Below are 45176 nucleotides of genomic sequence, written 5' to 3'. Positions count from 1 at the left end.
CAGCGCCAGGCCGCGACCGCGCCGGGCCGGCGGCAGATCGCGGCGGCGCCGACCAGCACGACGCGGTCGGGCCGCGGCACGTCGGGCTGCTGGAAGCGCTGCACCACATGCATCGGGCCCCAGGTCATGTTCTCGACCTGCACGCCCGGCAGCCGGGCGCGCAGCCCGGCCATCAGCGCGGGCCCCAGCGGGAAGGATCGCGGCAGGGTCGAGAAGCCGACGATCCCAATCAGCGTCCCGCCGGTCCAGGGAGTCTCGACCTCCGTCTCAATCAATGCCGCAGGCACAGGTGGTCACCTCGCGCGTCACGACGCGGTCGGAGCCCTCGACCATCACGTGCGTGGTGCAGGGCATGCAGGGATCGAAGCTGCGCAGGGCACGGAGGATGTCGATGCCCTGGAAGTCGTCGGCGGATGTGAACCGCGTCTCGATGATCGGCGTGTTCATCACGGCCTGCTCATAGGGTCCGGGATCGCCCCAGGGCGTGCGCGGGCAGGCATTCACCGTGGACGGCGTGACGATCTGGTAGTTCGCGAGGAGCCCGTCCTTGATCTCGCAATGGTGCGAGAGGAAGCCGCGGCCCGCCCCCCAGAAGCCGACGCCGATGGCGTGGCCGCTGGTCGGGATCTCGAACGGCGTGGCCACCTTCGTCTCACCGCGCTTCTGCAGGTCGAGCGCGCGGACGAAGTTCTCCATCGTGACCATGAGGTTGAAGGCCACGGCGTAGGCGCGCGCGCGGTTGCGCTCGAAGGCGTTCCAGACGGAGGGCACCTTCCACTCCGCGACGCCGGCGGGCAGCGCCGCGCCCTTCGCCAGGTTGAGCCGCAGGCTGTTGCCGGTGGAGGCTACGTATTCGCTGGCGGGCAGCTTCTGCGCCACCGCGCTGAGATAGACGCGCGCATAGGCGCCGGCCTCGAACACCTTGCGGTCCCAGGTCGGCGTGGTGGACCAGGAATAGCGTTCCTTCCAGTTCTGCGCGCCCGGGCGGGGGATCGTCGTCTTGTTCCAGGGATGGTTGGGGCTGAGCGGATTGCCCAACGGGTCGGTCTTGAACGGATAGTCCTGCCAGGTCTCGTAGTAGGAATGCTCGACGAATTCCTCAAGCCCGACATTGATGTCGGTGAGCCGGGTGGTCACCAGCTTGCCGTCCACCAGCACTCCCGGTGTGGACCAGCGCTTCTCGCCCCAGGCGTTGCAGTTGGCGTAGGTCGCGTCGTAGTGGTCCTCGTGGTCCCACTGGCCGAGGTCGATCATCGTCGCCGGCAGCTTCCCGCAGTCGGCATACTTCGGATCGCATTCCAGGAAGAAGTCGAACACGTCGTCCCAGATCGCGATGCACTTCTTCGCGTAGTCGAAGAACTGCGAGATCTTGAGGTAGAACTCGTTGAAGGTGGTCGTCGTGATGGTCGTCGTCACGCCGCCGGGGATGATCGTCTCGGGGTGGGGGTATTTCCCACCGAGCAGCACATAGGCCTCGCGCGCCACGCGGGTCATCTGCAGCGCCTCGAGGTAGAGCTTCCCGGTCAGCGGATTGAGGTCGGTCATGAGCGCGCCCATGGTCGCATAGCCATGGATCGCGCGGCCGCGCGCCGGCGCCGTCTCCGCCTTCGCCCAGATCTCCGGGTTGGTCTGCTTCACCAGCGTCTCGGAATAGTCGGGGCCGGAGAGTACGAAAAGATGCAGTGGGTTGTCGTAGAGGTATTCGCAGGACAGCAGCAGGTTGCGCACCACGATGCCCATCGGCGGCGGCTTGATGCCGAGCGCCATCTCGATCGACAGCGCCGAGGCCGTGGAGTGCACGCCGCCGCAGACGCCGCAGGCGCGCGACGAGATGAAGGCGGCGTCGCGGGGATCGCGGCCGCGCAGGATCACCTCGTAGCCGCGGAACAGCGTCGCCATGGAGTTGGTGTCGACGATGCGGCGGTTCGGTAGGTCCACGGTGGAATGGAAGGCCAGCGCGCCGGCGACGCGTGTCACCGGGTCGTAGTCGATGTCCACCAACTGTCCGTTGCGCGCGGCGATGGCCTTCAGCACCTCCTGCCGCTGCTCGGGCGTGCGCACCTGGTATTCATAGGGGTTGCGCACGCCGGGCTTGAGCCGGGCGATGCCGTTGGCATCGAACTCGATAGGCAGGTTCTCGAAGCACATGGGCTGTCTCTCAGCCGCGCTTCAGCGCGGCGGCAATGGTGCCGAGGCTTGTCGCCGTACCGCCGAGCGGCGGCAGCAGCGCGGCAAGTCCCGCATTGATGGCGTCTATCCTGCCGTTGAGCGGCACGGAGTGGTCGCGGATCGCCGTCAGCCCGCCGGCCAGCGCCTCCAGGTGGTCGCCGGCGCGCTTCAGCGCGCCGTAGATGCCGATCAGGTGGTAAGCAACGACGGCGACGATCACGAGCGCCAGGACCAGGGACACCACGGTAAGAAAGGTGATCATGCCGCCGCCCCCTTCGTGACGAAGGCCTCGGCCGCTGCCGCGGTCGTGGCGATGTCCTGCGCAACGGGCGCCATCGCGGCGGCGGTCGCCAGCGTCGTGTCGAGAGCCGGGATGGCCGCGGTGTTCCCAGCGATGCCCTTTCCGGCCTCCAGCATGTCGGCCATGTAGCGCTCGATGTTCTGCGCCGCCGTCAGCGCGCGCTTCAGCAGCGAGAGCGCGAGCGGCACGATGACGACGGCGACGACAACCAGCGTCACGGCCCAGATGGTGAGCGCCAGACCGCTCATGCCGCGCCTCCCTTCGTCAGCCCCTGCACGACGCGGCCGAGGGCGTCGCGCACTTCTGTCAGCCCCGCCGCGGTGCCGGCGAGCGCGACATTGATCGCGGGCGCCGTGCGCGGCAGGTGCGAGGTCTCCCGCTCGATTGCGCGCAGGCCGAGGCGCAGCTTGGCAAGGTAGCTGTCGCCCTTGCCGCCGATCGCCTCGAGCAGCGCGACGATGCGGACCAGCCCCCAGGCAACGGTGCCGAGGAAGGCGAGCGCCGCGAGACAGCTCAGCAGCGTCAGCAGCGTGGTCATCGCGGCGCTCCGTTCACATGCGCGTCGAGCGCCTTCACATGGCCCAGGATGCGGCCGGCGCGGCCGGCGATGCGCTCCGTCGCCTCCTGCGTGCGGTGCAGGTTGGCGAGGTGGATGGTGTTGTTCGCCACGCGCTGGCCGTGCGCCCAGATCTCGGCGCAGCCGGCCTCGATCGCCTCCGCGGTGCGGATGACCTGCAGCAGCAGGAAGGCGACGACGCCGGTCACCACCAGCGCAAGGACGATGGCGAGGAACCACATCACGCGGCCTCCTTCCCTGCAGCGCCGGTCAGCGCCGCGGCGACCTCGCCGGCGTTGCGGTCGATCGCCTGGGCGCCCTCCAGGATCTGGCCGGCGACCTGGTTGGTCTGGGTCAGCGCCCAGATGCTGCGGGTGTTGGCGTCGATCTCACCGACCAGCCCGACGGCGGCGCCGGCCAGCTTCTGGATGCGGCGCGCCTGCATCAGGATGCCGATGAGCAGCGCGGCGACCACCGCCACCACGAGGCCCGCTACGACGAAGCCAAGGGTCCACCACATGGCCGCCTCCTATTCCGCCGCCTGGCGCGTCGGCCGGTTGCGCAGATAGGCGCTGGCCGAGGCCTGCAACTCCTTCTGCCGCGCCGAGCCTGGCTCGAAGCGCGTGCCCTGCGCCTTGAGCTTGTCGTAGAAATAGCTGACCGCGCGCTCAAGCGGCCGAGCCTCTCCGCGCACCTTGGCCCAGCCACTCGGCACCGCGCCCTTCTCCTTCCAGCGCGACGTCATGTTGCGGCTGTGGTTGGTGAAGTCGCGGAGATAGGACATGAAGGTGCCGGTCGTGCGGCTGACGGTGGACGACAGCAGCGCGCCTGGCGGGCGCTTGTAGAAGGGCGCGAAGGCGTCGGGGAAACCGGGCATGGTGCAGCCGATGCAGATGCCGCCCGTGTTCATGCAGCCGCCATTGTGGCCAAGCGCGCCGCGGCTGACCATGTTGCACTGGACCACGGGGCCCCAGCAGCCGAGTTCCACCAGGCATTCCTGGTCGCCGTATTCCTCGGCGAACTTGCCTTCCTCGTAGTTGCCGGCGCGCACGCAGCCGCGGTGGACGGTATTCTTGAACATCCAGGCGGGACGGCCGAGCTCGTCGAATTCCGGCAGCGGGCCGACGCCAGCGAGGAACATCAGGATGGATGCGATGGTCTCGGTGATGTTGTCGCCGACCGGTGCGCAGCCCGGGATGTTGATCGGCGGCAGGCCGAGCTGGCTGAGGTAGTCCTTGCCCAGGTAGTCCATCACCGACATCGCGCCGGTGAGGTTCCCCGCCGCGGCGGGGATGCCGCCCCAGGTCGCGCAGGTGCCGACCGCGATGACGGCCGCAGCGCCCGGCGCGAGGTCGCGCAGCCAATGGGCGGTCGGGATGGGCTGGTGCGTCTTCTCGTCCATGCCCATCGCGGACCAGTAGCCGCCGAAATCGCCGGCGATGCTCTCGTCGGCGACCGAGCCCTCCTGCAGCACCACATAGGGCGCGCCGAGCTTGCCGGCCTTGGCCAGGTGGTGCGCCTTCATGAACTCCTTGCCGGCGGTGACCGACAGCACGGGATGGTGCAGCACGATCTTCGGCAGGCCCGGGATGGTCCCGGTCATCAGCTGCTCGACCGTCGGGTTCTGCGCGCCGGTCGCGGCGATGGAGCAGCCGTCGCAGCTCATCCCCGCCAGCCAGAAGGCGTGCACCTCGGTGATCGGACCTGCGTCGAGCGTGAAGCGCGGCAGGTAGCGCGCCGCCGGGGGACCATTGCCGTCCGCCATCTCGTCCTCAACCGCCGGGAACCGCCCGGTTCGCGCGGATGCTGCGCTTTGCCCCTAGGGCAACGTCAAGGACTTCCTCGCTGGCCCCCGCCGAGGAAGGCATCGCAGACCACGGCGGCGCTCGCCGCTGGCGGGGCGTCGAACACCGCCATCAGCCGCGCCTCCAACTCGTCCCGCCGTCCCTGCAGCACGGCGATCTGCAGCGCCGTCTCCTGGATCTTCTGGTCGAGCTCGGAGGCGAGGCGCGCGCGCATGCCCGGCCCGTCCGCCACGGCCAGCAGCGCGCGCACCGCCGGCAGCGGGAAGCCGAGCGCGCGCAGCTTCACCGCGAGCCGCACGCGCTGCGCCGCATCCAGCGGGTAGCGCCTGTAGCCGTTGTCGCCACGTTCGGCCGCCGGCAGCACGCCGAGCTTCTCGTAGTGGCGCAGCGTCTTCGGCGTGACGCCGAGCGAGGCCGCCAGCTCTCCCACCAGCAGCCCGCGGCGGGGCTCAGGCCCGCGCGGCTGCGCCATCGCCGGAGCCCGGCACGGCAGGGGGCACGGCGAGCGCCGCGATCCTGTCGGCGATGTCACGGATGGCGCGAATGCCGACCGACGTCGGCGCGTGGTCGTAGGGTGATTTCCCCTGCTGCTCGGCCTTCGCGAAATCCTCGTCCCAGGGCACCTCGCCGATCACCTCGAGGTCGTGCTTGGCGCAGAAATCGGCGATCGCGGCCCGGTCCTCCTCGCCGCGCGCCTTGTTGGAAACGACCTTCACGAAGGGGATGTTCAGCTCGCGCGCCAGCTCGCAGGTGCGCAGCGCGGCCTCGAGCGAGCGGTAATAGGGCTCCGCCACGACCAGCATCATGTCCACATTGCGCGCCGTGCCGCGCTTCAGGTGCTCGAGCCCGGCCTCCATGTCGGTGATGGTGTGCTCGCCGATATCGGTCAGCTCCGCGATCAGCCCGCGCACGGCGCGGTGGGAGGAGCACATGCAGCCGGTGCCGGCGGTGCCATGCGCCGGCTTGCCCATGACGATCAGGTCGATGCCATCATTCGCGCGGACGGCGAACTTCTCCATCAGCGCGTCGTTGCTCATCGTCGGCTCGAGCTTCGAATTGCCGGCCTCGTCCTTCACCAGGGTCATGATGCTGGGCGGGATGTAGGTGATGCGGTCGGCGGCATCTGGCGTCATGCCGAGCGTCAGCGCCAGGTTGGGGTTGGGGTCCCCGTCGATGGCGACGATCCGCTGTCCGCGCTCGGCGAAGATGCGGGCCAGCGTTCCGGCCAGTGTGGTCTTGCCGCTACCGCCCTTGCCCACCGTCGCGATCTTCATCGTCCTGGCCTCCCCGCATCGCCTTGACTTTGGCCGCATCGGGCCGGCCAGATCAAGCCGCATGGAGAAGCTACCGCTCGTCCTGCTCACCGGCTTCCTCGGCGCCGGCAAGACCACCTGCCTCAACGCCGCCCTAGCGGCGCGCGACGCTACGGGCGTCGTCGTGCTGGTGAACGAGTTCGGCGCGGTGGACGTGGACGGGATGCTGCTGCCCGCCGCCAACCGCGCCGGCGCGCTGGTCGAGCTGACCAATGGCTGCATCTGCTGCACCATCCAGGGCGACCTGCTCGCCGCGCTGGAGGCGCTGCTGCGCTTCCGCGCGGAGGCGCCGGGGCGCGCCCGCCTTGCCGTGCTGGAGACGACGGGCCTCGCCGATCCGGGCGCGATCCTTGCCACGTTAGCCCGCGCGGCCTCGCTGCGCGGTGGGGTCGCCGTGGCGCGAGTTGTGACGGTCTGCGACGCGCCGGGGCTGGCCGATCAGCGGGCGCGCTTTCCCGTCGCCGAACGGCAGATCGGCGCGGCGGATGCAATCCTGCTCACCAGGACGGAGACGATGCCGGCCGCGGCGCTTGCCGCGCTGCGCGATGAACTCGCCGGCGCCAACCCGCTCGCCGAGATCCGAGCGGTGTCGCCGGAGTCGCTCGATCCTCGCCTGCTGCTCGGCCCCTGGCCGGCGGCCTCGGCGCATCGGCCACCCGCGCCATCCCCGGCCTTCGCCGCCGCGCGCGTGCCGGCGCCGCGCCGCGCCGAGCCGGTGGCGGAGTCCTTCGTCGTCCGCCCTGCGGCGCCGCTCGACGCAGACAGGCTGCGGGATGCGCTATCCTTCCTCGCGCTGCGCCATGCCGAACGGCTGCTGCGCTGCAAGGGCGTGATCCGCATCGCTGGTGAGCCGCATCCCGTGCTGCTTCAGGGCATGCGCGACGTCATGCGCACCAGCCGCGCACCGGACGGCGCCGCACTGGCCGAGGGCGATTGCGGCGCACTCGTCTTCATCGGCCTCGGCCTGCCCGAGGCGGCGATCCGCGCCGACCTCGCGCGCTGCGAGGCGCCCGGCTGAGAGCCCGGAGGCTAGGCCCCGACCGGCAGGACGGTGACGGTGACCGACATAGGCGCCGGATCCTCCTCGCCCTCCATGGCCACGAGCTCATGGTCGCCCGGCGCCTGCGGCGCTGGAATAGCGATCTCGAAATTGCCTTGCGCGTCGATCGTCACCGTTGCCGCGACGCTGCGCGCGGACGCCCAGACCAAGGTGACGGGCCGCTCGCCGCCCTCGAAGCCGTAGCCATAGCCGCGGATCAGCACCATTTGGCCGGGCTTCGCCGGCTCCACATGGCTGAGTTGGCCGCAGGCCGAGGCGGCACCGGCGGTCCCGGTCAGCGCCAAGCCGACGGCGAGGGCGAGCATCCTGGAGGCCATGGTCGTCGTTCCTCTCGGGTTCACGGGGCGAAGGCGGGATCGCGGAAGGTGCCTTCCAGCACGTATTGCATGTCGCGGAAGCGGCCCTCGTTGCCGGCCTCGCAGCCGCGCGGGTCGAAGCACATGAAGTAGCCACGGATCGTGCCGCTGCCTGTGAGCTGCGCGTAGCGGCCGGAACCGCCGGTGATGCGGAAGGTGCCGCTGAAGATCGTCTCCTCCGCGGTCCGCCGGTCCGCGGTGGCGGCGAAGGCGATGTCGATGCGGTCGCGCTCGGCGTCCGGCCTGCCGTCGGTGGTCGGGCCGGGGCGCAGCTGGCAGACGGTCAGCGCGATGGTGCCGCGCATGGCGCCCCGCTCTACGGTGAAGGCGAAGGGGTGCGAACGCGTGGAGGCCGGCGAGCGGCTGCCCGGGATCAGCCCGTTATAGGTCGGCAGGTTGGTGCCGATGTTGTTCATCGGCGCGTTGCCGGAGCAGGGGATGGCCCGGTAGGTGAAGCTGCCGTCGGAGCGCCCGTCCCAGGGCAGCACCTCGGCATTGGCGGGCCAGTTGTGGGTGTGGACCATCGCGGCCAGGCCGAAGCTGCCCTCGGCGCCGCTCGCGCGGGCTGGTCCGGACGGGGCCGCAAGGGCGGCGAGGGCTGCCAGGCACAGGGCGCGAAAGACGATCCGCAAGGTCCCACTCCGGGTTGCGGGCGCCACCCTGCCCCAGCCATCGGGGCGGAGGCAATGCCCAAGGCGGCTCGCGGTCAGCCTTCGCGCGCCGCGGCATCGCCAGCCAGCGCCACCAGCACGGTGGTCAGGCAGATCGCCGCGACCGGGAAGGCCCACATCCACCACGCGTCGTCGAGGAAGGGATAGCCCGCGGCGATCAGCCGGCCCCAGCTGGTCCGCTCCGGATCGCCGAGACCGACGAAGGCGAGCGTCGCCTCGGCCAGGATGGCGCCGCCGAAGATCACCCCTGCCGCCGGCGCGACCACCGCGCCCAGTTGCGGTAGCAGGTGCCGCCGCGCCAGCCGCCACGGCCCGCAGCCCAGCGCCAGGGCGGCGCGGAAGAAGGGCAAGCGGCGCAGCGTCAGCGTCTCGGCCCGTACCAGCCGCGCGATCACCGTCCAACGCGTCAGCCCGAGCACCAGTGCGACCAGCAGTGCCGAGCCGCCGAAGAAGGCCGCGACGAGCACGGCGAGCAGCAGCGTGGGCAGGCTGGCCACCACATCCGTCGCCCGCATCAGCGCCTCGTCGAGCGCGACCGGGCCAAGGCCGGCGGCGACGCCAACCAGGATGCCGAGTCCGGAGGCGAGCGCGAGGGCCACCAGCCCTACCAGCAGAGAGGTCCGCGCGCCCTGCGCCACCGCCATCAGCATGTCGCGGCCGAGGTCGTCGGTGCCGAAGGGATGCGCCGCGCCCGGCGGCAGGAAGGGGCGCGTCATCGGCAGCGCCTGGATGCCGCCCGCCGGCGCCAGGGCCAGCAGCAGGACCAGCAGGAGCACGAGCCCGAGCAGGCAGGCGGGCGCCGCGCGGCTCACGACGCCTCCCGCTGGCGCGGGTCGAGCCAGAGCTGCAGCAGGTCCACCGCAAGGTTCGCCAGCACGATCGCCAGCGCGGCGACCAGCACCACGCCGATCACGGTGGGCTGGTCGCGCGCGATCGCCGCCGTCACGGCCAGCCGGCCGAGCCCCGGCAAGGCGAAGGCCGTCTCCACCACCAGCGCGCCGCCGACCAGCGCGCCGACGCGGCTGCCGAACAGCGCCAGCAGCGGCAGCAGCGCATTGGGCAGGGCGTGGCGCAGGCGCACGGTCGCCTCGCCGGCGCCGCGCGCCCGCGCGGTGGTGACGTAGAGCCGGCCGAGTTCCTCGCGCAGCCGGGCGCGCGTCAGCAGCGCGACGAAGCCGAACTGGCCGAGCCCGAGGGCCGCAATCGGCAGGGCGAGGTGGCGCGCCCGGTCGGCCAGCAGCCCCGCCAGCCCCTCGGGCGGGGCGCGCGGATTCTCGAGCCCCTGGATCGGCAGGAGGCCAAGCCCGACGGCGAAGACCAGCACGAGAAGCTGCGCGACGAGATAGACGGGCAGCGCCTGGACCAGGGCGAAGGTGGCGACTGCGGCCCGCCCGCCTTTCCGCGCCGCCGTGGCAGCGCCGAGCAGCAGCCCGAGCAGCATGGCAAGCAGCGCGGCCGACAGCGTGAGCACCAGCGTCACGCCGAGCCGGTCGCCGATCAGAGCCGTGACCGGCGCCTGCGCGCGGAAGGAGAAGCCGAGGTCGCCGCGGGCCAGACGCAGAAGCCATTCGACGTAGATGACGGCGAGCGGCCGGTCGGTGCCCTGGATGCGCGCGATTTCCTCGACCAGGCCGGGCGCGCCGAAATCGCCGCCGAGCGCCACGGCCGGGCTGCCGGGCGCGAGATGCGCCAGGACGAAGGCGATGGTGGCGGCGACCAGCAGCGTCGGGACCGCCAGCAGCAGGCGGCGGATCAGCAGGCGCCGCATCGCGCGCCGGTCAGCGCAGCCGCTGCGCGCCCTCGGCGAAGCTCCCGCTCCAGGGCGCGAAGCCCCGGAAGGCGTCGCGCCAGGCGGTGGTGAGGTTCGCCTCGACCAGCCACCAATAGGGCAGCTCGGCGGCCAGGATGCGCTGCGCCGCGCGGTAGTGCTCGCCGCGCACCGCCTCGTCCATCGTCGCGCCGGCGGCGGCGAAATGCCGGTCCACCTCGGCATTGCGGAAGGCCGCAGCGTTGGAGAAGGGCACGCTACCGATATTCGTGCTGTCGTACATCCGCCGCACGCCGATCGCAGGGTCGAGGCCGTTGCAGTAGGAGACGAGCGTGGTGTCGAAGTAGCGCCGCGCGAAGACCGCCTCGCCGAGCCCGGCGGCGTCCACGAAGCGCGCGCGCAGCCCGATGCCGACCTGCGCAAGTTGCTGGCGCATCAGCTCAGCATAGCGGGTGAAGGTGGCATAGAGGAACATGTCGATCGAGAAGCGCTCGCCATTCGCGCCGCGCGGGTGCCCCGCCTCGTCCAGAAGGCGGTTGGCCAGCGCCGGGTCGATGGGATGCGCGGCGAGCGCGCCAGGCAGGTGCGCCCAGGGGATGCCGCTCGAGATCGGCGCCTCCGCCACCCGGCCGCGGCCGAACAGGATGAGGTCGAGCATCTGGTTGCGGTCCATTGCGGCGGCGATGGCGCGGCGCACGCGCAGATCGGCCAGGGTGGGCCGTTCCAGGTTGAACGCCAGCGTCATGATGCAGTTCGACCCGCCGGCTCCGCCGCGCGTGTCCACCAGCGTAATCCCGCGGTTCTGCAGACGGCGCACGTCGGAGGCGGCGACTCGCACCAGGTAGTCCACCTCGCCGGCGAGCAGCGCCTGGATCTGCGTGTTGGCGTCCGGGATGACGCGGAACACAAGCCGGTCGAGATGCGGCAGGCCGGCCTTGAAATACGCCGGGTTGCGGACGAGCACGACGCTGTCGTCCTGGCGGTAGCTCTCGAAGCGGAAGGGGCCGGAGCCGACGGGGCGGAGGTTCGCCGGATGCTGGTTGGCGTCGCCCTCGGCATAGACGTGGCGCGGCAGGATCGGCGCCTCCAGCACGTCGAGTTGGCGGAGCAGCGGCGCATGCGGGCGGCGCAGGCGGAAGACGACGGTGCGCGCTTCCGGCGCGTCGATGCTCTCGACCGCCGGCGCCAGGCCCGCGCGGGTGCGCGCATGGAAGCGGAACAACAGGTTCTCGAAGGTGAACTTCACATCCTCGGCCGTTACCGGCTGGCCGTCATGCCAGCGCGCATCGGGCACGAGGGTGAAGGTCACCCGAAGGCCGTCGGGCGCGATGGTCCAGGACTGCGCGAGATCGGGCCTGGGCGTGCCCGTCTCGTCGAGGCTGATGAGGCCGTTGAAGATGGAGCCGGCGATCTGCTGGACCGGCGCGCTGGTGGTGATGGCGGGGTTGAGATGCCCAGGGTCCGAGGGCACGGCGACCACCGCGGTGCCTCCGCGGAGCTGGGCGCTCGCGAAGGGCGCGGACAGAACGAGGACGAGCATTGCCACGACGAGTCGGACAGGGGACACCCTCGCCTCCCAGGATGGATTGCGACTACGATGACGGAGGCACCGCCTTGCTGTCCACAGTCGCCGTGGCGTCGGTACGGGCGATCAGTTGGACGCGTTTGCCCAGGCCGCCCGTCGAACGCGCGAGACGTGCCTCGAGGTCACGCAGTCGGGTCCCGCCTCGCATACGACAGCATCTGGAGTTGCCCCGCTTCCGTAACCGGGTGAACTCCAACTGCAGGGAACGAAATTCTCTGAGCGTAGCCCTGGCGGAGGGAGTGCGCCCGGACTCGGCCGTCCGGTGACCTGTAGTCTTGGAGAGCGGCAGCTCATAACGAAGGGCAAAGCGCCGCTGACCAGGCGCTGCGTCCGTCGGCGGCGTAAAAACCGTGTAGATGCGGCCTACTGGATGCGAACTGTCGCGGCAGCGCCGGCGTCCAGAGTCGCGTCAGGCGCAATTGCCCCGTGGTTCACGAGCATGTACGCAATGATCGCCCACTTCTGCTCGTCGGTAAGGCGCGTCGGGTCGTCGAAGGGCATCATCATCTGGTTGTACTCGAAAAGCCCGAGTGCATTGTTGAACTTCGCGATCTGCGTCCGCTCCCCCCAGATCGGCGTCTGGAAGCCGGCACCGCGCCGGCCGTCATCACCGTGGCAAGCGGCGCAGTTCTCAGCATAGAGGCGCTGCCCTTCTGCCACCTGGGGCGACAGGGCCGGCTGACCGGTTGCGGCTGACGCGGCAAGGGCGAGCACGGCCAGCGCCGGCATCGCCAGGATCATGACACGCATGTCTTCGGTTCTGCTTCTCGTGACGGTGACGGCGATGGCGCCGGGGGCGAGATCGCGAGGCGCCGCCCCCGGCTCCTTCTTCAGGCGACCTCAACCCGGAACTTCGGAATTGCCCAGTTCGCCATGCCGAGCGTGTTCAGCGGCACGCTTTCGGGCTGCGCCGTGCCTGCATTGTCGGTCGTGCGCGTCTCGATGACGTGCTGGCCCGCCGTTGCATCCCATGGCAGCGAGAAGCGCACCCAGGTATACTTGCCGAGGTTGGGCTGGCGGATCTCGGCACGCTGCCAGCTGCCGCCGTCGATCCGCACCTCCACTTGGCGCACGCCGTGCTGCGGCGCCCAGGCATAGCCGGTCAGCTCCTGCCGCCCGGCCACGAGCCGGGGCACCTGGCCGCGCTGCAGCGGGTAGTTGGCCGGCACGGAGGGCGACTTCTCCAGCACGAGCGGGACGGTGATGAAGGATTTCGGCGGCATCCAGGTGACCATCGGGCCCTGAATGTCGTCCGGCCCGACGCCGATGAACTCGTCCTCGGTCGCGCTGAACTCGGGGCGCTGATAGGTGGGCCCGATGAACACTTCCCCACGCGTGTTGAGGCGGCACCAGACGCGCTTGTCGGTGACGCGGATCTCGGTCAGCCACTTGATCGAGGCAGTGCCGCCCCAGCCGGGCACGACCATGCGCACCGGTGCGCCATGGTCGGGGATCAGCGGGTTGCCGTTCATCGCGAAGCACACGCCCATGTCGTGCTGCATCGCGGCGACGTCGCTGTAGGGCATTGGGCGCCCCATGTCGTTGCCGTCCACACCCGACCAGAACAGCACCGTGCGCGCGCCCGGCTTGATGCCGACGCGGGCGAAGATCTCGCTCATCGGCACGTATTGCCATTCCGCCTGGCCGACCGCGCCGAGCACCCAGTTGCCGCCTGCGACCTGCTGGCCAGTCAGCCCGTCCTGCTCCCAGAACAGCGTGCGGCCGTTGCCATGGCATTCCATGGTCGCGATGATGGTGCGGCTGCGCATGCCGAGCAGATCATTGTAGGTCAGCTCGACCGGCCGCTCGACCGAGGCGCCGTGGATGCGGAGCTTCCAGTTCTCGCGCGCGAGCACAGGACGGGTCTCGACGGTCGGCGTCGGGTAGTGGTTGCGGACGTAGAACTCCTCGACCGGGGTCATGAAGGTCTTGAAGTTCCAGTAGTTGCCCGACCGGACCGTGGCGCCGATGTTCAGCACGCGGCTGTCGTCCTTGACGATTGCGCGGCGCGCCGGCGCGGCGGCGGGTGCGGCAGGCGCCGTCTGGGCCGAGGCCGGCTTCGCCCCGGGGATGGTCATGGCGGCTGCGCCGAAGGCGGCGGCCGAGACGAACAGGGACCGGCGCTGCGTATTGGTGCCATGGCGCAGCACCTCGGTTGCGAGCGCATCGGCTTGCGCGCGCTCCCTGATTTCGCGCTTGCTGTCGGACATGCCTCGTTCCTCCCTCTCGCGGCCGGCCATCGGCTTCGCTGGAGGGCGCAAGGCAACGCCCGTGCCACGCTGCACCGGCAAGTGCGGCATCCCAGGACGTTGATTTCGCTCGCCGGAGGCGCGGGGTGAGTCCGGCTTTCTGGACTCGGCCTTCGCTGTGGTCCGAACCGCCGGACCGGCTCAGCCGCCCTCGCCGCGTAGGCCAAGCCGGCGCAGCTTCTCGAACAGGGTCGAGCGCGAGACCTGCAGCCACTCCGCCGCCCGTGTCACGTCGCCGCTGGTCGCGGCCAGCGCCGCCGCGATGGCGCGCCGCTCCGCCGCGTCGCGCGCATCGGCCAGGGTTGGCACCGGCGCGTCGGCCCGGCCCGGAGAGGCCCGCTCGGGAAACAGGTCGGCGGCCGTGACCAGCTCCCCCTCCGCGAGGGCGGCCGCGCGCTCGACGCGGTTGCGCAGCTCGCGGACATTGCCCGGGAAGTCGTGCGCCATCAGCGCGTCCTCCGCGAGCGTCGTGAAGCCGCGGAGCGGCCGCGCAAAGCCGTCCGCGAACTCGCCGAGGAAGCGGCGCGCCAGCGGCATCACATCCTCGCGCCGCTCGCGCAGCGCCGGCAGCGCGACGCGGATCACGGCGAGGCGGAAGAACAGATCCTCGCGGAAGCGTCCCTCGGCGACGCGCGCATCGAGGTCGGCATTGGTAGCGGCGACGACCCGCGCGCGGAAGGGCAGGTCGCGTTCGCCGCCCAGCCGACGGAAAACCCGCTCCTGCAGCAGCCGCAGCAGCTTTGCCTGAAGCGGCGCCGGGAGCTCCGCCACCTCGTCCAGGAACAGCGTGCCGCTGCCGGCCTGCTCCGCCAGGCCCTCGTGCCGCGCGGCGGCGCCAGTGAAGGCGCCGCGCTCATGACCGAAGATCTGGCTCTCCAGCAGCTCGGCCGGCAGCGCTGCGCAGTTCGTGGCGACGAAGGGCAGCCGCGCGCGAGGGCCCTCCCCATGCAGCAGCCGCGCCGCGACCTCCTTGCCGGACCCGCTCGGCCCGGTGAGCAGCACAGTGCTGTCGATCGGCGCCACGCGGCGCAGCACGCGCTCCACCGCAAGGATCGCGGGTGCCTCGCCGAGCAAAGATCCGTCGCTCCGCTGCCAGCGGGACGCGAGCAGGGCCTCCAGCCGGCGCAGCAGCGCCTCGATGTCGAAGGGCTTGGTCATGTAGTCGGCCGCCCCGGCCTGCATCAGCCGGACGGCCTGCGCGATGTCGCCATGGCCGGTCACGAACAGGACCGGTGCCTGGCCGCAAGGCAGCGCGAGCGCGCGGTGCACCTCCTCGCCGCTCATGTCGGGCAGGCGGATGTCGCAGATCACCGCGTCTGGCGCCACGCGCGACAGCGCGCGCACTGCTTCGCCGCCGGTGCGAAACCAGCTCGTGCGATATCCCTCCACCGCCAGCCAATCGGCGACCGACTGGCCCATGACGGGGTCGTCCTCGATCAGCGCCACATGCGGCGCCGGGTCAGGCTGCGGCAGGGAGGTTCGCGCTACGCTCGGCATCGGGGATCCGGATGGTGACATGGGAGCCGGGCGGACCGGCAAGGTGCACGCTTGCGTCGAGCTCCCGCACCAGGCGCGCGACGGTCCAGAGGCCAAGGCCGCCGGCCTGCGGCACCTGCTCTTCGCGCCCGTCGAGCAGCAGCCTGCGCGCGTGGCCCGGCAGGCCGGGCCCCTCGTCGGCGACCACAAGAGTCAGCGTGCCGGCCGCGACGCCGGCGCGCACCGTCACGCGGCCGCCCGGCGGCGAGGCGGCGCAGGCGTTGAGCAGCAGGTTCAGCGCGATCTGCCGCACCGCCTGGGCCGGGGCAGGAAAGCTGCCCTCGATCCCCTGCTGCCAGTCGAGGACCAGTTCGCGGCGCCGCGCCTCGCTCTCGATCAGCAGGCGGAGGTCGTCGATGTCGGCTGCCGAGACCGGCCGCGCATCCGACTCGCCGCGCCACAGGATGAGGGAGGCACGAACGATGTTGTGGATGCCTGTAAGCCCGCGTTCGAGCAGAGACGCCGCGCGCTGCCGCCGTTCCGGATCGTCGCCGTGGCGCTGGATCATGCGCACCGCGTTGAAAAGGCCGCCGAGCGGGTTGTTGACCTCATGCGCCATCGCCGAGGCGTAGCGGCCGACCAGCGCGCGCCGTTCCTCCTCGGCAAGCCGGGTCAGCAGCGCCTCGCGCTCGGCGATCGCTGCGGCGGCGGCGTTGTAGCGCCGGAAGGCGCGGCCGGCCTCGGTATCGGCAGCCGGCAGCTCGGCCTCGGGGATCGGGTCCAGCCTGCCTTCGGCGGCGCGGCCGAGACGCTCCGACAGCCGCAGCACCGGGCGCAGCATGCGGCGCACCAGCAGCCAGCCGAGGATCGCGAAGAGCACCGTGAGCGCCGCGTTCACGCCGACCAGCGCGAGCAGCGTGGCCCGCCGCTCGGTCGCGAGCGCGGTCACGTCCACCTCCGCGGCGATCCGCCCGACCGGCATGCCACCCTCGCTGACGGCGCGGTGGATCCAGGCCGTGGCGGCACCGGGCGCGAGGTGGAGCGGCGCCGGGCCCGCCTCGCTGGGCGCCGCCGCGCCGAGCGGATGGCGGACCGGATCGGAGGCGGCCAGCACCGTGCCGTCCGGCAGCACGACGAGCACACGCAGCGCACCGACGCCGCGATAGCGCGCGCGAGAGCGGTCGAGCGCGTCGAACGCCTCCCACGGGTCGCGGCGGATCATCGCGGGCAGCAGCGCCGTGGATAGCCCGTCGAGATAGGCGCCGCTGAGTTCCTCGAAATGCGTGGCCTGCGTTGCCTCGAGCCGGACCAGGACGAGCTTCGAGATGGCGCCGGCTATACCGATCATCAGCAGCGTGATCAGCAGCGGCACACGCAGCGCCAGCGGCCAGCGACGCGGTGCCAGCGCGCGCATCACCCCGCCGCCCGCGCGCGCCGGCTGAGCGCGGCGATGCCGTCGAAAAGGCCAGGCGATCCGGTCACGAATCCGTCGAGCCTGAGCGTCGCCAGGATGTCGCGCCCGTCGGCCGTCTCCGGCATGGTGAGCAGCGCGTCGCGAATGGCGCGCGCCAAGCCTGGATCGGACTGGCGGGAGGTCGCGAAGGGCGGGAACCCCATCGGGGCGGAGGCCTGCACGACGCGCGTGGCGCCCACCAGCGCCGGCTCCAGGTCGGCCATGACGTCCCAGACATAGCCGTCCACCGAACCCGACTGGGCGAGCCCGGCGGCGACCGCGCGGATCACGTTGCGATGGCCATAGGTGAAGAAGCTACGCGTGAAGAAGGCGCCCGGCGCCGTGCCGAGCTCGGCCAGCATCGCGCTGGTCACCAGAAAGCCCGAATTGCTGTCCGGGTCCGAGAAGGCGTGGAGGTCGCCGCGCAACTCCGCCAGCGTGGCGGCGCCGCGGTCCTGCCGCGCGATGAGGTAGGCGCGGTAGAGCGGCTCGCCGCGATAGAGCGGCACGGCCAGGATCTCGAGCGCATCGCGGTGCTGGACGAAGGGATAGCCGCAGATCCAGGCGGCATCGAGCTGCCCTGCGACCAGCAGGGAGGTGACCTCGCGGTAGGTCCGGCGCTTGACGACCTGCACCGGCCTGCCGAGGCGGGCCGAAATGTGCCCCTCAATCTGACGCACCAGGACGATGTCGGAATCGAGGAAGACCGGCGTCAGGCCCAGCGTGACGCTGCGCGCCGCCAGCGCCTGTGGAGCGGCGAGCGCCACCGGGGCGGCCAGCAGGGTGCGGCGACACAGGCGGCGTCGTGCCGGCAGCGCGGTGCGGCGCATCGTCTCCGTCTACCTCCCCACCCGTGTTGCCCAGGGGCTGAGGCAGCTTCGCTGCATCCTGGCTTGTGCGTCAATTCGAAGCCGGCGTGGGCGGTCCTTCGCGCCGGGATGGCCCCCCCTGCCTATCGCCGCTGGGCGTCCACCTTCCGCTCGGGCAGCAGCAGCGCCAGCGCCCAGCACGCCGCGAGCATGACGGCCGAGCCGAGCAGGCAGGCGGCGAGACCGCCCAGGCCGTAGAGCAGGCCCGAGGCCAGAATCCCGCCGAACCGCCCCGCGGCATTGGCGGCGTAGTAGAAGCCAACATCCTCCGCTGCCTTCTCCGACCCCGCATAGGCGAGGATCAGGTAAGAGTGCACCGAAGAGTTGACCGCGAACAGGAAGCCGAACAGCGCGAGCCCCGCGACGACAAGCAGGTCCGGCCGCGCCACCTCGGCCATCAGGGCGGCGGCGAGAAGGGCCGGGATCAGGGCCAGCAGGAGCGACCACCGACGCGCCGCCGGCACCTCGGCCGAGAGCCCGTCCGCGCTGCGTCGGACAAGCGACGGCGCGGCTGCCTGCACGATGCCGTAGCCGATGGTCCAGAGCGCGAGGAACCCGCCGACCATGGTGAAGGTCCAGCCCGAGGCGTAGAGGAAGACCGGCAGGCCGACGACGAACCAGACATCGCGTGCGCCAAACAGGAACACCCGCGCAGCGGCCAGCAGGTTGACGCCGCGGTTCTTCGCGAACAGCTCCCTGGCCGAGCTGGAGGCCTTCGCCTTTCCCATCAGGGGTGGCAGGGAGAGCAGCACTCCGGCCAGGATCAGGGCCAGCGCCGCCGCCATCGCGAACAGCGCGCCGCGGAAGCCCAGCACCTCCAGCAGCAGCCCGCCGAGGAAGAAGCCGACACCCTTCATCGCATTCTTGCTGCCGGTGAAGAAGGCGACCCACCGGAACAGCCGTCCCGAGGCCTCGCCGGCGGTGAGCTTGATCGCGCTCTTGCTCGCCGTCTTGGTCAGGTCCTTGGCCACGCCGCAGACGCCCTGCGCGGCGATGACCCAGGCGACGCTAAGCGCCACCACCCAGTCCGGCGACACTGCCGAGAGCATCAGGAAGCCCGCGATCTGCGTCGCGAGCCCCACGGCCAGCATGCGCGCGATGCCGAAGCGCGTTGCGAGCCAGCCGCCGATCAGGTTCGCGCCGATCCCCGCCGCCTCGTACAGCAGGAACAGGAACGCGAGCGTGAAAGGACTGTAGCCGAGCCGGAAGAAATGCAGCAGCACCAGCATCCGCAGCGCGCCGTCGGTCAGCGTGAAGCCCCAATAGGCGAGCGTCACGATGACGTAGTTGCGCGTGCCCGCCGCGCTGCCGACCGCCAGGCTCACAGGCCGACGCGCTCCATGTGGCAGGCGAGATCGACCATGCGGCAGGCATAACCCATCTCGTTGTCGTACCAGGCATAGACCTTCAGCAGCGTGCCAGCGGTGACCATGGTGCTCGGCCCGTCCACGATGGAGCTGCGGGTGTCGCGGGCGTAGTCGGCCGAGACCAGCGGTCGTGCCTCGTAGCCGAGGATGCCGGCGAGCGGCCCGGCGGCGGCGGCGGCGAACAGCGCGTTGACCTCCTCCGCACTGGTCTCGCGTGCCATCTCGAAGACGCAGTCCGTCAGGGAAGCGTTCAGCACCGGCGCGCGCACCGCATGGCCGTTGAGCTTCCCCTTCAGCTCCGGATAGATCAGCGCGATGGCCGTCGCGCTGCCGGTGGTGGTCGGCTGGAGCGAGAGCAGGGCGGAGCGCGCGCGGCGCAGATCCTTGTGCGGCGCGTCCACCACGACGTTGGTGTTGGTGGGGTCGTGGATGGTGGTGATCTGCCCGTGGCGGATGCCGATCGCCTCGTGCACCACCTTCACCACCGGGGCGAGGCAGTTGGTGGTGCAGGACGCGGCAGTGACGATCGGGTGGCGCGCGGGGTCATAGAAGCCGTCGTTCACGCCCACGACCACGTTCAGCACGCCGTCGAACTTCACCGGGGCGGCGACGATGACGCGCTTCGCGCCGCGGTCGAGATGGCCTTGCAGCGTCTCGGGCGAGAGGAACTTGCCGGTGCATTCCAGCACCACCTCCACGCCAAGGTCACCCCAGGGGATGTCCCCCGGCCTTGTATGCTCGGAGAAGGTCAGGTGGCGGTCGCCGATGCGGATGGTGTCCTTCCCCTCCGCCGCGATCGGGCTGCGCCAGCGGCCCTGCACGCTGTCGAACTCCAGCAGATGCGCGGTGGCCAAGGCGCCGCCCTTGACCTCGTTCAGATGAACGACATCCAGCCGGTTGCCACGCCGCGGGTCGTCCTCGGGCCGTTCGGCCGCGCCGAGGGCGGCGCGCAGCGCGAGCCGGCCGATGCGACCCATGCCGTTGATGCCGACCCTCATGCCCGGGCCCCCGCGGCCAGCGGCTGCGCCAGTTCGTCCAGACGCGCCTTGAGCGCCATGCGGTCCAGGGCGCCGAACGGCAGGCTGGTGAAGATGCCGAGCCGGCGATGCAGCGCGGCGTAGAGCTCGTTCAGCAGTGTCGCGCGCTCAGTGGCGGTGCCGGCGAACTTCGCCGGGTCGGGCAGCGGCCAGGCCGCGGTGACATGGGTGCCCTCGAAATCCGGGCAGGCCTGGAGGTTCAGGGTGTCACAGAGGGCAATGACGAAATCCATCCGCGGCGCATCGGGGCCGGTGAATTCGTCCCAGGACTTCGAGCGCAACCCGGACACATCGTGGCCAAGGCTCTTCAACTGGGCGAGCACCTCCGGCAGCGGACCGGTCTGCAGGGGATCGGATCCGGCGGAGAAGGCGCGGAAGCGGCCGGCCGCCATGCCGCTCAGGATCGCCTCGGCCATGATCGATCGAGCCGAGTTGCGGGTGCAGAGGAAGAGGACATTGAAGGTCGCCGGCTTCATCCGGGCGGTCTCCCTGGAGGTCTCGAAGAGGCGGTGCAGGTCGCCGCAGCGCGCCGGATCGCCGTCGCAGCAGGCATCGGCGAGGAACGTCAGCAGGGCGCGCAGGCAATTGACCTGCGCGGCGTAGATCAGGCTGCGCCCTTGCCGGGTCGCTGCGATCAGCCCGGCCTGGTCCAGTGCGCGGAGGTGGAAGGACAGCGTCGAGGGCGGCACGCCGAGCCGCGCGGCGATGTCACCCGCGGCGAGCCCGCTCGGCCCGGCAGTGAGCAGGACACGCAGCAGGTCGAGGCGCGTCTCCTGGCCCAGGGCGGCAAACGCGAAGGCAGCCGTCGAAGATTTCATAATTCAATGATAATCGAATTATAAAATCAGGCCAGTGAAGCTTCGATGACAGGCCCGCTCGGCCTAGCGCGCCTCCGCGGCCGGCAGTCCGAACCATCGCTCCCCGAGCCGCAGCGCCACGCCCACCAGCAGGATCAGCACCGGAACCTCGACCAGCGGCCCGATCACCGTCGCGAAGGCCACTGGCGAGGCGAGGCCGAAGGCGGCGATGGCCACAGCAATCGCGAGCTCGAAGTTGTTCGACGCGGCGGTGAAGGCGATCGCCGTCGTGCGCGGATAATCCGCCTCGATCAGCCTGCCCATCGAGAAGCTGACCAGGAACATGACCACGAAGTAGATCGCGAGCGGCACCGCGATGCGCAGGGCATCGAGCGGCAGCCGCAGCACCTCGCCGCCCTTCAGCGCGAACATCGCCACGATGGTGAACAGCAGCGCCGCCAGCGTCACTGGCGCGATGCGCGCCAGGAAGCGCTGGCGGTACCAGCCCTCCCCGCGCCGCGCGATCATGACGCGCCGCGTCAGGAAGCCCGCCGCGAAGGGCACGCCGAGATACAGCAGCACCGCGCCCGCGATGGTGGCGAAGGACACGTCCACCACCCGGCCTTCGAGCCCGACCAGCGGCGGCAGCACCGCCAGGAAGAACCAGGCGTAGACGCCGAAGAACAGCAGCTGGAACACGCTGTTGAAGGCGACGAGCCCCGCCACGTACTGGTTGTCGCCGCGCGCCAGCTGGTTCCAGATGATCACCATGGCGATGCAGCGCGCCAGCCCGATCAGGATCAGGCCGGTCATGTATTCCGGCCGGTCGGAGAGGAAGAGCACGGCCAGCGCGAACATCAGCACGGGCCCGATCACCCAGTTCTGCACCAGGGAGAGCAGCAGGACCCGCCGGTCGGCGAAGACCTCGGGCAGCGCCTCGTAGCGGACGCGCGCGAGCGGCGGATACATCATCAGGATCAGCCCGACGGCGATCACGATGTTGGTACCGCCCACCGAGGCGCTGTCGAGCGCGGCCGGCAGCCCCGGCACGAAGGCGCCGAGCGCCACCCCCAACGCCATGGCCGCGAAGATCCAGAGCGTCAGCCAGCGATCGAGGAAGGACAGGCGCCGCGGCGCGGCCTCCGTCACCGCGCTCATGCTGCGCAGCCTGGCTGGCAGGACGATGCGGGCATGAGGGCGTCGAGCAGCGCCGCGCAGCGCTCCGGCTGCCCCCCGCAGCATTCCTGCACCAGGAAGGCGACGAGGCCGCGCACAGTCTCAAGGTCCACCGTGTAGATGACCTGCCGGCTCTCCCGCCGGGACCGCGCCAGTCCGGCCCGCGACAGGATCGCCAAGTGCGTCGACATGGTGTTGTGCGGCGTGCCGAGGCGGCGGGCTACCTCGCCGGCCGGAAGCCCATCGGGGCCGACGTTGAGCAACAGGCGGAAGGCCTGGAGCCGGGTGTCCTGTGCCAAGGCCCCGAAGGCATCGATGAGGTATCGCGCGTCCATATATCCAGATTGCCCGACATATTGAAATGTGACAACGTCAGCAGACGCGGACTTGACGCGTCGCAAGGCGCATTGGGTCCCGCGGCCGCAGTTTTCGTGCAGCCGCAATGCGGTGGCAGATAGGAGAATCCCCATGGCTGACCGCGACATCGTCATCTGCGCCCCGGTGCGGACCGCAATCGGCACCTTCGCCGGCACACTGAAGGACACGCCGTCGACTGAGCTTGGAGCGGTCGCCATACGTGCCGCGATGGAGCGCGCGGGGCTCGATCCGGCTAGGGTGGATGGCGTGGTGATGGGCAACGTCATCCAGGCCGGCAACAAGATGAACCCAGCGCGCCAGGCGGCGATCGGCGCTGGAATCCCGGTCTCGGCGCCGGCTCTCACGGTGAACCGCGTCTGCGGCTCGGGCGCCCAGGCGATCGCCTCTGCTGCACAGGAGATCCGCCTCGGCGAGGCCGAGGTGATGATCGCCGGCGGCATGGAGAACATGGACCGGGCGCCCTACCTGCTGCCAAACGGCCGCTGGGGCATGCGCATGGGCGACGGCCAGATCATCGACAGCATGCTGTACGATGGCCTGAACGACGCCTTCTCCAGCCAGCATTCGGGCTGGCACACCGAGGACCTGGTGACGAAGTGCCAGGTCTCGCGCGAGGAGCAGGACGCCTGGGCCCTGCGGTCGCAAACGAACTTCTCGGCCGCGCAGGCGGCGGGATTGTTCGCCGCCGAGATCGCGCCGGTCGAGGTCAAGGGCCGCAAGGGGCCTGTCGCCTTCGCGAAGGATGAGCACAACCGCCCCGACACCACCGCCGAGACGCTGGCGAAGCTGCGCCCGGCCTTCCGAAAGGACGGCACGATCACGGCGGGTAATGCACCCGGCCTGAACACCGGCGCCGCAGCCATGGTGGTGGCCGAGCGCGGCGCCGCCGAGCGGCTCGGCCTGAAGCCGGTGGCGCGTCTCGTCTCCGCCGGCGTCGGCGCGGTCGAACCGGGCATGTTCGGCCTTGGCCCCGTGCCGGCCGTGCAGCGCGCCCTGGCGCGCGCAGGCTGGAGCGCCGCCGACATCGAGCGCGCCGAGATCAACGAGGCGTTCGCCGCCATTGCCATCGCGGTGATGCGCGAGACCGGCCTCAAGGAGGACGCCGTGAACCCCGAGGGCGGCGCCATCGCGCACGGCCACCCGATCGGCGCGAGCGGCGCGGTGCTCACCACCCGGCTGCTGCACGGGATGGCGCGTGCGGGCCAGAGGCGCGGGCTCGTCACCCTCTGCATCGGCGGCGGTCAGGGCATCGCCCTTTGCCTCGAAAGGCTCTGATCGGCGGGAGACCGACGCATGACGACCGACTTCAAGGACCGGGCGGAGACGGTGGCGCAGGGTGCTGCGCTGATCGCGCGCGCTGCCCCTGAGGTGATGAAGAGCTTCGGCGCGCTGGGAGCGGCGGCGACCGCTGCCGGCGCGCTCGATACCAAGACGAAAGAGCTCATGGCGCTCGCCATCGGCATCGCGACGCATTGCGACGGCTGCGTCGCCTACCACACCCGCGCCGCGCTCAAGCACGGCGCGACCCGGAAGGAGGTCGCGGAGACGGTCGCCGTTGCGCTCTACATGGGCGGCGGCCCGGCGGCGGTGTATGGCGCAGACGCGCTGCGCGCCTACGACCAGATGGCGGGCGCCGCCGGTGGCTGACCTGCCGTCCTTCCTCGCCGCACCGCCGCGCTGCCTGTTCTTCACCGGCAAGGGCGGGGTGGGAAAGACCTCGATCGCCTGCGCCTCCGCGATCGCACTGGCCGAGGCCGGCAAGCGCATCCTGCTGATCAGCACCGACCCTGCGTCCAACCTCGATGAGATGCTGGGCGTTGCGCTGTCCGACGCCCCTCGGCCGGTGACCGGTGTCGCCGGGCTCGAGGCGATGAACATCGACCCCGAGGCCGCGGCCGAGGCCTATCGCGCCCGCGTACTGGCCCAGATGGAGAGCGCGACCGAGACCGAGCGCGCAACCGTGCGCGAACAGCTCTCCGGTGCCTGTACCACCGAAGTCGCAGCCTTCGACGAATTTGCCGCCCTGCTCGCCGGCGGCGTGCCCGGCTTCGACCACGTCCTGTTCGACACGGCGCCGACCGGGCACACGCTGCGGCTCCTGAGCCTGCCGGCCGCCTGGACGGGCTTCCTTGAGGCGAATGAGGCCGGTGCCTCCTGCCTTGGCCCGCATTCGGGGCTCAAGACGCAGGAGCAGCGTTTCCGCGCGGCGATGGAGGCGCTCGGGGATGCCGGGACGACCGTGATCGTCCTCGTGACCCGGCCGGACCGCGCCGCGCTTGCCGAAGCGGCGAGGAGCGCGGGCGAGCTCGGAGCACTCGGCCTCGCCAACCAGACGCTCGTGGTCAACGGAGTCTTTCGCGCCAGCCAGGCGGACGACCCGGTGGCGCAGACGATCGAGCGGACCGGACAGGCGGCGCTCGCGGACATGCCCGAGGCGCTGCGCAGACTGCCGCGGGACGACGTGCCGCTGCGCGGTTTCGACATGGTCGGCCTACCGGCCCTGCGGGCACTGCTGCGGCCGGAAGCGGAGCCGGCTGGCCTCGCGACACCGCTTGGCGGGGTTGCGACGCCACGCGTGCCCGGCCTGGATGCCCTGGTGGATGGCCTCGCCGCGCGCGGGCATGGCCTCGTGATGGTCATGGGCAAGGGCGGCGTCGGCAAGACGACGATCGCCGCGGCGGTGGCCGTCGGCCTGGTGGCCCGCGGCCATGCGGTGCACCTCAGCACGACCGATCCGGCAGCGCATCTCGCGATGACGCTGGGCGGCGAGATGCCGGGCCTGCGCGTCGACCGCATCGACCCGAAGATCGAGACCGACCGCTACGTCGCGAAGACCATGGAGACCCGCGGCCGGAACCTGGACGAGGCCGGGCGCGCGCTGCTGCGGGAGGACCTGCGCTCCCCCTGCACTGAGGAAGTTGCGGTTTTCCATGCCTTCTCGCGCATCGTCGCCGAGGCGCGCAGCAGCTTCGTGGTGCTGGATACGGCGCCGACCGGCCACACAGTGCTGCTGATGGATGCGACCGGCGCCTATCATCGCCAGTTGACGCGCAACCTCGAGCCGGCGACTGGTGCAGGACGCATCGTCACACCGCTCATGCGGCTGCAGGACCCGGAACACACGCAGGTCCTGCTCGTCACTCTTGCCGAGACGACGCCTGTCTCGGAAGCGGCGGCGCTGCAGGAGGACCTGCGGCGCGCGCGCATCGAGCCCTATGCCTGGGTGGTCAATCGCGCGCTCTCCGGCAGCGGCGCGTCGTATCCGCTGCTTCGCCTGCGGATGGCAGGCGAGCGAGCCCAGGTCCAGCGGATCGAGAGCGGCCTCGCGCAGCGGCTGTTCCTGTTGCCCTGGCAGGCCGAGGCACCGGTCGGTCTGGCCGCTCTCCAGCGCCTCGTGGCGTAGGGGTTTCGGCTTGGCTGCTGCTGGCGGCATGACGAATGCCGCCGAATGGAAGGGTGAGGATCGCCATGGCTCCACTTCCTATCGTCTGGCAAAGGCTGGTGACGGAGGGTGCGACCTGCCCACGCTGCGACGGCACGCAGGGCCAGCTCCTGCGCGCTGTTGCGACGCTGCGCAGCGCGCTTGGCCCGCTCGGCATCGAGCCGGTGCTGACTGTCAAGGAACTTGACGAGACGACCTTCCGTGCAGCGCCAGGCGAGTCCAACCGGATCTGGATCGGCGGCAAGTCCTTGGAGGAATGGCTCGGCGCGCAGAGCGGGAGCAGTCAGTGCTGCTCCGTCTGCGGCGATGCCGAGTGCCGGACAACGGAACTCGGGGGCACGGTCTATGAGGAGGTGCCCGAGCGTCTGATCGTCCAGGCGGGGCTGATGGCGGCATCGCGGATGGTCGGCGATGCGAGGCCGGCGAGCAGTTGCTGTCAGGCGGGCGATTGCTGCGCGGGGTGACGGGCGCCTCCGGTCCGCCGGATGGGGAGGCTAGCGTGGTTGCATGCGCCAGGTCGGCCCGGACAGGAAGGGCGCGACGGGCTCTTGCAGCATCTACCGTATCGCCGATGCCGGCTGACCGGCAGGGCAGGGGTGTCCCACGCCACGCGGTCGGGCTCTACCGGGTCTCGACCGCGGAACAGGGGCAGAGCGGGCTCAGGATGGAGGCGCAGGGCGCCTCCGTCCAGGCCTTCGTCGCCAGCCACGGCTGGCTTCTGGTCGCCGAGTATTCCGACGTCGCCTCCGGCAAGGACGATCGCCGGCTACGCGGAGCTGGCGCGCGTGCTCACCGCCCTCGGCGTGCCCACGCCGCGCGGCGGTGCGGACTGGACGCACACGACGGTGGCGCGGGTGCTGCGCGGCACCGGCTAGCCGCCTGCGCCGTTGACCACCCGGGCGACCATCCCCAGCCTGTCCCAGCAACCGGATCATGCTCGTGACAACCCGCTACGGCCTGGAGATCCGCGCTGCCGCACCGATCGACGCTCCTGGGCTTTTGGAGCTGTTCGCTGCTGTGGGGCTCGCTGCCGAGGCACGCGACCTGGCCGAGCGGCTGGTGGCGATACGGGATGCGCCAGGGACCGCGTTGATCGCAACGCAGTGGGGGCCGCCGAGCGGTCTTGTGGTCCTGCACTGGTACCCCACGCTCGACGATGCCCGTCCGACCGCTCAGATCACGACACTCCTGGTCGCCATCGAGGACAGGCGCAGAGGCATCGGCAGGCTGCTGCTCAAGGCCGCCGCCCAGGCGGCACGGACGGCAGGGTGCGGCAAGCTGGAACTGACGACCGGCCTGGATGAGGCATCCCTGCACGCGTTCTGTCGGGCGACGGGCTTTGCCGAAGCCGGACCGCGGTTCGTCCGCTCTCTGCGCAAGGGGGCGTAGCATCCCACTCGGACGCCGGCGGCATGGCCGGGCTGCTACGCCTGGCTGATGGTCGCCGGGTAGACCAGCCGGCCGACGAACGGTGCTTCGCCGCAATCGCGGCACCACAGTTCGCGCCGCAGCCCGAGGAGGTGAAGCCGCGCGTCGCGTCCGACCAGGGCCGCGAGGTGGTCGCGGGTAAAGGTGCGCACGCGGCAGGCGCAGGGCAGCTGCACCGCGTCGTCATCGGCGAGGTCGCTGACCGTGAAGGTGAGCGCCGGATCCACCTGCGCGCCTCTGCGGCTAGGGACCCGGAGGTGAGCTTCGCGAAACGCGCCGGCGCATCACGACGAAGCCGCGCATCGTAAGCTGCTGCACCTGCTGGTCGGCTGCCAGCCGGGCCGCATACTCGTGACCGGTCCGGCGTGCCTTGCCGGTCCGGTCGAAGCGCATGGCGTAGGCGAGGGTGTCGGCCACCTCCTGCGGTGCGGCGGGATGCAGCCACTGGCCTTCAAACTCCACCGGCTCCGGCGCCGGCTGGAAAGCACCGAGCGCCTGGAGGAGTTCTGCGACAGCGGCATCGACGGTGCTGGCAGGCAGGGCGGGCTGCAGGCCACGTCCGAGGCAGCGCGCCTCGGCGGCGGCTTCGGCGATGGCAGCGGACCGAGTGGCAATGGCGGTGACGAGGACCTCCCGCATGCGGCGGAGGACCTCCGGGTCGATCGGGCCGGGCGCAGTCATAGGACGATGATGTTCTATTTTTGTTCGAACGCCAAGTCTCGTCCTGCACCGGCCATGCTCGGCGCGTCATGCGGGCCGATGCCGTCGGCCAACACAGTTGCAGGCGCGTTGCAACTGCCGGCGCGACATGACCGTTCTCCCCGACAGCACTGGACCTCTGGAGGAGCCATGCCTGCAGGCAATCTGCTGTATTGGGCCGTCGTCGCCCTGGTCATCGCTCTCGTCGCAGCCGCGCTCGGCTTTGGCGGCATTGCCGGGACCGCATCAGGTATCGCGCAGATCCTGTTCTGGGTGTTCCTGGTGGTCTTCGTCGTGGTGCTCGTGATGAACTTCTTCGGGAGACGCGGGCCGACGGCCTGACGCACCGCAATCGGCACCGACCTGTTCACCACCGAGCAACAGTCGTTGCTCGGTGGTGAACAGATGCGATGCGGTGTGGCTAGGGGCCGGTCTCGTCGTGGGCGCGGCCGGCGATGCGCGCGAGTTCGTCGTCGCTGAGGTGATTGACCCGCTCTACGCCGCTGACGCCTCCCACACGACCGCAGGAGGCCCGTCCTCTCTCGGCCCGACCGAGACGCCATGCCTCTCGCGCCAGCCCGCCCGCGCCTTCATCCCGAAGATCGCCGCCGCGACGTTATTGCCCTCGGTCGCCATCCGGAACAGCGACTGCGCGACCTTCGTCGTCACCTCGATCGAGCCGCGGTCCAGCTCCGCCCGGAAGTGCTTGCGCAGCGTCTTGGCATCGATGTCGAGGAATGTCGCGATCTGTTCCTGCGGCACCCCGAAGCCCGCCATGGCGCGCACCGTCCGGCGCTCCTCGGCGGTCGGCGCATGCGCCGTCACGACGCCTGCTCCGCCGCCACGCCGCGTGCCTGGGCGACCTCGGCGAAGCTCGCCCCGTCGCCCTCCAGCCGCGCCACCTCGCCCGTGAAGGCCTGCCAGCGCGCCACCGCGACATCGACATAGGCCGGCGAGAGCTCGACCGCATGCGCACCCTCAAGGTTAGTGCGCGAACCACGGCCAACCGTGAGCGGCTGCGCGGTGGCAACCGGGAAGGAGAAGGTTGAGAGAGGGACCGACTGGAGCAGCGGTGGGAGCCGGGGACCAATCTTCTCTGGCTCACTGCTAGAGTGGAGCACGGCGGCCCGGTGCCCGGCAGCGTGTTCAGGATTCTGAACAGCGCGCTGAACCTCTGTCTGGCCAAGTGAACGCTGTCCAGCCGCGCCTCGCCCTAAAGTATTGGAGCTGTTGGGTCCCACCGGGCGACGTCCTATGGCACGCTCCTTGCGCTCGCGTCGCCTGTGGACGTGTTCTTTTTCCAATCTCTGACGCTACCGCTTGTCGTCGGCCTTGCAGGAGCGGCGGGCGTCGCGCTGTGCCGGCCGGCCCTGGCGGCTCGCCTCGGTGCGCTGTGCGCCGTGATCTGCCTCGCGGCCTATGTGGGCATGGCGGGGGCTGTCACGACGGCGCAGTCGCTGGCCATGCCGTTCTGGGGGATACCATCCCTCGGCGTCGCAGGCGGGCTCCAGCTTGACGGCCTTTCGCTCGTCTTCGCCCTGCTGATCACCGGCATCGGCGCACTCGTTCTCCTTTACGCCGGCCGCTACCTCCAGGGCGATCCCCGGCTTCCCCGCCTCATGGTCCTGCTGCTGCTCTTCATGACGTCGATGCTCGGCGCGGTGACGGCCGACGATGTGATCACCCTCTTCGTGTTCTGGGAGCTCACGAGCATCGCGTCGTTCTTCCTCGTCGGCTACGATCATGAGAGGCTAGGCGCGCGGAAGGCCGCGCTCCAGGCGCTTCTGGTCACCGGCGGCGGCGGCTTGGCGCTGCTAGCGGGCCTGGTTCTCGTCTCGATCGTCGCCGGCACGACGAGCCTGTCGGGCATCATTGCCGCGCGCGAGGTGGTGCTGGCGGATCCGCTCGCGATGCCGGCCATGCTCCTCGTCGTGCTCGGCTGTTTCACGAAGTCGGCGCAGTTTCCCTTCCACTTCTGGCTGCCGAACGCGATGGCCGCGCCGACGCCCGTCAGCGCTTACCTGCATTCCGCCACCATGGTGAAGCTCGGCATCTATCTCCTGGCGCGGCTCAACCCTGTCTATCAGGACGTGGTCCTCTGGCAGGACCTGCTGACCTGGGCGGGCCTGCTCACCGCAGCGACCGGGGCGCTGATGGCGCTGCGCGAGACCGACCTCAAGCGCGTGCTCGCCTGGACGACGGTGACCGCTCTCGGCACGCTAACGCTGCTTATCGGTCTGGCGCCGGAACTGTCCGCTACGGCCGCGGTCACCTTCCTGATTGTCCACGCGCTGTACAAGGCCGCGCTGTTTCTCATCGCCGGCATCGTTGACCACGAGACGGGCACGCGCGACGCTACCGCACTCGGCGGGCTTGGGCGCGCCATGCCGGTCACCGCCGCGGCCGCGGCGCTCGCTGCCTTCTCCATGGCGGGCCTGCCGCCCTTCGTCGGCTTCGTCGCGAAGGAGATCGTCTACGAGGCGAAGCTCGCCGCCGGCGGCATGGCGGGCGTGGTCGCAAGCGTCGGCTTCCTCGTCAACGCTGCGCAGGTCGCCATCGCGGGCCTGCTGTCCTGGCGGCTGTTCTTCGGCCCACTCCGCCCGACCCCGACGCAGCCCCATGATCCGCCGAAATCCATGCTGGCCGGCCCCGTGCTTCTCGCCCTGCTCGGTCTGCTGGCCGGCGCAGCGCCCTCGATCCTCGGCACCTGGCTGGTGGACGGCGCGGTCGCGGCAATTCTCGGGCGGCCGGCCGATGTCCCGCTGAAGCTCTGGCACGGCTTCACGCCGGTGCTGGCGCTGAGCGTCGCAACCGTCGCGCTCGGCGTGCTGATCCTGGCTGGCTGGGCAAGGCTCGGCCCGCGCCTCCGCCGCGCCGCGCCGCTCGACCGCTTCGGCCCGGCCGCGGCTTATGATCGGGCCCTTGCCGGCCTGGTGGCCTGGGCCGAGGGCACGACGCGCGCCGTCCAGCACGGCAGCCTGCGCGGCTACATGCGGACGCTGCTTCTGGTGACGGCGCTCGCGCCGCTGGGGGTCCTGGTCGCCCGTGGCGGCCTGGCGCTGCCCGAGGCCGCGCCCGTCGATCCCCGCGCGCTCGCCTTCCTGCTGATCGCCGCCGGCGCGGTCGCGACCGCGCTGGCCCGCGGGCTGTTCGCGGCGGTGATGGCCATGGGCCTGGTCGGCTTCGGCACGGCGATCGTCTTCCTCACCTTCGGTGCGCCCGACGTCGCCTTGACGCAGTTCACCGTCGAAGTGCTGCTGGTGGTGATCCTTGCGACCGTCCTCATCCGCCTGCCGCTCCGTGCCCGTGATGCACGCACCGGGCGACAGCGCGCGAGCGATGCCGCCGTGGCCAGCATGCTCGGCCTCTCCGTCGCGCTGGTGCTGCTCGCGGTGCTTGCCTCGCCCTTCGACCCGCGCCTCGGCGACTGGTTCGGCGCGCAGAGCGTGCCAGGCGGACACGGCCGGAACGTGGTGAACGTGATCCTGGTGGACTTCCGCGCGCTCGACACGCTTGGCGAGATCGCGGTTCTCGCCATCGCCGCATTCTCCGTGCTCGCGCTGCTGCGCGGCGCGGGGCGCCGCCTTCGGACCGGGACCTGACCCGATGCACGCTTCGCTCATCCTGCGCGTCTCGGCACCGCTCCTGTTGTGGGTGCCGGCTGTCGTCTCGCTCTACCTGTTGGTGCGCGGCCACAATGCGCCGGGCGGCGGCTTCGTCGGCGGCCTGGTCGCCGCGTCGGGGCTCGTCTTCCATGCCATCGCGCGCGGGCAGGCAGCTGCGATGCAGGTGATGCGCGCGCCACCCGCCGCCTGGTGCGGCGCGGGCCTGCTGCTGGCACTGTGCAGCGGGCTGCTCGCCTGGATCGATCCCGCGGCCGGCTACCTAACGCATCGCTGGTGGTTCCCGGACCTCCCCGTGACGCTGCCGCTGAACACCGCCTTCGTCTTCGACGTCGGCGTCTACCTCGCTGTCATCGGCACGATCACCGCGATGGCCTTCGCGTTGGTGGCGGAGGAGTAGCGCCGATGGAGATCCTTCTCGCCGCTGCCATTGGCGTTCTGGTCGCCGCGGCCGCCTATCTGTTGCTCGCCCGCGACCTGCCGCGCGCCCTGCTCGGCTTCGTGCTGCTCGGCACCGCGGCAAACCTCAGCATCTTCGCAGCCGGGCGGATCGGCACCATGGTTCCGCCGCTGGTGGACCAGGGCGAGCGCGCGCTCGCCGCCGACGCGGCGAACCCACTGCCGCAGGCGCTTGTACTGACCGCCATCGTCATCGGCTTCGGCCTCGCTGCTTTCACGTTGGTGCTGATCCGTAGCGCGCATGACGCCTTCGGCACGGCCAGCGCGGACGAGATGGACGAGGCCGAGCGGCCGGACGAGACGCCGGGCCCGGCTGCGGTCGCGCCCGCGGCTGCCTCGCCATCGCATCGGCGGGAGGCGGCGTGATGCGCCAGGTCCTGCTCGTCGCACCGATCCTGATCCCGCTTGCAGGTGCCTCGCTGACGGCGCTGCTGTGGTCGCGCCCCGCGGCGCAACGCGCCGTCGGATTGGCGTCCGCCATCGCCCTCTTCGTCGCAACGCTCGCACTGCTGGCCCAGGTGATCGCAGGCGGCATGGTCGTCGGGCAGATGGGCAACTGGCCAGCGCCCTTCGGTATCACGCTGGTGGTGGACCACCTATCCGCGGCGATGCTGGCAATCACCGGCCTGATGGGGCTGGCCGTCGCGGTCTATGCGATGGGACCGGGCGCGCGGGAGCGCGACCGTGCGGGCTTCCCGCCGCTGTTCCACGCGCTGTTGATGGGCGTCGCCGGCGCCTTTTCCACCGGCGACCTCTTCAACCTCTATGTCTGGTTCGAGGTGATGCTCATCGCCTCCTTCGGGTTGCTCGTGCTCGACCGCACGCGCGAGCAGCTTGATGGTGGCCTGCGCTACGTGATGCTGAACCTCGTCGGCACGACCTTCTTCCTTCTGGCGGTAGGGCTCATCTATGGCCTGACGGGCACGCTGAGCCTCGCCGATCTCGCGCGCGTCGCGCCGGGAGTGGAAAACCAGGGTGCGCTGGCAGCAACGGCCGTGCTGCTGCTCGTATCATTCGGCGCCAAGGCCGCGGTCTTCCCGCTGTTCAACTGGCTGCCCGCCTCCTATCACACGGCATCCATGCCCGTGGCGGCGATCTTCGCGGCGCTGCTGACCAAGGTTGGCGTCTACGCCATCATCCGCGTCTTCACGCTGGTCTTCGCGCATGACCACGCGCTGTTCGGGCCGATCCTGGCCGGTATCGCGATCGCGACAATGGTCGTTGGCGTGCTGGGCGCGGCGGCGCATTACGACGTGCGCCGGATCCTGTCGTTCCACATCATCAGCCAGATCGGCTACATGCTGATCGGTGTCGCGCTGATGACGCCGCTCGCGATCGCGGGCAGCGTTCTCTACATCGTCCACCACATCGTGGTGAAGGCGAACCTGTTCCTTGTCGCCGGGGCGATGCGGCAGGTCGGCGGGTCCTTCGCACTCGCACGCATGGGCGGGCTGTGGGTATCGGCGCCGCTCCTCGGCATACTGTTCCTCATCCCCGCGCTCTCGCTCGCCGGCATCCCGCCGCTCTCGGGTTTCTGGGGCAAGTTCGTCGTCATCCGCGCCGGCCTCGAGGCGGAGGCGTGGCTGCTTGCCTTCGTCGCGCTCGCCGTCGGGGTGCTGACGCTCTACTCGATGATCAAGATCTGGAACGAGGCCTTCTGGAAGGCGGCGCCACAGGCCGCGCCGCGGGCGGAGTGGACGCGCGCCGAGCGGATCGCGACCTTCGCGCCGATCGTGGCGCTCTGCGGCGTGACGCTGGCGATCGGTCTCTGGACCGAGCCCTTCGCGGCCTTCTCGCTTGCCGCCGCCGATGCGCTGCTCGATCGCGAGGGCTACATCGCCGCGGTGCTCGGCCCGAACGCCGTCCGGCTCGCGGAGGCCGCGCCATGAGGCGTGCGCTCGCCTGGGCCCGCGTCGGCATCACCTTCGTCGCGGAACTCGCCAAGTCCACCTGGGCCACGATCCGCGCCGTGCTCGGTCCGACGGAGCGCCTGCGCCCGGCGATCCTCGCCGTACCACTCGATGTGCGCTCGCCCGCAGGCATCGTGCTGTTCGCCGACATGGTGACGCTGACGCCGGGCACGACGAGCGTCGACGTCTCGGCAGATGGAAGCACGCTCTTTGTCCACGTGCTCGATGCGCCGGACCGCGAGGCGGCGATCGCGGGCATGAAGACAACCCTCGAGGCCCGCACGCGGGAGGTGTTGCCATGACCGATGGCCTGATCCCTGGCCTGATCCCGTGGGCGGCCGCGCTTGCGGCCGCGATCGTCACGCTCGGCCTGCTCCCGGTCGCGTTCCGGCTTCTGGTCGGCCCATCCGCCGCCGACCGCGCCATCGCGACCGACATGCTCGGGCTGCTCGGGGCCTGCCTCGCCGCGCTCACCGCGGTGCTGGCCGTCCATGCGGCCTTCCTCGACATCGCGCTCGGCATCGCGCTCGTCGGCTTCCTCGCGGCCGTCGCCTTCGCTCGCCTGATGGAGCGCGCGAGCATGCCGCCGGCCCCGGGCCCCGCCGAATGAGCGCGCTGCGCGAGATACTGGCGGCACTGCTGCTGGTGGGCGGTGCCGCGGTGGTGGCGCTTGCCGCGCTCGGCGTGGCGCGGCTGCCGGATCCGTTCAGCCGGATGCACGCCGCCGCCAAGGCCGGCGTGGCCGGGGCCGGGCTGCTTCTGCTCGGCGCAGGGCTCGCCTTCGGCACGACCGCGGCGATGCTTACTGCCCTCGCGGCCGTCGGCTTCCTCGTGCTGACGGCGCCGGTCGCTTCCCACGCGCTCGGCCGGGCGGCCTACGTCGCCGGCGCCCCGCTCGGCGCCGCATCCGTCGCCGACGCCCTCTCTGGCGTCCTCGACCGCCGCGTCTTCGACATCGACCCCGCCCGCACCGCCCGGCCTCGCCCAACAGCCCTTGTCACGCCACGAGAGGAACCCGTCATGAGCGCCATCCCGGAGTTCCGGCGGCCTGCCGATCCGGCCCTGCGCGGCGCACCGGCCACCGATCGGGTGGCCTTGCGCCGCGTCCTCTGTTGCCTGGTCGGCGGGCCGCATCAGGCGGAGGCGACAGCACAGGCCTTCGACCTCGCGGCCCGCGCTGGTGGCAGCCTGACTGGCCTCTCAGGCGCGGGGTTGGAACCGCGGATGTGGCGAGGCCCGCTGCCGGTCGGCGGCGCCTTCTGGGCGGATTGGGTCACCTCGCGCAGCCGGCAACGGATCCGGGAGAACTGCGCCGCGGCCCTGCAGGACTTCCAAGGCAGGGCAGCCGCGGCGCCGGACATCGAGGTGGCCGCACGCCACGAGGAAGGCCAGGCGGCAGATCTGGCGCGCACGCTCGCCGGCCACGACTTCGTCGTGCTGCCCGCGGGGATGGGCCCGCACGGGGTCGCGTGCGCGCCGGGCGAGGAGATCGGCGCGTCACTCGCCCGCGCGCGGCTGTTGCCGGTGCTCCGCGTCCGGCGCAAGGTCGCGGAGGTGCGTTCCGTGCTGCTCGTCGTCGGCTCCTCGCCCGCCTGCGGCACGCTTGCGGCTGGGCTGCTGCGGACCGGATTGTGGCCGAATGCCGCCGTATCCATCCTGCCCGTCGCCGATTACCGGCCCGGGGTGGCGGCGGCGGTCGAGGCGCAGGCGGAGCTGTTGCGGGCGACGGGCCGCAAGGTGCGGCTGCTGTCCTCACTCGAACTCGAATTCGAACTGGACGACCTCCGTCCGCGGCTGGCGACCTTCGATGCGGCGGTACTGTCCTGCCTGTCCACGCATCATGGCGGCTTCTTCGACATGGTCCGCAACTGCGCGCATGAGACGGTGGCCGATACCGTCCCGATCGTGCTCTTGCCCTAGCGGCGTGCGTCCGGTCACACAGGGGGCGTTCTCTGGATCGCATGTTGCTGATGACCGTCCCCGCTCGCCCCGATTCTCCCGCCCAACAGCGTGCCGGCGTGCTGCCATCGGCACTGCGCTTGCCGGCGGCCGCGGGCGTCATTGTCTTCGCGGTCGCGGTGGGCACGACGCAGCTTGCCCTGCAGGTCACCAACCGCGGGGCCGACCGCAGGCTCGCACAGCTCGGCGAGGTGTATCTCGACGGGTTGGCGGCGAGCGTGCGGGCCGGCCTCGAGGCCCGCGACGCCGCCTATGTGGCGGAGCGTATGGCCCGCGCCTTTGCCGAGCAGCGCGGCGTCGCCGAGCGAACCCTGTTTGCCTTCACCCCGGATGGCGCGCTGCTGGTGCGGCATGGCGACCCCGGAAAGTCCGCGGCGATGGCCGTGGCGCTCGGGGGCGACGCCTGGCGCCTGGATGCGGACAGCGGCACTGCCTGGGTGAGCCGCGTGGTGGATGGGACGGAGGGTCCGGCTGGGCGTGTCGTCGCCGCGCTCGACGTCTCGCCGATCCTCGCCGCGCGCACGCGGCTCGCCTGGGGCGTCGTGCTGCTGGACATGTTCCTCGCCGGTCTTGCCGCGCTGCTCACCTGGGCCGTGCTGCAACGCCTCGGCCGTCCGCTCCGCGTCCTGGTTGAGGCCCTGTCCGATGCAGCGCGGCAGGCCCCGGTGCCGCTGCCGGAAGCGGTCCTCGCGCAGGCCGACCCGCGCAGTGCGGCCGTGCTGCGCGCCTATAACCGCATGGCGTATGGGATGCGGGAGCGGGAGCGGCTGACCGCCGAACTGGCGGAGCGCGAGCAGGCCGCGGCGCTCGGGCGCCTCGCTGCGACGATCGCGCATGAGGTTCGGAACCCGCTTGGCGGCCTTGCCACCGCCGTCTCGACTCTACGGCGCTTCGGCGCCTCTCCGGAGGTCCGAGACGAATCCCTCGCCTTCCTCGACCGCGGCATCGCCGCGCTCGACCGCATCGTGACGAGCACGCTCAGCCTCTATCGCGCGGAGGAGGATCGGCCGCTCCTGCGCACCGACCTCGAGGATCTTGGCCATCTGGTACGTTCGGCGGCGGAGCGGCGCGGCATCGTGCTTGTCCTCTCGCTCGACCTGCCGGATGGCGAGATCGCGCCGGGTTCAGGCGGGGTGCGCCAGGTCCTGCTGAACCTTCTGCTGAACGCCTGTGAAGCGACGCCGCCGGGCGGGACGGTGGAGCTGCGCGCTTGCCGCGAGGACGGGGAGCTCATCTGCGAGATCGCCGATGCCGGCCCAGGGCTCGATCCTGCCCAGGCGCAACGGTTGACCGGCGGCGGCGGCACGGCCACGCGCAAGGGGCTCGGGCTTGGCGTCGTGGTCGGGCTGCTCGGCACGCTCGACGCCCGCGCGTCCGTGACGGAGCGGCCGGGGGGCGGCACCACGATCCGCCTCGCGATCCCTGCGGGAGCGCGCGCATGAGCGGCCCGAAGGTGATCCTGGTCGTCGAGGACGATCCAGTGCTCGGCCCCGCCCTGGTCCAGCGGCTGCGCCTGGAGGGCTATCGTCCGCGTCTGGCAGTGAGCGGCGCCGAGGCGCTGCGCGAGTCTGCTGCGCTCCGCCCCGATGCGGTGATCAGCGACATCCGCCTGCCCGACATGTCGGGCGAGGAGGTCTATCGCCGACTGGTGGCCGGCTTCGGCGCCATGCCGGCCTTCTTCATGACCGCCTTCGGCGAGGTGGCGCAGGCCGTGCGTCTGGTCCGCGCCGGCGCGCGCGACTACCTCACCAAGCCGGTGGATGTGGACCGGCTGGTGACGGAACTCGGCGCTGCGCTGGCTGCGGCGCCGCCCGCATCGGATATCGGGGAGCTGCCGCAGCTCGGCGTCTCGGCCGCTATGCGCGCGGTCGAGGCGACGCTGCGCAAGGCCGCGCGGGTGGACGTGCCCGTGGTGCTGACCGGCGAGACGGGCGTCGGCAAGGAGGTCGCGGCGCGCTTCCTGCACGCGGCTTCGGCCCGCGGCGCGCACCCCTTCGTCGCCGTCAACTGTGCCGCCATCCCGCGCGAACTGGCCGAGAGCACGCTGTTCGGCCATGAGCGCGGCGCCTTCACCGGCGCCGTCGCGCGCGCGACCGGCGTGGTGGAGCGCGCGGGCGCGGGGACGCTGCTGCTCGACGAGGTTGCCGAGCTGTCGCCCGAGCTGCAGGCCAAGCTGCTCCGCCTTGTCCAGGAACGCAGCTTCCTGCCGGTCGGCGCCACGGCGGAGCGCCCCTTCGCCGCGCGGATCGTCTGCGCCACGCATGCCGATCTCGCCGCGCGTGTACGGGACGGTACGTTCCGCGAGGACCTGCTCTATCGCCTCAACGTCCTTTCCGTGGCCATCCCGCCGCTCCGCCAACGGCCCGAGGACCTGCCGGGCCTCACGGTGCGGCTGCTGGCGGAGACGCTCACCCGCTTCGCCCTCGGTCCGCGCCGGCTGGGCGAGGCGGCGCTGGCCGCCCTCTCGGCGCACGACTGGCCGGGCAATGTGCGCGAGCTGCGCAACCGGATCGAGCGCGCCGTCGCGCTCAGCGAGGCCGAGGAGCTGATAGCGGCGGACCTGTTCCCCGAGGGCGTGCTGGAACCTCCGCCCGGCCCGCGCGACGCATCGCTCGAGGGCGCGCTGGACGAGGCGGCGCGGCAGGCGATCGAGGACGCCCTTCGCCGCGCGGGCGGCAGCCGGTCCGAGGCAGCGCGCCTCCTCGGCGTCTCGCGCACGACGCTCTGGAAGCGCATGCGCGACCTCGGGTTGAGCGGCGAGGGATGAAGCGCGGCCCACCGCCGAGGTGGCCGCGCCGCGAACCAGGTACGGTGATGTCGATGTTCGCCGTCGCAGGGGCAACGGCAGACAGCGTCATCCCAATGGTCAGGAGCATCTGGTCGGTCGAGGCGCTGCCCGGTGCCAGGGCGACGCAACCGCGGGTAGCCGATGCCTCATCCTGTCTTCATCTCGCTGCGTCCCCTCAACCCCAACCTGATCTGCTTCTCGATCTCGATGATGGCGAAGAAGGCCGCACCGACGGCGAGGATCATCAGGCCATCGGCCAGCGGCACGGGTTCGGTGCCCAGCAGCGCCTGGAGCGGCGGCAGGTAGGTGACGGCGAACTGCGCCGCGGTGATGACGATGACGACCGTCCAGACGACCTTCGTCCCCTTCGCGGCGTCCCAGGTCAGCGAGGTGCCGTGGATGTTGCGGATGAAGAAAAGGTGGAAGATCTCCAGCACCACCAGCGTGTTCATCGCCATGGTCTGCGCCAGCGCCAGCGGGTATCCCCGGTCGATCGCATAGCTGAAGACGCCGAAGACCGCGGCCAGGAACAGGACCGCCACCATCGCCACGTGCCAGACGAGTTCGCCGGTGAGGATCGGCGCACTGCGCGAGCGTGGCGGACGGGCCATGGTCCCAGCCTCGGTCGGCTCGAACGCCAGCGCCAGGCCCAGGGTGATCGCCGTGATGAGGTTCACCCAGAGGATCTGCACGGCGGTCACCGGCAGGGCCAGGCCCGCCAGCAGCGCCAGGGCAATCACCATGGCTTCCCCGGCATTGGTGGGAAGCGTCCAGCTGATCACCTTCTTCAGGTTGTCGTAGACCGTCCGCCCCTCCCGCACCGCGGCGGCGATGGAGGCGAAGTTGTCGTCCGCGAGCACGAGATCGGCGGCCTGCTTCGCCGCCTCCGCTCCCTTCAGGCCCATGGCGATGCCCGCATCGGCGCGCTTCAGCGCCGGCGCGTCGTTGACGCCGTCACCGGTCATCGCGACCGTGAGGCCGTTCGCCTGCAGCGCAGTTACGAGGCGCAGCTTGTGTTCTGGGCTGGTGCGGGCGAAGACGTCGACGGAGACCGCCTCCAGCGCAAGCTGCGCCTCGTCCAGCCTGTCGAGATCGACCCCGGTCAGCACGCGGCGGGTATTCTCCAGCCCGATCTGCGCGGCGATCGCCGCGGCGGTGCCCGCATGGTCGCCGGTGATCATCTTGACCCTGATCCCCGCCGCCCGGCATTCCGCCACGGCGGCGATGGCCTCGGGCCGGGGCGGGTCGATCAGCCCGAGCAGGCCGAGAAAAGTCAGTCCCCCCTCCAGCGCGGCGGCGTCGATGCGCCCGCCTGCCTCGGGCCGCTCCGCCAGCGCCAGGACACGCAGGCCGCGCCGCGCCATGGCGTCGGCCCGGTCGTGCCAATGCCCGTACTCGATGCCGCCGCACATGCGCAGCACCCGCTCCGGCGCGCCCTTCACATGGACCAGGCGGCCCGCCGCGCCGTCGCTCAGCACGGCCATGAAGCGATGGCGGCTGTCGAAGGGGATCGCGTCCAGCCGCCGCGCCGCATGGTCGCCGCCGACCTTGCCGGCGAAGGCCAGCAGCGCGCCCTCCATCGGGTCGCCCTCGACCGTCCAGTGCGCATCCTTCCGGTGCAGCGCAGCGTCGTTGCAGAGCGCCGCCGCAAGGGCCAGGCGCGACAGGTCGCCCGACGGCGCGACGCTGCCTTCCGGCGCATAGCCCTCGCCGCCGATCTCGAAGGCGCCGGCGGGCGTCTCGGCCGCGGTCACCACCATCTCGTTGCGCGTCAGCGTCCCGGTCTTGTCGGTGCAGATGACCGAGACCGAGCCGATCGCCTCGATCGCCGGCAGGCGACGGACGATCGCGTGGCGCCGCGCCATCGCCTGCACGCCGATGGCGAGCGTGATGGTCATCACCGCGGGCAGGCCTTCGGGAATCGCCGCGACCGACAGGCCGACGACGGCCATGAACAGCTCAGAAAACTCGTGGTGGCCGACGAAGTAGCCGTAGAGCAGCAGCAGGCCCGAGACGAGCAGGATCAGGAAGGACAGCCAGCGCGCGAAGTGGTCCATCTGCGCGACGAGCGGCGTCGTCAGTTGCTCGACCTCGGCGAGAAGGCCGCCGATCCGCCCGATCTCGGTCCGGGTGCCGGTCGCGACCACGACGCCCCGCGCCGTGCCCTGCGTGAGCAGCGTGCCGGACCACATCATCGACCGGCGGTCGCCCAGCGCGGCATCGGCCGACACCGGCTCGACCGACTTCTCCACCGGCAACGATTCACCGGTGAGGATCGCCTCCTGCGCCGCAAGCCCCCGCGCCTCGATCACGCGCAGGTCGGCGGGCACCTTGTCGCCCGCCTCGAGCAGCACGATGTCGCCCGGCACGAGGTCCGCCCCGTCCACGCTCGCCCGCCGCCCGTCGCGCAGCACGGCGGCGCGGGGGGCGAGCATCTGCCGGATCGCCGCCATCGCGGCCTCGGCCTTTCCCTCCTGGATGAAGCAGATCGCCGCATTGGCCAGCACCACGGCCAGGATCACCCCGGTGTCCACCCAATGCTGCAGGGCGGCGGTCACCGCGGCCGCGCCGAGCAGCACGTAGATCAGCACGTTGTGGAAGTGCGCCAGGAACCGCAGGACCGGTCCCCGCGCCCGCGCCTCGGGCAGGCGGTTCGGCCCGTGCGCGGCCAGCCGTCGCGCCGCCTCGGCCCCGGTCAGGCCTTCGGGCTGCGCGACGACGCGCCTCATCGCCTCTTCGGAGGCGAGGCTGTGCCACGCGGCATCCTCGCCACGCGGCACGTGTTCGCCCGACGACTTCGAACCACCCGGCACGGCGCCCGTCCTCGATGAGGTGGCCGTCCACCCGTTGCTCGGCCCGAAGACGCCGGGCCGATCGGGCGGACGGATCGTCCGACCGGTCCTATTCGGCCAGCAGCGTGGGCAGCGCCGGGCCGCGGTCGAGCAGGTCCATTGTCGCGCTGCCGAACACCAGGTTGTGCAGCGGCGCGTGGCGGACGGCACCCATCACCATCATGTCGGCCTGGACCTCCCGCGCGACGTCCAGGATGGCGGCCCCCACGCCGCCGCGGCCGCGCTGGACGGGGCGGAAGGCCGCCTGCGCGCCATGGCGCGCCAGCAGATGCGCCAGTTCGACGCCCGACTGGCCCGGCCGGAACTCCTTGTCGTCCGTGACGCTCACCACGGTGACCGCTTCCGCCCGCTTGATGAAGGGCAGCGCGCCATGGATCGCGCGCACCGCCGCCGGCGAGGCGTCCCAGGCCAGCACCAGGCGCGTCGGATGCGACGAGGCGGCGTTCCCGGGCGGCACCAGCAGCAGCGGCCGCCCGGAGGAGAAGATGCCGCCGGACGCGACGAAGCGCTTCCCGGCATCGACGCCGGCGCCGAACGACATGATCCCGACGTCGCTGACCCGCATCTGGTCGGCGAGGACCTCGCCGACCCCGTAGGCGAAGCTGCTGCGGCCGCGCACCTCGAAGCGGAGGCCCCGCGCCTCCAGCGCCTTGCGCACCTGCACGGCGGCCGCTTCCTCGCGGGCGGTGAGGTCCTGGTCGGTCAGGGACGTGATGTCCGCGCCGGACGCGTCGCGGAACGCGCCGGCCGCGAAGACGAGGGCCGTCACATGCGCGGCGTGGGCCTCGGCGATCGCCAACGGCAGTGCAAGGCATGCCTCCACCGTCTCCGGCGCGCCGGGTTCCACATGCAGCGCGATCGTCGTGATGGCCACGGTGTCTTCTCCTCGAGATTGGCGCGGACCCCTGCGTCGCCGCCCGGCGCGGCGGGCCTGCATGCGAGGCAGGCCGGGATCTGCGGGGCAGCGTTCGCGCCACCCACGCTCAGATGCACTCGACGATGCTCGATGCGCATTGATGTGGCTCAATGCCGGCGCCTTCGCCTCGCTGGCACTCTGCGGCCATGGCAGGACGGCAGCCCGGAGTGGCGCGATGCTGACTCGGCGATTCCTCACCGTGAAGGACGTGGCGGAGCTGGTTCAGGTGTCGGAGGCGAGCGTCCGCCACTGGATCAAGCTGCGGCAGCTCCGGGCGATCGATCTCGGGCGCGAGTGGCGCGTCATCCCCCGTGATCTTGAAGCGTTCCTGGCCACGCATGCGACCTGCGGCGCGGCGAGCTCCCCTGCCGACGCCTGCGGCGGACCGAACCTCGCCCCTGCGAGCGGCAGTGCAATTTCCTCGGACCCGCAGGATGGCTTGGCACAGTCCCATGGATCGCCGGGCAGTCATTCAACCGATGCGGCCGCTCGCGGCGCGAACCGCGGTAAGGGGAAGCGAGAGGCTCGCGCGTGATCTGATGTCGACCGGCCCGCTCACCTTCTTGCCAGACATGGGGCTGGAAGCCGCGGCCCACGCCATGGCCGAACGCGGAGTCTCGGGCGCGCCGGTAGTTGGGGAGGACGGGCAGCTTGTGGGGATCATCACTGAAGGTGATCTGATCAGGCGGCTGGCAGCTCCTTCGGCGCCGAGGGCTGCGTGGTTCGCCAGCCTGTTCCGCGCCCCCGAATCGGAGGCGGCGCGCTTCGCCCGCGTGCATGGTCGCACCGTGAAGGACGCCATGACCATGGACGTGGCAAGCGTGAACGAGGAGGCGACAGCGGAGCAGGTCGCCCACATCATGGAGACGCGCAGTGTGCGCCGCGTGCCCGTGCTCCGCGACGGTAGCCTGGTCGGGCTCGTTTCTCGCGCCGACCTTTTGCGCGCCCTCATCATCGGCGAAGGTGGAACCACCGCTCCCCGATCGGATGCGGAAATCCGGCGCGCACTGTCCACCGCGCTGCGCGCGCGGTCCTGGTTCGGCAGCCAGCTCATGTTCTTCGACGTCGCCGACGGTGTCGTGCGCCTGCACGGCTTCTGCGGGTCCGAGGACATCCGCCGCGCCTTTCGGGTGCGCGGCGAGGGACTCGCCGGCGTTAAGCGCGTGAAGACCGAGTTCTCGGCGCCACCGCCTTTCCTGCTCGGAGCGCGCTAGGCGCGCCCCGACGCTGCATCTCGAGGGAGCTTACCGATGCCCAAGACCATGAAGGCCACGGCCTTCGTCGAACCGGGAAGGATCGAGTTGCGCGAGAAGCCGGTCCCCGAGGTCGGCCCGCTCGACGCGCTGCTTCGCATCACCACGACGACCATCTGTGGCACCGACGTGCACATCATGAAGGGGGAGTATCCGGTAGCGGAAGGACTCACGATCGGCCATGAGCCGGTCGGCGTGATCGAACGCCTTGGGTCGGGCGTGAAGGGGTACCGCGAAGGCCAGCGGGTGATCGCGGGCGCCATCACGCCTTCCGGCTGGTCGAACGCGTGCCTCTGCGGGCGGTGCAGCCAGGACGGTGCAGGCACGAAGCACGGGTGGCGCCCGATGGGCGGCTGGCGCTTCGGCAACACGATCGACGGATGCCAGGCCGAGTACGTGCTGGTGCCTGATGCCATGACGAACCTCGCCTCGGTGCCGGACGATCTGACGGACGAGCAGGTGCTGATGTGCCCGGACATCATGTCCACCGGCTTCTCAGGCGCCGAGAGCGGCAAGGTCCAGATCGGCGATACGGTCGCGGTTTTCGCCCAGGGACCGATCGGCCTCTGCGCGACCGCCGGGGCGAAGCTGATGGGCGCGACGACCATCATCGCCGTGGACCGCGTGCCCGAGCGGCTTGCCATCGCGCGTCGCCTCGGAGCAGACCACTTGGTGGACTTCTCCCAGGTCAATGCCGTGCAGGAAATCATGCGCCTGACGGACGGGCGTGGCGTCGACGTCGCGATCGAGGCGCTCGGCGCCCAGTCCACCTTCGAGGGCGCGCTGCGCGTGCTGCGCCCGGGCGGGACGCTCTCCTCCCTCGGCGTCTATTCTACCGACCTGACCATCCCATACGACGCCTTCGCTGCCGGCCTTGGCGACCATACCATCGTCACCACGCTCTGCCCGGGTGGCAAGGAGCGCATGCGACGGTTGATGGAGGTGATCGCGAACGGTCGGCTCGACCTCAAGCCCCTGGTCACGCATCGCTTCACGCTCGACCAGATCGTAGAGGCCTATGACCTCTTCAGCCATCAGCGGGACGGCGTGATGAAGGTCGCAATCACGCCTTGAAGGGGAGCGGTCGTTCGGCGGCTGAACGCCCCCGGCAGCCGGGTCGTGCGGTCGGAGGTTCGTGACGACGACGGCGGGTACAGTGGCGCTCCGCAGCGTCGTTGTGGAGGTTGGCTGCGCCGAGGTTGCGTGCACGGCTATAGTTGCAGAACGAGGATCACAGGATCCGCCGCTTCGTCACCTGCACGGACAGCGGCGCTGCAGCCAGTTCCACGGTTGACGCGCTGACGTTCCGTTCCGTCACGCGCACGCTGTTGTTCGACCATGTCTGGACGGTCCCCGCCCTGCAAGCATGATCGTCTCGGCTGGCTTGGGCGGCGCGCGTGCGGTCATGTCTGCGGCCTTTGATTGCCACCATGTGGTAGCTGGCCTCGATGGGTTCCGCGG

Annotated in this window: 50 protein-coding genes and 1 pseudogene; 20 read left to right on the top strand and 31 right to left on the bottom strand. The window is 70.9% G+C overall.

Going from position 1 to position 45176, the window contains the following annotated elements; genetic code table 11:
* The 10 genes from OZN99_RS03140 to OZN99_RS03095 all read right to left on the bottom strand — a co-directional run.
* Positions 1-275, bottom strand: a 275-nt coding sequence (locus OZN99_RS03140) for a hypothetical protein (RefSeq protein WP_270933710.1), incomplete at its 3' end; no start/stop codon positions are given.
* Complete coding sequence (locus OZN99_RS03135; protein ID WP_270933709.1) at positions 268-2148, bottom strand: nickel-dependent hydrogenase large subunit; 1881 nt, start codon at positions 2146-2148, stop codon at positions 268-270. The genes OZN99_RS03140 and OZN99_RS03135, both read right to left, overlap by 8 nt.
* A 10-nt stretch (positions 2149-2158) precedes the next feature.
* Complete coding sequence (locus tag OZN99_RS03130) at positions 2159-2431, bottom strand: hypothetical protein (protein ID WP_270933708.1); 273 nt, start codon at positions 2429-2431, stop codon at positions 2159-2161.
* A complete protein-coding gene (locus tag OZN99_RS03125) occupies positions 2428-2718 on the bottom strand; it encodes a hypothetical protein (protein WP_270933707.1) in 291 nt (96 codons plus the stop codon). The genes OZN99_RS03130 and OZN99_RS03125 overlap by 4 nt, the downstream gene beginning before the upstream one ends.
* Positions 2715-3008 (bottom strand): hypothetical protein, encoded by a 294-nt coding sequence (locus OZN99_RS03120; RefSeq protein ID WP_270933706.1) that lies wholly within the window; start codon positions 3006-3008, stop codon positions 2715-2717. The genes OZN99_RS03125 and OZN99_RS03120 overlap by 4 nt, the downstream gene beginning before the upstream one ends.
* Positions 3005-3268, bottom strand: coding sequence for a hypothetical protein (locus OZN99_RS03115; protein ID WP_270933705.1), 264 nt, complete (start codon positions 3266-3268; stop codon positions 3005-3007). The genes OZN99_RS03120 and OZN99_RS03115 overlap by 4 nt, the downstream gene beginning before the upstream one ends.
* Positions 3268-3546 (bottom strand): hypothetical protein, encoded by a 279-nt coding sequence (locus tag OZN99_RS03110; RefSeq protein WP_270933704.1) that lies wholly within the window; start codon positions 3544-3546, stop codon positions 3268-3270. Before OZN99_RS03110 ends, OZN99_RS03115 begins: the two co-directional genes overlap by 1 nt.
* Positions 3547-3555: 9 nt before the next feature.
* Positions 3556-4791 (bottom strand): NADH-quinone oxidoreductase subunit B family protein, encoded by a 1236-nt coding sequence (locus OZN99_RS03105; RefSeq protein ID WP_270933703.1) that lies wholly within the window; start codon positions 4789-4791, stop codon positions 3556-3558.
* A 65-nt stretch (positions 4792-4856) separates the two neighbouring features.
* The gene (locus tag OZN99_RS03100; RefSeq protein ID WP_270933702.1) at positions 4857-5303 is read right to left on the bottom strand and encodes a MerR family DNA-binding transcriptional regulator; all 447 of its coding nucleotides are present in this window, start codon (positions 5301-5303) and stop codon (positions 4857-4859) included.
* Positions 5281-6105 carry an ATP-binding protein gene (locus OZN99_RS03095; RefSeq protein ID WP_270933701.1) on the bottom strand — a complete coding sequence of 275 codons (825 nt, stop codon included), beginning with the start codon at positions 6103-6105 and terminating at the stop codon, positions 5281-5283. Before OZN99_RS03095 ends, OZN99_RS03100 begins: the two co-directional genes overlap by 23 nt.
* Positions 6106-6166: 61 nt before the next feature.
* Between OZN99_RS03095 and OZN99_RS03090 the strand changes: the two genes are divergently transcribed.
* Positions 6167-7162: a CobW family GTP-binding protein gene (locus OZN99_RS03090; protein ID WP_270933700.1), complete on the top strand. Its 996-nt coding sequence runs from the start codon at positions 6167-6169 to the stop codon at positions 7160-7162.
* An 11-nt stretch (positions 7163-7173) separates the two neighbouring features.
* Here the strand turns inward: OZN99_RS03090 and OZN99_RS03085 are convergent, their stop codons facing one another.
* From OZN99_RS03085 to OZN99_RS03015, 15 genes are all read right to left on the bottom strand, one after another.
* Positions 7174-7521, bottom strand: a complete 348-nt coding sequence (locus OZN99_RS03085) for a hypothetical protein (RefSeq protein WP_270933699.1) — start codon at positions 7519-7521, stop codon at positions 7174-7176.
* Between the two features lie 20 nt (positions 7522-7541).
* Complete coding sequence (locus OZN99_RS03080; protein WP_270933698.1) at positions 7542-8192, bottom strand: hypothetical protein; 651 nt, start codon at positions 8190-8192, stop codon at positions 7542-7544.
* A gap of 74 nt (positions 8193-8266) precedes the next feature.
* Positions 8267-9043 (bottom strand): ABC transporter permease, encoded by a 777-nt coding sequence (locus OZN99_RS03075; RefSeq protein WP_270933697.1) that lies wholly within the window; start codon positions 9041-9043, stop codon positions 8267-8269.
* Positions 9040-9999: an ABC transporter permease gene (locus tag OZN99_RS03070; protein ID WP_270933696.1), complete on the bottom strand. Its 960-nt coding sequence runs from the start codon at positions 9997-9999 to the stop codon at positions 9040-9042. The genes OZN99_RS03075 and OZN99_RS03070 overlap by 4 nt, the downstream gene beginning before the upstream one ends.
* 10 nt (positions 10000-10009) lie before the next feature.
* Positions 10010-11566: an ABC transporter substrate-binding protein gene (locus OZN99_RS03065; protein ID WP_270933695.1), complete on the bottom strand. Its 1557-nt coding sequence runs from the start codon at positions 11564-11566 to the stop codon at positions 10010-10012.
* 381 nt (positions 11567-11947) lie between these two features.
* A complete protein-coding gene (locus OZN99_RS03060; RefSeq protein ID WP_270933694.1) occupies positions 11948-12334 on the bottom strand; it encodes a c-type cytochrome in 387 nt (128 codons plus the stop codon).
* Between the two features lie 80 nt (positions 12335-12414).
* A complete protein-coding gene (locus OZN99_RS03055; protein WP_270933693.1) occupies positions 12415-13794 on the bottom strand; it encodes a molybdopterin-dependent oxidoreductase in 1380 nt (459 codons plus the stop codon).
* 180 nt (positions 13795-13974) lie between these two features.
* Positions 13975-15330, bottom strand: a complete 1356-nt coding sequence (locus OZN99_RS03050) for a sigma-54-dependent transcriptional regulator (RefSeq protein ID WP_270933692.1) — start codon at positions 15328-15330, stop codon at positions 13975-13977.
* Positions 15293-16723 (bottom strand): sensor histidine kinase, encoded by a 1431-nt coding sequence (locus tag OZN99_RS03045; RefSeq protein ID WP_270933691.1) that lies wholly within the window; start codon positions 16721-16723, stop codon positions 15293-15295. The genes OZN99_RS03050 and OZN99_RS03045 overlap by 38 nt, the downstream gene beginning before the upstream one ends.
* Positions 16723-17592 (bottom strand): substrate-binding domain-containing protein, encoded by an 870-nt coding sequence (locus OZN99_RS03040; RefSeq protein WP_270933690.1) that lies wholly within the window; start codon positions 17590-17592, stop codon positions 16723-16725. The genes OZN99_RS03045 and OZN99_RS03040 overlap by 1 nt, the downstream gene beginning before the upstream one ends.
* Before the next feature lie 122 nt (positions 17593-17714).
* Positions 17715-18956, bottom strand: a complete 1242-nt coding sequence (gene arsJ, locus OZN99_RS03035; protein ID WP_270933689.1) for an organoarsenical effux MFS transporter ArsJ — start codon at positions 18954-18956, stop codon at positions 17715-17717.
* The gene (locus OZN99_RS03030; protein WP_270933688.1) at positions 18953-19996 is read right to left on the bottom strand and encodes an ArsJ-associated glyceraldehyde-3-phosphate dehydrogenase; all 1044 of its coding nucleotides are present in this window, start codon (positions 19994-19996) and stop codon (positions 18953-18955) included. The genes arsJ and OZN99_RS03030 overlap by 4 nt, the downstream gene beginning before the upstream one ends.
* On the bottom strand, positions 19993-20853 hold the full coding sequence (locus OZN99_RS03025; protein WP_270933687.1) for a metalloregulator ArsR/SmtB family transcription factor: 861 nt from the start codon (positions 20851-20853) through the stop codon (positions 19993-19995). The genes OZN99_RS03030 and OZN99_RS03025 overlap by 4 nt, the downstream gene beginning before the upstream one ends.
* Positions 20854-20916: 63 nt before the next feature.
* Positions 20917-21990, bottom strand: a complete 1074-nt coding sequence (gene arsB / locus OZN99_RS03020; protein ID WP_270933686.1) for an ACR3 family arsenite efflux transporter — start codon at positions 21988-21990, stop codon at positions 20917-20919.
* Positions 21987-22343, bottom strand: coding sequence for an ArsR/SmtB family transcription factor (locus OZN99_RS03015; RefSeq protein WP_270933685.1), 357 nt, complete (start codon positions 22341-22343; stop codon positions 21987-21989). The genes arsB and OZN99_RS03015 overlap by 4 nt, the downstream gene beginning before the upstream one ends.
* Positions 22344-22476: 133 nt before the next feature.
* On the opposite strand from OZN99_RS03015, the gene OZN99_RS03010 reads away from it, so the two are divergent.
* From OZN99_RS03010 to OZN99_RS02990, 6 genes and pseudogenes are all read left to right on the top strand, one after another.
* Positions 22477-23661: an acetyl-CoA C-acetyltransferase gene (locus tag OZN99_RS03010; protein WP_270933684.1), complete on the top strand. Its 1185-nt coding sequence runs from the start codon at positions 22477-22479 to the stop codon at positions 23659-23661.
* Positions 23662-23679: 18 nt separating this feature from the next.
* Positions 23680-24033 (top strand): carboxymuconolactone decarboxylase family protein, encoded by a 354-nt coding sequence (locus OZN99_RS03005; protein ID WP_270933683.1) that lies wholly within the window; start codon positions 23680-23682, stop codon positions 24031-24033.
* Positions 24026-25789, top strand: coding sequence for an arsenical pump-driving ATPase (gene arsA / locus OZN99_RS03000; RefSeq protein WP_270933682.1), 1764 nt, complete (start codon positions 24026-24028; stop codon positions 25787-25789). Before OZN99_RS03005 ends, arsA begins: the two co-directional genes overlap by 8 nt.
* Before the next feature lie 35 nt (positions 25790-25824).
* Entirely contained in the window at positions 25825-26292 is a 468-nt protein-coding gene (locus OZN99_RS02995) for a DUF2703 domain-containing protein (protein WP_333779715.1), read from the top strand.
* Positions 26293-26399: 107 nt separating this feature from the next.
* Positions 26400-26582, top strand: a pseudogene (locus tag OZN99_RS33490) (recombinase family protein); the annotation flags it as partial.
* Positions 26583-26761: 179 nt separating this feature from the next.
* A complete protein-coding gene (locus tag OZN99_RS02990; protein WP_270933681.1) occupies positions 26762-27217 on the top strand; it encodes a GNAT family N-acetyltransferase in 456 nt (151 codons plus the stop codon).
* 35 nt (positions 27218-27252) lie between these two features.
* Here OZN99_RS02990 and OZN99_RS02985 read toward each other — a convergent pair whose 3' ends face one another.
* Positions 27253-27483, bottom strand: coding sequence for a hypothetical protein (locus OZN99_RS02985; RefSeq protein ID WP_270933680.1), 231 nt, complete (start codon positions 27481-27483; stop codon positions 27253-27255).
* Between the two features lie 16 nt (positions 27484-27499).
* Positions 27500-27895, bottom strand: a complete 396-nt coding sequence (locus OZN99_RS02980; protein WP_270933679.1) for a hypothetical protein — start codon at positions 27893-27895, stop codon at positions 27500-27502.
* A gap of 48 nt (positions 27896-27943) precedes the next feature.
* Here OZN99_RS02980 and OZN99_RS33615 point away from each other — a divergent pair, with 48 nt between their 5' ends.
* A complete protein-coding gene (locus OZN99_RS33615) occupies positions 27944-28297 on the top strand; it encodes a DUF1328 family protein (RefSeq protein ID WP_456299867.1) in 354 nt (117 codons plus the stop codon).
* A gap of 153 nt (positions 28298-28450) precedes the next feature.
* On the opposite strand, the gene OZN99_RS02970 is transcribed toward OZN99_RS33615, so the two are convergent.
* Positions 28451-28780, bottom strand: a complete 330-nt coding sequence (locus tag OZN99_RS02970) for a hypothetical protein (protein WP_270933678.1) — start codon at positions 28778-28780, stop codon at positions 28451-28453.
* Positions 28781-29355: 575 nt separating this feature from the next.
* On the opposite strand from OZN99_RS02970, the gene mbhE reads away from it, so the two are divergent.
* From mbhE to OZN99_RS02925, 9 genes are read left to right on the top strand one after another with little or no spacing between them, the layout of a single operon-like run.
* The gene (gene mbhE, locus OZN99_RS02965) at positions 29356-31557 is read left to right on the top strand and encodes a hydrogen gas-evolving membrane-bound hydrogenase subunit E (protein ID WP_270933677.1); all 2202 of its coding nucleotides are present in this window, start codon (positions 29356-29358) and stop codon (positions 31555-31557) included.
* Between the two features lie 4 nt (positions 31558-31561).
* The gene (locus OZN99_RS02960) at positions 31562-31978 is read left to right on the top strand and encodes an MnhB domain-containing protein (RefSeq protein ID WP_270933676.1); all 417 of its coding nucleotides are present in this window, start codon (positions 31562-31564) and stop codon (positions 31976-31978) included.
* A gap of 5 nt (positions 31979-31983) precedes the next feature.
* Positions 31984-32403, top strand: a complete 420-nt coding sequence (locus tag OZN99_RS02955) for an NADH-quinone oxidoreductase subunit K (RefSeq protein WP_270933675.1) — start codon at positions 31984-31986, stop codon at positions 32401-32403.
* Complete coding sequence (locus OZN99_RS02950) at positions 32403-33926, top strand: proton-conducting transporter transmembrane domain-containing protein (protein WP_270933674.1); 1524 nt, start codon at positions 32403-32405, stop codon at positions 33924-33926. The genes OZN99_RS02955 and OZN99_RS02950 overlap by 1 nt, the downstream gene beginning before the upstream one ends.
* The gene (locus OZN99_RS02945) at positions 33923-34249 is read left to right on the top strand and encodes a Na+/H+ antiporter subunit E (RefSeq protein WP_270933673.1); all 327 of its coding nucleotides are present in this window, start codon (positions 33923-33925) and stop codon (positions 34247-34249) included. The genes OZN99_RS02950 and OZN99_RS02945 overlap by 4 nt, the downstream gene beginning before the upstream one ends.
* Entirely contained in the window at positions 34246-34557 is a 312-nt protein-coding gene (locus OZN99_RS02940; RefSeq protein WP_270933672.1) for a monovalent cation/H+ antiporter complex subunit F, read from the top strand. Before OZN99_RS02945 ends, OZN99_RS02940 begins: the two co-directional genes overlap by 4 nt.
* A complete protein-coding gene (locus OZN99_RS02935; protein ID WP_270933671.1) occupies positions 34554-35867 on the top strand; it encodes a monovalent cation/H(+) antiporter subunit G in 1314 nt (437 codons plus the stop codon). Before OZN99_RS02940 ends, OZN99_RS02935 begins: the two co-directional genes overlap by 4 nt.
* A gap of 50 nt (positions 35868-35917) precedes the next feature.
* Positions 35918-37348, top strand: coding sequence for a sensor histidine kinase (locus tag OZN99_RS02930; RefSeq protein ID WP_270933670.1), 1431 nt, complete (start codon positions 35918-35920; stop codon positions 37346-37348).
* Positions 37345-38673, top strand: a complete 1329-nt coding sequence (locus OZN99_RS02925) for a sigma-54-dependent transcriptional regulator (protein ID WP_270933669.1) — start codon at positions 37345-37347, stop codon at positions 38671-38673. Before OZN99_RS02930 ends, OZN99_RS02925 begins: the two co-directional genes overlap by 4 nt.
* Positions 38674-38840: 167 nt before the next feature.
* On the opposite strand, the gene OZN99_RS02920 is transcribed toward OZN99_RS02925, so the two are convergent.
* The gene (locus OZN99_RS02920) at positions 38841-41474 is read right to left on the bottom strand and encodes an HAD-IC family P-type ATPase (RefSeq protein WP_270933711.1); all 2634 of its coding nucleotides are present in this window, start codon (positions 41472-41474) and stop codon (positions 38841-38843) included.
* A 121-nt stretch (positions 41475-41595) separates the two neighbouring features.
* Positions 41596-42420, bottom strand: coding sequence for a universal stress protein (locus OZN99_RS02915; protein WP_270933668.1), 825 nt, complete (start codon positions 42418-42420; stop codon positions 41596-41598).
* A gap of 142 nt (positions 42421-42562) precedes the next feature.
* Here OZN99_RS02915 and OZN99_RS02910 point away from each other — a divergent pair, with 142 nt between their 5' ends.
* The 3 genes from OZN99_RS02910 to OZN99_RS02900 are packed head-to-tail and all read left to right on the top strand — an operon-like array spanning position 42563 to position 44789.
* On the top strand, positions 42563-42997 hold the full coding sequence (locus tag OZN99_RS02910) for a helix-turn-helix domain-containing protein (RefSeq protein ID WP_270933667.1): 435 nt from the start codon (positions 42563-42565) through the stop codon (positions 42995-42997).
* A 4-nt stretch (positions 42998-43001) separates the two neighbouring features.
* Positions 43002-43676: a CBS domain-containing protein gene (locus tag OZN99_RS02905; protein WP_270933666.1), complete on the top strand. Its 675-nt coding sequence runs from the start codon at positions 43002-43004 to the stop codon at positions 43674-43676.
* Positions 43677-43724: 48 nt separating this feature from the next.
* Complete coding sequence (locus OZN99_RS02900) at positions 43725-44789, top strand: NAD(P)-dependent alcohol dehydrogenase (protein WP_270933665.1); 1065 nt, start codon at positions 43725-43727, stop codon at positions 44787-44789.
* 157 nt (positions 44790-44946) lie between these two features.
* Here OZN99_RS02900 and OZN99_RS02895 read toward each other — a convergent pair.
* Positions 44947-45176, bottom strand: a 230-nt coding sequence (locus OZN99_RS02895; protein ID WP_270933664.1) for a hypothetical protein, incomplete at its 5' end; no start/stop codon positions are given.

This window comes from Falsiroseomonas oryzae (assembly GCF_027856955.1).
Lineage (GTDB): Bacteria > Pseudomonadota > Alphaproteobacteria > Acetobacterales > Acetobacteraceae > Falsiroseomonas > Falsiroseomonas oryzae.
The sequence above is the reverse complement of the archived record's forward strand: the minus strand, read 5'-3'. Positions and strand labels throughout refer to the sequence as shown.

Excerpts from the sequence above, each read along its gene's own strand:
- OZN99_RS03130 (WP_270933708.1), bottom strand. The coding sequence starts at position 2,431 with ATGATCACCTTTCTTACCGTGGTGTCCCTGGTCCTGGCGCTCGTGATC.
- OZN99_RS02930 (WP_270933670.1), top strand. The coding sequence starts at position 35,918 with ATGACCGTCCCCGCTCGCCCCGATTCTCCCGCCCAACAGCGTGCCGGC.
- OZN99_RS03090 (WP_270933700.1), top strand. The coding sequence starts at position 6,167 with ATGGAGAAGCTACCGCTCGTCCTGCTCACCGGCTTCCTCGGCGCCGGC.
- OZN99_RS02960 (WP_270933676.1), top strand. The coding sequence starts at position 31,562 with ATGCACGCTTCGCTCATCCTGCGCGTCTCGGCACCGCTCCTGTTGTGG.
- OZN99_RS02950 (WP_270933674.1), top strand. The coding sequence starts at position 32,403 with ATGCGCCAGGTCCTGCTCGTCGCACCGATCCTGATCCCGCTTGCAGGT.
- OZN99_RS03050 (WP_270933692.1), bottom strand. The coding sequence starts at position 15,330 with ATGCCGAGCGTAGCGCGAACCTCCCTGCCGCAGCCTGACCCGGCGCCG.
- OZN99_RS03030 (WP_270933688.1), bottom strand. The coding sequence starts at position 19,996 with ATGAGGGTCGGCATCAACGGCATGGGTCGCATCGGCCGGCTCGCGCTG.
- OZN99_RS02905 (WP_270933666.1), top strand. The coding sequence starts at position 43,002 with ATGTCGACCGGCCCGCTCACCTTCTTGCCAGACATGGGGCTGGAAGCC.
- OZN99_RS02945 (WP_270933673.1), top strand. The coding sequence starts at position 33,923 with ATGAGGCGTGCGCTCGCCTGGGCCCGCGTCGGCATCACCTTCGTCGCG.
- OZN99_RS03040 (WP_270933690.1), bottom strand. The coding sequence starts at position 17,592 with ATGCGCCGCACCGCGCTGCCGGCACGACGCCGCCTGTGTCGCCGCACC.
- OZN99_RS02900 (WP_270933665.1), top strand. The coding sequence starts at position 43,725 with ATGAAGGCCACGGCCTTCGTCGAACCGGGAAGGATCGAGTTGCGCGAG.
- OZN99_RS03095 (WP_270933701.1), bottom strand. The coding sequence starts at position 6,105 with ATGAAGATCGCGACGGTGGGCAAGGGCGGTAGCGGCAAGACCACACTG.
- OZN99_RS03005 (WP_270933683.1), top strand. The coding sequence starts at position 23,680 with ATGACGACCGACTTCAAGGACCGGGCGGAGACGGTGGCGCAGGGTGCT.
- OZN99_RS03120 (WP_270933706.1), bottom strand. The coding sequence starts at position 3,008 with ATGACCACGCTGCTGACGCTGCTGAGCTGTCTCGCGGCGCTCGCCTTC.
- OZN99_RS03085 (WP_270933699.1), bottom strand. The coding sequence starts at position 7,521 with ATGGCCTCCAGGATGCTCGCCCTCGCCGTCGGCTTGGCGCTGACCGGG.
- OZN99_RS03055 (WP_270933693.1), bottom strand. The coding sequence starts at position 13,794 with ATGTCCGACAGCAAGCGCGAAATCAGGGAGCGCGCGCAAGCCGATGCG.
- arsB (WP_270933686.1), bottom strand. The coding sequence starts at position 21,990 with ATGAGCGCGGTGACGGAGGCCGCGCCGCGGCGCCTGTCCTTCCTCGAT.
- OZN99_RS03015 (WP_270933685.1), bottom strand. The coding sequence starts at position 22,343 with ATGGACGCGCGATACCTCATCGATGCCTTCGGGGCCTTGGCACAGGAC.
- OZN99_RS03010 (WP_270933684.1), top strand. The coding sequence starts at position 22,477 with ATGGCTGACCGCGACATCGTCATCTGCGCCCCGGTGCGGACCGCAATC.
- OZN99_RS02935 (WP_270933671.1), top strand. The coding sequence starts at position 34,554 with ATGAGCGCGCTGCGCGAGATACTGGCGGCACTGCTGCTGGTGGGCGGT.
- OZN99_RS03045 (WP_270933691.1), bottom strand. The coding sequence starts at position 16,723 with ATGCGCGCGCTGGCACCGCGTCGCTGGCCGCTGGCGCTGCGTGTGCCG.
- OZN99_RS03100 (WP_270933702.1), bottom strand. The coding sequence starts at position 5,303 with ATGGCGCAGCCGCGCGGGCCTGAGCCCCGCCGCGGGCTGCTGGTGGGA.
- OZN99_RS02980 (WP_270933679.1), bottom strand. The coding sequence starts at position 27,895 with ATGCGGGAGGTCCTCGTCACCGCCATTGCCACTCGGTCCGCTGCCATC.
- OZN99_RS03025 (WP_270933687.1), bottom strand. The coding sequence starts at position 20,853 with ATGAAATCTTCGACGGCTGCCTTCGCGTTTGCCGCCCTGGGCCAGGAG.
- OZN99_RS02995 (WP_333779715.1), top strand. The coding sequence starts at position 25,825 with ATGCCGCCGAATGGAAGGGTGAGGATCGCCATGGCTCCACTTCCTATC.
- OZN99_RS03125 (WP_270933707.1), bottom strand. The coding sequence starts at position 2,718 with ATGAGCGGTCTGGCGCTCACCATCTGGGCCGTGACGCTGGTTGTCGTC.
- OZN99_RS03070 (WP_270933696.1), bottom strand. The coding sequence starts at position 9,999 with ATGCGGCGCCTGCTGATCCGCCGCCTGCTGCTGGCGGTCCCGACGCTG.
- OZN99_RS03060 (WP_270933694.1), bottom strand. The coding sequence starts at position 12,334 with ATGCGTGTCATGATCCTGGCGATGCCGGCGCTGGCCGTGCTCGCCCTT.
- OZN99_RS02990 (WP_270933681.1), top strand. The coding sequence starts at position 26,762 with ATGCTCGTGACAACCCGCTACGGCCTGGAGATCCGCGCTGCCGCACCG.
- OZN99_RS02925 (WP_270933669.1), top strand. The coding sequence starts at position 37,345 with ATGAGCGGCCCGAAGGTGATCCTGGTCGTCGAGGACGATCCAGTGCTC.
- OZN99_RS33615 (WP_456299867.1), top strand. The coding sequence starts at position 27,944 with ATGATGTTCTATTTTTGTTCGAACGCCAAGTCTCGTCCTGCACCGGCC.
- OZN99_RS02910 (WP_270933667.1), top strand. The coding sequence starts at position 42,563 with ATGTGGCTCAATGCCGGCGCCTTCGCCTCGCTGGCACTCTGCGGCCAT.
- OZN99_RS02940 (WP_270933672.1), top strand. The coding sequence starts at position 34,246 with ATGACCGATGGCCTGATCCCTGGCCTGATCCCGTGGGCGGCCGCGCTT.
- OZN99_RS03115 (WP_270933705.1), bottom strand. The coding sequence starts at position 3,268 with ATGTGGTTCCTCGCCATCGTCCTTGCGCTGGTGGTGACCGGCGTCGTC.
- OZN99_RS03105 (WP_270933703.1), bottom strand. The coding sequence starts at position 4,791 with ATGGCGGACGGCAATGGTCCCCCGGCGGCGCGCTACCTGCCGCGCTTC.
- OZN99_RS03135 (WP_270933709.1), bottom strand. The coding sequence starts at position 2,148 with ATGTGCTTCGAGAACCTGCCTATCGAGTTCGATGCCAACGGCATCGCC.
- OZN99_RS03110 (WP_270933704.1), bottom strand. The coding sequence starts at position 3,546 with ATGTGGTGGACCCTTGGCTTCGTCGTAGCGGGCCTCGTGGTGGCGGTG.
- OZN99_RS02955 (WP_270933675.1), top strand. The coding sequence starts at position 31,984 with ATGGAGATCCTTCTCGCCGCTGCCATTGGCGTTCTGGTCGCCGCGGCC.